This window comes from Bacillus cereus group sp. BfR-BA-01355 (assembly GCF_022663675.1).
GTDB classification, from domain to species: domain Bacteria; phylum Bacillota; class Bacilli; order Bacillales; family Bacillaceae_G; genus Bacillus_A; species Bacillus_A thuringiensis_S.
This window is the reverse complement of record NZ_JAKUFY010000017.1, coordinates 1-57,671: the sequence shown is the minus strand read 5'-3', so window position 1 is coordinate 57,671 and position 57,671 is coordinate 1. Positions and strand designations below refer to the sequence as shown.

Here is a 57,671-nt window from a genome sequence, read left to right as displayed (position 1 = left end):
CAATGTTCTTGTCCAATAAAATAGGAAAAGTAATTCCTTTTTCTTTAACAAAATTGCTTACCTTTTCTACTCCTCCACCTTTTTCTGAAGGCGTATAATTTATTGCTAAAATTTCTACGTTCTCTTTATGTTCTTTATAGAAAGCTTCCATATCCGGCATTTCTTGCTGACATGGTCCACACCACGTTGCCCAAAAGTTTAAAATCACTTTCTTTCCTTTTAAATCCGATAACTTTACATTCGTTCCATCTAACTTCGTTAATTCAAAGTTTGGCGCACTCTTCCCTATTTCGATACCATTACTTGCAATCATCTCTTTCATAGCAGCTTCACTTTTTTCTTGCTCCCCTTGTACCGCCTGATCTTTTTTACCAAATTGTTCATAAGCTGCATATCCCGCTAAACAAAGTAACACTACAATAATCGTAAGCTTCCGCCACATTTTATATCACCCTAACGTATTTATCTTCTTATTAACCTAATTACCCAAATACTATATACCTTATTTTAGCTTATACGGACGAGCTTGGAAATATTCACAGTCGAAACAATTAGAATATTCTTATTTAAAGTGAAATTTTTTCCTTTTTATCATATAATTAGAAAAATAAATGAAGTGTTGCTTATCTTCTTATGGACCCATTCACCTTTTTACTCTCGTAGTTATAAACCTACAACAAAAGGGGGATTTTTTATGAATTCATTCGAAAAAACAACATTATATATTCTTAGTTTTCTTTTATACCCAGTCGGTATTATTACATGGATCATTTCACTCTTTAGTAAAGACCTTAAAAAAAAGAAAGTAGGGCGTATTTGTCTTTACATCTCTCTAGTCTCATTCGTCCTTTTCTTAATCCTTGGAATTGCAACTTTCCTTATGACTGCTACTTTTAACGTAGATCTAAATCATTCAGAATCTATCCAATATCAAATAAATGATGTTGAATAAAGATAAGGGCACTGCTCTTATCTTTATTCACATCTCTTGCAAAACGAATGACTATTTATTAATTTTTCAGGACTTCCACATGCAACAATACTTCCTTCTCTCATTATGACAACACGATCCGCTAGTATCACTTTCTCTACATCATGTGTTGCCACAATTCTCGTTACATCTCTTCCTAGTCCTTCAATCATATTCCAAACAGTTTCTTGATTACTCGGATCTAACCCCGCAGTCGGTTCATCTAAAATAATAAGATTCGGATTTGAACCAATTGCTCGTAATAATGCAAGACGTTTTCTTTCGCCTCCTGAAAACTCTTCACCGCTTTTATGTAGCACAGTTTGACTCCCTTCAGGTAACCCTCTAATAATCGGCGTTGCATTTATAAGTTCACTATTTTTTTCTAACTGATTTTCTAAACCCTCTTCCCCGAAATACATATTCTCTGTTACCGTCGTTCGGAAAAAACGTGGTTCTTGCCACACTGTAGTCATTCGAGCCTTTTGACCATAATAAACAACACTACCGTTAGATGGTTTATACAAACCTGTCATTAATTTTAAAAGCGTTGTTTTTCCTGCACCACTTTCTCCGACAATGATAACGAGTTCACCTGGATTAATTTGCAAATCAATATTATGAATTCTGCATTTCTCTTCATCATTCTCCTGAAATGAAACATTTGTTACTGTCATCCCCATCGCTCTTTCTACCTTACTATCTGCCACTCGTTTATCTAAAAAGGAAAAAATTCTATTTGCCGAAGCGACTGCAACTTGTGTCATCATTAATAAATCGCCAACGTAACGGACTGGAAAAAAGAGCATTTCAATTGTGGCTAACACGGCAACAATTGAGCCAACTTCCATTTCTCCCTTCATTATTTTTTGCGCGCCTATAATGAGAACAACGATATATGCCCCTGTTTCAATCACTGTTCCAACTACTCCAATGCAGTGTTGCATCATCGTCTTCTTTACTTCCGATTTATAAGATTGTGCCGTTACTCCTTTAAATAAGCGAATAGCCCATTTTTCTTTTTGTAAACTACGTAAATCTTGTATACCCTTTACAAACTGTGACACCATCTCTACAACACTCGATTGATTTTTTTGAGCAACGCTTGCAATATCTCTTACCTTTTTTCCCATCAGTATTGGAACAATTGTACTTAAAAATAAAAACGGAGTTACCCACAATATAAACTGTATATCTATATGTTGTAGTGCTATGAAAGCTCCAATAAATTGGGCAATAGCGTGTATATACTCTATTAATATAAAGCCATATAATCTGATCCAGTTCGGAATATCAGATACGACCAAAGTTTCTAACTCCCCTTGCTTGATCTTCTCACTTTCTTCAAACGGTAATGAGAAATAGTGACGCAATAATTCTATACGTTTCGTTTGTAATATACGTTGACTCGCTTTTGAACTTATATAATCAAATAGAAGATTGTTCGTCCACATCAAAAAGCGACTACCCGCAAACAAAGCTATATATAAATAGGCACTTCTTAACTCCCTTTGAATAAGATTGTCTACAATTACCCCCATGAAGATTGGACGCGATAAGTTTAAAATAGCAGCTATAATTCCACTACAAATGGCTGCTATAACTAATATTTTCTCCTGTCGTAATGGTAACAATATTCTTTTATATTCTTTCATGACGTTTCCCCCATTTTTTATATTAAAAAGAAAGGGATGAAACCATATGGTTTCATCCCTTTCCATAAAATAAGGAAGCTAACTATTGTTAGCTTCCTTATTGTTCATTTCAATTATTTAGTTCGACACTTTTGACTCTTCGATTTTCTCACGAAGAACCATTTGCAGAATACCACCGTGACGGTAGTAGTCAATTTCTACTTCACTATCGAAACGAGCTACTACTTCAAATTGTTTTTCGTTGCCATCTAAATCAGTTGCAACTACTTTTACAAGATCGCGTGGTCTAACTGATTTGTCGATTTGAATTTCAAATGACTCGTTACCAACAAGGCCTAATGTTTCAGCACTTTCGCCCTCTTTAAATTGAAGTGGTAATACACCCATTAATACTAAGTTACTGCGGTGAATACGTTCGAAGCTTTCTGCGATTACTGCTTTAATACCTAATAAGTTAGTACCTTTCGCAGCCCAGTCACGAGAACTTCCCATACCGTAATCTTTACCAGCAACAACTAGAAGACCTGTTCCATCTTCTTTATATTTCATAGCAGCATCATAGATAGATGTTACTTCACCAGTTGGCCAATATGTTGTATATCCACCTTCTGTTCCTGGTGCGATTTGGTTTTTAATACGGATGTTTGCAAATGTACCACGCATCATAACTTCATGGTTACCACGACGAGAACCGTAAGAGTTAAAGTCAACTGGTTGTACGCCGTTTTCTAATAAATAGCGTCCAGCTGGTGTGTGCTTACCAATTGAACCTGCTGGTGAAATATGGTCTGTTGTTACAGAATCACCAAATTTACCAACTATGCGTAAACCTGATAACGTTTCAACTTCACCTGGCTCTTTAGATAAACCTTCAAAGAATGGTGGGTTTTGAATGTATGTTGAATCATTATCCCAAGTATATAAAGCTTCGTTTGAAGTTTGGATTTCATTCCAACGCTCATTGCTGTTAAATACTTGTGCATATTCTTTCTTGAACAATTCAGATGTAACAACGCTTTGAACTACATCTTCAATTTCTTTAGCTGATGGCCAAATATCATTGAAGTAAACAGCATTGCCATTTGCATCTTTACCGATTTCATCATTTTTCAGGTCAATATCAACAGTACCTGCAAGTGCATATGCCACAACAAGTGGTGGTGATGCTAAGTAGTTTGCTTTTACAAGAGGATGAATACGACCTTCAAAGTTACGGTTACCAGATAAAACAGATGTTACTAGTAAGTCGTTTGCTGCGATTGATTCTTCTAATTCTGGCGCTAATGGACCAGAGTTACCGATACAAGTCGTACAACCGTAACCAACTGTTTGGAAACCTAATTGATCTAAATATGTTGTTAAACCGGATTTATCTAAGTACTCAGTAACAACTTTAGATCCTGGTGCTAATGATGTTTTTACGTACTCAGGTACTACAAGTCCTTTTTCAATTGCTTTCTTCGCAACTAGACCTGCTCCAATTAATACGTATGGGTTTGATGTATTTGTACAGCTTGTAATTGCAGCGATTGCAATTGCACCTGTTTTCATCGTTACTTCTTTATCTTCTAATGTAACCTTCACTTCTTTATCGAACTCTTGCTCATTAAATCCAAGTCCTTGTGTTCCAACTGGTGCTAAAACAGCTTTGTGGAACGCATCTTTCATATCTGAAAGTGGAATTAAATCTTGTGGGCGTTTCGGTCCAGAAAGGTTAGATTCGATTGTATTTAAATCAATTTCAACAAGATCAGTGTAGATTGGATCTTTACTATCTGCTGTATAGAATAAACCGTTCGCTTTACAGTATTCTTCAACAATACGAATTTGCTCTTCATCTCTACCTGTTAAACGTAAGTATTCTAATGAAATATCATCGATTGGGAAGAATCCACAAGTTGCGCCGTATTCTGGTGCCATATTTGAAATTGTTGCACGGTCAGCTAAAGGCATACTCTTTAGTCCATTACCGAAGAACTCAACAAATTTACCAACTACACCTTTTTGACGTAATACTTGTGTTACTTTTAATGCAACGTCTGTTGCCGTAGTACCACTTGGAAGTGTGCCAGTTAATTTCACACCGATTACTTCAGGTACTGGGAAGTATGAAGGCTGTCCAAGCATTCCTGCTTCTGCTTCAATACCACCAACGCCCCATCCAAGAACGCCGATACCGTTAATCATTGTTGTATGTGAGTCTGTTCCAACTAATGAATCTGGGTATGCAACTAAGTCACCTTCAGCATTTTTCACAGCATGAACAACTGGTGCTAAATATTCAAGGTTTACTTGGTGTACAATGCCTGTAGCTGGTGGAACTGCACGGTAGTTATCAAATGATTTTTGTGCCCAGCTTAAAAATTTATAACGTTCTTCATTACGTTTAAACTCTAAGTCCATGTTGAATGCAAGCGCGTCTGCCGTACCCGCTCTATCAACCTGTACAGAGTGGTCAATTACAAGGTCTACAGTAATTTCAGGATTAATTTTGTCAGGATCCCCACCCATGTCTGCCATTGCTTTACGAAGCGAAGCCAAATCAACAACAGCTGGAACACCAGTGAAATCTTGTAAAATTACACGAGATGGTTTAAATGGAACATCGATATCTTGCACATCTTTCGTTCCCCATTTCGCTAAATTTGTAACATGCTCTTCTGTGATTACACGTCCGTCTACTTGACGAAGTACTGATTCAAGTAAAACTTTCACGGAATATGGTAATTGAGATACGTTGCCAACCCCTGCATTTTCAAGCGCTTTCAAATCATAATAATGATACGTTTTTCCATCTACTTCAAAAGTTGCACGTGATTGAAATGGATTATGTTTGACCATTATGTTTCCCCCCTGTTAAACGTGACTAAGTTGTCTGAATATAAAATGTAGACAAACTTTTCAATACCTTACGATAATATCTTATTACAACTTTCTAAATAAGTAAATAATAAGAAACTTATAGATTATCATAAGTTTTCTTTATGTTTCTAAATTTGAATAGCTTTCATGCTCCTTATGAATACTATTATCATAAAGTAAAGTGCTCTATCAGCGATTTACTTACAGTTCATACATACTATGAACTGCTCATCATTCAACATACAAAAAATGTTATAGAGGTGAAATAAAATGGGTAAAAGAAAAGCAAATCATACTATTTCAGGAATGAATGTTGCATCTGCACAAGGACAAGGAACTGGTTACAATGAAGAATTTGCAAACGAGCCTTTAACTCCAGCAGAGCGACAAAATAATAAGAAACGTAAAAAGAACCAGTAAAGAAAAATCCCAAAAGGTCTATTTTCCTTTTGGGATTTTTTCTAATGTTTATAACGTAGTAATTCCGAAACCGTTACAAATCGATAGCCCTGCTTTTTCAACTCAGGTAAAATTTTTGCTAGCGCTGCTACCGTTTGACTACGATCATTTCCTCCATCATGTAACAATACAATATCGCCACTTTTAGCATTTTTCACTACATGATTTACAATGGATTCGACCCCTGGATCTGCCCAATCACGTGGATCTTGATGCCATGACCATAGAACAGTTTGATAACCAGCTTCTTTCGCTGTTTTAAATACAGCATCGTTAATATATCCACCAGGAGGACGGAATAGCAAAGGTTCTTTCACCCATTTTTCAAAAAATTTCTTTCCATCTAAAATATCATTTTCTAATTTTTCATCTGACGAATTACTCGCATACAAATGATTCATCGTATGATTTCCAATTTCATGTCCCTCTTTTAACACTTGTTTCACTAAATATGGATTGCGCTGAACTCGAAATCCAATCATAAAAAATGTCGCTTCAGCCTTATATTGACGTAATAAATCTAAAACTTGCGGTGTATATGTTGGATCTGGCCCATCATCAAATGTAATTGCAATAATTTTTTCATTATTAGGTACTTCCCATGTTACATAACCAGTTGGTTCTAACTCTTTTCTGAGCAACATTTTCGCTTCCACTTTTTCCACTTGAAATATATGTACTGCGCATAATAAAGAAAAAACTATTAAAAGAATTTTCTGTTTTAACATAACGTTCACTAAAGCAGCAAGGTTGTCGAATAGACAACAACCTCATTTACTTTTCTAATTGATCTACATTTCGCATTATATTTTGGAGATTATTTTCATATTGCTCAAGTTGTGGACGTTGTGTTTCTGAAGCTACCTCTAGTGCATTTTGAATTTGTTCATATGCTTCCTGAACCTCTTGGCGTAACTCTTTTAAATCATGACCATAGTTAGGGTCATTCTTCACAATATTATTAAATGCATTTTCTGCTTGTGTAACTCCTTGCTGTGCCGCTTGAAAGGCTTGTTGCTTATCTTTATGATATGGCATTATATAATCCCCTTTCTATAATAGTTAGTCCCCTTTATCTTTACCTTTTTTTCTAAAAACATTCTTGTATAAAATCGTCAACTTCTCTCATTCTAAAAAGAAAGAGGAGGTGTCACATATAATGAGTAAAAACAATCGTGAATCTAAAGAAAAAAAAGGACAACCTGAGCCATTAAGCGGATCTCATAAAGTAAAAAACCGTAACCATTCACGCCAAAAAAAACATGCACATCATGATATGTAATAAAAAATATTCACATACCGTGCACATTCAACATAAAATGTTTGTATTTCATCATTTATTCTTCACCTCTGTTTCATTCATGCATAACATGATATGAATTGATATTTTACGGAGGGTGTCTTACATGGGCAAGAAAAAGAAGAATTGTCTTTTTCATGTTGATGGTTTCGAAGAATGGATGGATCAATTTTGTTCCGATTCTTATAGTAACTTTAGCTTTCCAAATCAAATTCACATCGACCTTTGCGAAACCGAAGAAGAATATATTTTGGAAACAGATGTACAAAATGTCACTGAACAAAATGTACTCATTAAAAAGTTAGAGACAGGCCTAGCTATATGCATACTTCATAAAAACATTTCCTTACAACGAACAATCCCTTTACCTACTACTATCATTTATAAAAAGATGCTAGCCTGCTTAGAAAACGGATTTTTAGCCATTCATATTTCCAAAAATGAAGTTGCTGATAAGCATGAAAAAAAAGTTCTTTTTTCAAATTAAGAGTTAATATAATATAAACTAAGCCCCAGTTGGTTACTGGGGCTTATGTTATTTCGCATGCATTTCTATATTAGAATTTGCATCATATCTTTTTTTCGATAAACCTTTTGTAACTAAAAGCACAGGAAATGCCACAGTTGAAAATATAGCTAGTGCTGAAAATACTACAAACCCATTTTGGTAGCCGTAGTAATCGAGAAGTACTCCTCCAAACCACGGACCTATTACTGCTCCAATTCCCGAAAAGCCCATCGCACCGAAGTATGTTCCTTTTAGATGCGCAATAGCAATATCATCAATAAATACATCCGTCATCGAAAACATTAAGACTTCTCCAATTGTAAAAATAATTGTACAAACGGCAGCACTTAGCATAGATTCTACTATTCCAAAGCCAAATAATCCTCCGCTTACAAATAAAGTCCCCACCATAATTGATGTTAACGGTGTATACTTTTTGCACATTTGAATAACAGGGTATTGGATAATCACTACAACAATCGCATTTAAAGCTAACATATATGAAAATAATTTCACTCCATCCTGAAATATATGTGCATTTGCAAAATATTGAGATACTGTTGTCGTTAAGTGAGAAAAACCACAATTACTCAAAATAATACCGACTAAAGCAACTAAAAATACGACATCCTTTCGCAAAATGCGAATTGCATTTAACATTGTGACAGGTTTTTCTGTATTTATTTTCTTTTTTTCAATTGGATACTTCTTAAATTGGAATGCTAATATAGCTGTATATAGAATGTACACTCCAGCTGCTACTAAAAAAGGAATTGTAGATTTTGCGCTTCCAATCTGTAATCCGACAAGAGGGCCAATCGCCACTCCAACATTGATTGCACCGTAACGCAAATTATATACGAGTAAACGATACTCTGGTTTCGTTAAATCTGATAATAATGCTCTTGATGTTGGCTCAAAAAACGACCTACATAATCCATTTAAAGCGTTTAATAAAAAGAAACTTAAAACATGATCCGCAAGTGAAAAACCTATAAACACAAAAATCCAAACAATCATGGACCAGAGCATAATCGTTTTCCGGCCAAATCGATCTGATAAATTCCCTCCGATAAAACTAGCAAAAACACCAACAAGTGCACTCGTTCCGATAATAGCACCTGTCATTCCAGCTGATACACCTTTAACAGTCGTTAAATAAATTGCTAAAAAAGGAATGCTCATTGACGTGGCGAACCTCGCAAATAAAGTCCCTATTATAATTGTCATTCCTAACGGATGAATATTTTGTAACTTCCCCTTCATCACTAAACCTACTCTCCCCGTTCTTACATAAAAAAAGAAAGCAAAGGATCTGCTTTCTTTTCCTTTTTCTATACTTGAGCTGTTGATACCCGAGTTGTTCTCGTTATGTCCATATCAATTCCATATGTGAACTGTAATTCTTTACACACATCTTTAATTAAGATTGCGACATTATACTTTTCATTAAATTGTAAAACTATGTTTTCTACTTCTTCATATGTATACTTATATTCCCCTGTAATGACACTTTTTAAATCAAAGCATTCATTTATACAAAGTTGCACAAGTAGTTGGTCATATTTCTCTATTACATCTTCTTTCTTCCACAGTAACTCTTTTACATATAACCGATCAAACTTCACACTTTCTCGATTACAATCCGTTAAAATCCGGGTCATTTCATTTAATTCTCGATACAATTCAGAAATATTTTTACTTAAACTAAGAAGTTTATCTACGCCGTTTTCATATAACATATTCATTCCACCCCCGCATTTTCTTTTTCTTATTATAGCAAGAAAATTCTAAAAATAGTTTCTTTCTTCTGAAATATTAGGAAACTAATTTCAATTGCTTTACAATGAAACTAGTGAACGCGAAAGGGGAAAGAAAATTGGAGCAAAAATTATATTACACTGACGCTTATAAGCAAGACTTTACTACAAAAATTATAAAGCAAGATTATGATAAAGACGGTAACTTATACGTCGTTTTAAACGAGACCGCATTTTATCCGACAGGTGGCGGACAACCGCATGATACTGGCACATTAAATGATATCGATGTAATCAATGTAGAAGAGATACATGGGGAAATTCGTCACTTCATTGTAGAAAAATTACATACAGAAGAAGTAGAAGGTAAAATCAATTGGGAGCGCCGTTTTGATCATATGCAGCAACATGCGGCTCAGCACATTTTATCTGCTGCTTTTTGGGACCATTTTAACATACCTACGATTGGATTCCACCTTGGTAAAGAAACGGTAACAATTGATTTAGAAATAGAAAATCTTCATACAGAAACGGTTGAAAAAGCAATAAACATTGCCAACAAAATTGTTTTCGAAAACCATCAAATCCATATCGAGTGGATGAACTTAGAAAAAGCGAAAACATTCCCCCTTCGCAAAGAACCGACTATGACAGAAAATATACGGGTTGTTATTATCGAAAACTTTGACTACAACGGCTGTGGTGGAACGCATCCGAAACGAACTGGTGAAGTTGGTCCTATTCAAGTACTAGGATGGGAGCGCAATAAAGGTGGTATACGCTTAACGTTTATCGCTGGTTGGCGTACACTTAAATTAATGGGACAACAGCAACAAATTATGAAAGATGTTTCTAAACAATTAAACAGTAGCGAAACTGATATTCCAGCAAAAGTGGCGCAACTGCTTACTTCTCAAAAAGAAAACGAAAAAGCAATACAAACAATGAATGAAAAATTATTATTTGCAGAGGCAAATGAACTACTTCTACAGCCCATAAAAATTCATGCTGACATACTTATTTCTAAAGTATTTACAAATCGTTCTATGCAAGAAATCGCAAAGCTTTCCGCTATTATTACAGAACAACAAGAGCATGCAATTACGTATTTCGTCATCGAAAATGATGACAAACTACAATGTATTCTCGCTTGCGGAAAATCAGTATCACTCGATATGAATGCTCTTTTAAAAGACGCTCTTCCTACAATCGAAGGAAAAGGTGGCGGAAATAAGAAGAGTGCTCGCGGTGGCGGGAGAGCAATTATGAGCGGAGATGAATTTTTAAATCAGCTTGTTTCTTCTTTACAGTCGGCGGTGTAAAGCATTTTTAGTAAGGATAGCTAACAGCTATCCTTACTCTATACTTACAAACCAATATTTTGTTTCAATCCTTGGTAACTCCCTGCATTTGAAAAACCTTCACTTATAAGAGTTATAAAAGTTTCCGAAAAACCATAATGACTTAAATCTTTAATCGGCACCATTTGCACATCATGAATTGGATTATGATCAAATTCATTAGAGGGTAACATAATTTCCCCTGTAAGCTTTTCAAGTAGAAATGTAATATGTAATAAAGATAGACTGGCATCCGGTTTATCACAAACATAGAGTAGCTTCTTAATTTTAACTTCTAATCCCGTTTCTTCTCTCATTTCTCTAATCATCGCCTCTTCTAACATTTCACCATTCTCCACTCTTCCTCCAGGTAAAGACCAATTCCTATTAGCAACTTTTTGCTTTACTAGCAATAATTTTTCACCTTCAATTAAAATTCCCGTAACACGAACTTGCATTACATTTTCCATATGTAATCTCCTCTTCCCATTATATTTACAAATTACCCCTTCCATAAAAAGAACGTACGTTTTATAATTGAAGAAAATTATGGAAGAAAGTAGTTGTTACATTCATGCGTCCACCTTTAACAAAGTCTATATCACTTGAAGATTTCCAAAACTATTATTGGTTAAAAGCAGAACTCCAAACATTTTGTCGTGAGAATGGGTTGCCAGCTAGCGGCTCTAAGATTGAAATAACCGATTGTATCTCACATTATTTAACTACGGGGAAAGTCTTAAAAAACAGCTCTGGGCAAAAAGTGCGTAAAGCTTCCCTCTCTTATAAAGACCTTTCTCTTCAAACGATTATTACTAACAATCACCGCTGTAGCGAAGATGTTCGTGCTTTTTTCAAAGAAAAAATCGGAACAAACTTCCGCTTTACAGTAGCTCTTCAAAAATTTTTCAAAGAGAATGTTGGAAAAACATATGAAGACGCGGTAGCTTTTTGGCATGAAGAAAACGAACGAAAAAAAGACCCTACATACAAAACAACTATCGGTGCACAATTTGAATACAATCGCTTTACTCGTGACTTTTTCGAAGATCCAAATAATAAAGGGAAAGCAAAAGCTGATGCGATTGCTGCTTGGAACGAAATGAAAGCGAAGCCTGGTAGCAATATTTATGTTCCTCAAAAAGTAGAAAACTAGTTACCTCGCTAGTCTTCTACTTTCTCAAATAATAGCGCAATCCCTATCCCGCCTCCAATCCCTACTGTAGCAATTCCATATTTCATAGACTCTCTTTGTGCCTGATAAAACAAACGTGTTACAAGCATAGCACCAGATGCACCGTACGGATGACCGAGCGCAATTGCTCCACCATTTACATTTACTTTTTCGTACGGAATTTGTAACTCTTTTGCGCAAGCAACAACTTTTGAAGCGAACGCTTCATTTATTTCAAAATAATCGATGTCCTCTACTTTTACATTCATTTCGTTTAATAATTTGTTTACCGCAAATATCGGACCAGTCCCCGGAAGATTTGGATTTACTCCCACTACAGCACTATGAACGAAACGAAGAACAGGCTTGTATCCTAATTTTCGTGCTTGCCCCTCTTTCATTACAAGAACGGCACATGCTCCATCATTTACACCGCACGAATTACCTGCCGTTACTGTACCATTTTGTAAAAATGCGGGCTTTGTTCTTTTAATCATTCTTTCATAATTCATTTCTCGTTTTATAGCTTCGTCAAAAGATCCATTAAACGAAAGTATCTCATCTTGTAAATATCCATTCTCTAATGCTTGCAGTGCCCGTTTATAACTAAGGCAAGCATACTCGTCTTGCATTTCTCGCGTTATATTATAACGCTCTGCAACATATTCAGCCGCCACTCCCATATTAGGATCACCAATTGTTTCTGGTGAAAATCGCGCTCTATTTTGAAAAGGTGATGTACTTGTACTCTCTACTCCTCCTGCAATATAACAATTACCTGCGCCGCCTTGAATGAAATGACATGCAGTACGAATCGCTTCCAATCCGGCACCACATTGCCGGTCAATCGTTACACCAGGAATATGATAACCAAGTCCTGCCGCTAAAGCAGATAATCTCGCAACATTCCCTCCCGGCCCCACAATATTCCCTAACATGACATCGTCTATTTCTCTCTCAATTCCTTTACTTAAAAACGTAAGAAGCGGCGTTACTAATTGCTGAACTTCATAATCTTTCAACATCCCATTCTTCTTACCAATAGGTGTCCTTTTTGCTTCTACAATAACCGCTCTATTCATATATTTTCTCCAGGTTTTCAATCATATTTTTTGCTGCCATACGAGCGATTTTCCCGCTATTTGTATACGGTATTTCATCTACAAAATGCCATTCTTTCGGTATTTTAAACGAGGATAATCGTTGTAAGCAAAAACTTTTTAATTGTTGCTTCGTAGCACTTCCTTTTACGATGGCGACAGGTTTTTCACCCCAATAACTATCTTTCACGCCAACTACAACTATTTCATCAACAGCTGTATGTTCATGTAATACACTTTCTATTTCTTCTGGGAAAATATTAATTCCTCCAAATAAAATCATATTCTTCTCTCTACCTACTATATATATAAACCCTTCTTCATCTTCATAACCTACATCTCGCACTGTCATCCAGCCATCCGCAGTCAACTCTGGAACTAAAACCTTATCCAATATGTAGCCCATAAAAAACTGATCACTTTTCACATAAACAGTTCCTATCTCGCCTTTCTGTACTTCTTCTCCTGCTTCGTTACATATTCGAACTTGCACATTGTGACAAGGTTTTCCTACTGAATTTGGCCTTCTATCACTCTCTTCATCAACTAGTGCTGTTACAAAACTTAGTTCCGATGCACCGTAAAATTCATATTTTTGCGCATAAGGAAATATACTCTTTATTTTTTCTTTCGCTTCAGCTTCCCATTTCGCTCCTGACGAAATAATTTTCATTCCATTTTTTATTACTCTATTTTCTTTATATAAAGATTCTAGCATTGTCGGAACTGTATACATGACCGAAACGTGTTCCGTTTCTAACTTATCCAGCACTTGATCTGGAATAAACTTTTTCATAATATGCACCGTTTGCCCTACATATAATGCACTTATTGCGCCGTATAAAAAAAGAGAATGAACGAGCGTCCCAGCTATTAAAATAGAATCTTCTTTTTTCATATGAAAGTCATGTATATTGCAATCAAAACTATGAACCCACGATTGTTGTGCACGTAAAAATGCTTTCGCCTTCCCAGTCGATCCCGATGTAAATCCCATATAAAACGGAGCATGTTGTACATCTTTTACAGGGGCATATGCAGGCAGATAGTTCTCTATCATTCTTCTCCACTCATCAATTTCAATTACTTTTCCTTCTTCATCCGGTAGATCATTTACCTTATATCGCTCTGTCACAATCATAGCTGGGTTACTGATCGCAATTCTTTCTTTGAGCTCATCCTCTTTCCACTTTATATCTAACGGCACACAAACCCATCCGGCCATAGTAGCACCAGCAAATAGTTGTAAAAACTCTATACGATTTTCTAATAGGATTGCTATCGTTTTATTCTGCGATTCTTTTTCATTCAACCAGTTTTCTACTTTACATACTGACTCAAACCACTCTTTATATGTTAATACTCGATCATTTTCCTTTATTGCTATTTTATTTGTTTGTAAAGAGGCATACTTTTTATATTCTTTTGTAATCCCCATTTGAGACGTCCTTTCTTTACAAAATAATAAAAAGAAACACGCAATAAACGTGTTTCTTCTCTTTCTTATCCCGCATTTGTATATTTCCCACTCTTGAGAGCAGGCGTAATAATATGTTTCAATGAACGATGTAATTTCGTTACAAGAATTGCTGCTATAATCGCTTTTATGCAATCACCTGGTAAAAATACGACACTCACTTTCATCGTCTGCCATATAGAAATATCCATTACGAATGCTTGTACAATGATACCAAATACATAAACTACGAAAATACCACCAATTATATTAATACATAATACCTTTATTATAGAAACTTCACGTAAACGCTCAATTAAATAACCAATGACAAACGCTCCAACGACATAACCAAGTAAATATCCTGCACTTGGCCCAACAAATACGCCTGGACCACCGCGTCCACCAGCAAGTAATGGTGCTCCAACTCCAACTATAAGTAAGAAAATAAGCTGACTTAACGCACCAAGACGTGATCCTAATAATCCACCAGCAAGCATAACACCGAGTGATTGTAATGTAATCGGAACTGGTGTAATAGCAAGAGCAATTGGAGGTATTAACCCTAACACTCCCATAATAGAACTAAATAAAGCGACGAAAACTAAGTTTTTTGTATTCATATTTGCTTCTCCTATTTGTAAACTTAAAATGATTTTTAGATAACATATTATAGGAGTTATATTATCTTTCTATTTAGTATTTGTCAACTTATTTTAAATATAGGTTTACAATTTTTTTTCAATTATTTCTCCTTATGCAAATGCTCAAGTTCTTTCCGAAGCGCCTGTTTTAAAAACTTCCCAACAGATGTTTTCGGAATTTCCTGCATAAATACAATATCGTCTGGTAACCACCACTTTGCAAACTGTGGTTTTAAAAATTCATATAGTTCTTCTTTTGTAACAGTGCTATTTGCCTTTTGTACAACGCAGGCAACTGGACGCTCTTGCCACTGCGGGTGTGGAACTGCAACAACGGCCGCTTCAAATATAGCATCATGTGCCATTAAAGCATTTTCAAGGTCAACTGAGGAAATCCATTCTCCCCCGCTTTTAATAACATCTTTCGTACGATCAACAATTTTCACGCAGCCTTCCTCGTCAACTGTAACAACATCACCAGTATATAACCAACCGTCTCGGAATCCTTCGACAGTACGATCATCGTTATAATAGCTTTCAGCAATCCAAGGTGCTCGTAAACATAACTCTCCCATCTCAGTACCATCCCACTTCACTTCACCGTTTGTACCGACTACTTTCATCTCTACACCAGGGACAAGATATCCTTGTTTTGAGCGGATTTCTAATTGCTCTTCATATGATAATTCTGTTTCATAACTTTTTAAACGTGCAAGTGTTACGAGTGGGCTTGTTTCAGTCATACCATATGCATGTACGAAAGGAACATTATATTTTTGTTCAAATGCTTTAATAACGCTTTTCGGTGCAGCAGCACCACCGCATAATATTCTCGTTATACTAGATAAATCGTAACTATTATTTTCTAATTCTTGTAATACACCGAGCCAAATTGTCGGCACACCTGCTGCTATCGTTACTTTTTCAGCTTGAATCATCTCTAATAAAATTTTTGGAGTAAACATTGGTCCTGGCAGAACTTGTTTAGTTCCAAACCAAGTAGCTGCAAAAGGAAGTCCCCAAGCGTTCACATGGAACATCGGTACAATTGCCATCGCCGCATCACTTTCCGATAAAGCAGCTGTATCCGCTAAACCGAGTGCCATACAATGCAGTACAGTACTACGATGCGTATATACAACACCTTTTGGATTCCCTGTAGTCGCTGACGTATAACACATACCAGCAGGTGTATTTTCATCAATATCTTTTACAAATTGGAAATTTGGATCGCCTTCTTCTAATAGTTTTTCATAATGATATACAGGTTCTAGCGTAGTATTTGGAAGTTCATCTTTATCAGTCATAATAATGTAGGCTTGTACAGTTGATAATTGTGATTGAATATTTTCAACGAGTGGTACGAGATCTTCATCTATAAGTAGAATGCGATCTTCTGCGTGCTGAATAATGTATGAAATATGTTGAGGAGATAAACGAATATTAATTGTGTGCAAAACAGAAGCAATACCAGGAATAGCAAAATAAGCTTCCACATGTCGATGATGATTCCACGCTAACGTTCCTATACGCTCACCTTCTTTAATTCCTAATTTTTTTAACGCACTAGAAAGCCTTCTCGTCCTTTCACCTAACTGCTTATACGTTAACGTCGTAATTGTATCATGTGTCCGTGAAACAATTTCTTTCTTTGAAAACAGTTTTTCTGCTCTTTCCATCATAGAACTAATTGTTAGCGGTACATTCATCATCATATTGGTTATATCCCCCTTTAAAGCGTTTTCATTTTTCGTTCATTATAACAGACTTCTACAAATGATTACGACATTTTTCTGTATTTTCTGAATTATTTCTTTGGAAATAATTCAGAACGATAAAAAACATGTTTTGAATACATTGATTCGAAACATGTTTTTTATTTTTTATAAACTATCTACCTTTTTCCTTACTTTCTTTTTCAATTTAAAAATAAAACGATTACTGTATTCCTTATTTTCTACTAAAATCCGATACGTCTCTAACACTCCTAACACACGTACAAAAAGATAAACTCCGATAGCAATAAGTACAACACAATAAGGGTAATACTGCACTAATTCTCCTGAAGTTATATGCTTTTTCTCAAACAAAAACGGAATCGCTCCTGCTGCAATAAAACAAAATCCAACGATCACTACTGACGCATACTTCTTCTTAATAGTCGCATATCTTTTTGTCAATTCTTTTAGAAAGTTTTGATCAAATAGTAGTTCTTCCTTTTTCAATACATTGTATCGACTCTCTTCTATCGTTACAGGTGCCATCATTGCTCCGATCCCAAGCACTGCAATGATAATGACAAGAAACGTAGACATTGTTGCATTTTCTTTAAATAATAAGTACGGTATTGTAGATAAAATAAGCAAGCTAAATCCTAATGCAATATATTTAGAAATTTTTTGTCCATACACTACATACCCTTCTGCCATTTCCTTACTTACATAATAACCATTTTCCTTTTCGTTACTTTGCTCAGCAGTTTCTTTTAATAAATAGTCAAGTGATACTTCAAATACATTTCCAATCATTATTAACTTTTCAGTTTCAGGAAAACCTTGACCGTTTTCCCATTTACTAACCGCTTGCCTTGTTGTGTTTAATTTTTCAGCTAATGCTTCTTGAGAAAGGCCCTTTTCCTTTCTTAATTTAAAAAGCTTTTCACCAAATCCCATATGTGTGTCCCCCTTTGTTTTCTTACCTAAATTGTATGTAAACATTGCCTTTATCTCTATCTTCCCGCGGTTGCACTTTGTCAACTTACGGTTGCGAATGTGTTATATAGTGGTTTTGTATACGATTTAGCTATTATTCTTCTATGATTATGGCGTTAATAAACCACCTCTCTCAATAACCAATTATAATAATTAAAGGTAATTATTGTTATAAAAAAACAAAAAACTCCTTTATTCATTTAAAGGAGTTTTAAATATGAAATATTCCAAGAGGAGCTGTTTTTTCTTCCTCCTACTGCCTCACAATTTCTTCTATATATTTTTATGTGTCATATAACGAACCATGTACAGTATATGTTTTCATCTCTTTATCTGAGGCATACTCATATATATGTAAAATATTACTCTTATTAACTTTTCTAATAAAGTCACTTCCCAATAATCATAACGGCTTCTGCTTAAACTTTTCATAATGTCGTACTTTTAATAGAAGGATATTCCCGCAATCTGTACAAATATAAGCATCCACCGGTGAAGATGTGAACATCGTTTCCTTTTTCCGTATTTGTGCATATCCGACAAACTCACCTTCTCCTATGTTTTGAGAACCACAATTAGAGCATGCCTGCACGGCTTTTTGTTTCATGAGAGCACCACCTTTAATCTGTTTCCACTCCCTTCGACAGCTCACTTCCATTTCCCTTCCAAAAAACCTCTTATTCTCTCACATTTCAACAGGAATCTCAAAACAAAAATCGTATATATACCATGAAATATATTTATTAATGGAGGAATTTTATGACTACTGTTATAACACTCGATATAGCCACAGAAATTGAAAACGCAGAAATACATATGCTCTCTTCTAGACTAAAAGCATTACAAGCATTAGCTGAAAATCCAATGCAAGTACAAATGAAAAAGTTCGGGAGTGCCACTGCCTTTTCATCAAAAATAATTGCTGGTCCAGCTTTTAATACGGTAAAAGGTATTACATTTACAAATACAGATGAGATAGATGAAATCGTCTCTTATTATCAATCGCTACAAATCCCTTGTCGTTTTGAAATTACACCCGCTCAAGGTACAGCCAAATTATTTCAATACTTATCTCAAAGAGGATTTTACCAATCCAGCTTCCATACCGCTTTATATAGTATACCGAGAGAAGACCCTTCCCTTCTTCCTTCTAACATTTCAGTACGCGAACTAAAAGAAAATGAATTTCATATTTTTGCAGACATATACGTACGCGGATTTAACATGCCATCCTTTACAAAAGATGGCGTCCATCAAAATAACGAAATTCTCTACAATAAACCTGGCTGGCATTTTTTCATAGCCGAAGTTCAAAACACTCCTGCGGGTATTGGTGTCCTGTATATAAATAATGGGATTGCATCATTAGCTGCTTCTGCTACTTTGCCAGAATTTCAGCGTAAAGGCTGTCATACTGCATTAATTCAAAAACGAATAGAGACGGCTATTGAATCCAACTGTAACTTAGTAGTTGGACAAGCAAAGTTCGGTAGCAGCAGTCAAAATAATATGGAACGTGCCCATATGAAAATTGCTTATACGAAATCAATATGGACTGCAAAAGACATGTAATTTACATTCTTTCTCTTCTCATTACAATTTTATACATTTTATGACACTTTCTTTTCTATCCCATTAATCATTTGAATATTCAAACTATATTTGTTACGCTATTACTAGATACATCATTCAACTTGCACTATGAAAAGAGAATTCTAATCAAACTACAAGGAGGAGAAATGTATGACTAAACATGATCATGGTTTAAAAGAAAAAGTAGAAGGTGCTATTGATAAGGTAAAGGGTGAAGTAAAAGAAGTTGTTGGGAAAGTAACTGACAATAAGAAATTACAAGCTGAAGGAAAATGGGATAAGGTGAAAGGCACTGCTAAAGATACAGTTGGTAATGTGAAAGAAAAAGTACATGAATATAAAGAACATAAGAAAGAAAAATAAAAAAGAGCCCATCGGCTCTTTTTTATTTTCCTTCATTCTTCTCTAACACGTATAAATCTTCTTCAATATTCGTTAATTTCTCACTTACAAGCTTTCTTGCATCTCCAATTGCTTGATTGTATGCAAATGGTCCAACTAATTTAATCATCTCTTCTATTAAACGCTCTGCTTGGAAACGTCCAATTTCATCTAAATCTTCTTCCATGAAAAATTGCTGAATTTGTGCTACAAGCTCTTCTTTTTTATCATTTGGTATTTTTATATTCATCATCGTTGTTACTCCTCTATATTTAAGATAATATCTTCCTTAACTCTACCATAGAAAAACGATTACCAGGACAGCTTTTTGTAACTCCTTCTAACTCCCTATGACCGAGTATATTCTCTTTCTTTATAGCAAATTGCTTCATAAATATTTTACATAAAGAATATAATGCATTCACTTGTGCAGGAGTTGGATCGTATTTATCAAAATTTCCCGTCATACATATTCCAATTGTATGGCGGTTATGATCTTTCGCATGCGCTCCAATATGTAAACCTCGTCCTTCCACTACAGTTCCGTCCTCTTCGATAAAATAGTTGTAACCAATCCCGCTCCACCCTTTTACAGTTTGATGAAATTCATGCGTTTTATACACGTCCCATCCATCTTCAGCTGTATGGTGAATAATCAGTTTGTTTACTTTTTCTAAAGGAACTAATTCATCTTGAAATGTTAGATTGACACGTTTAATTTCCATTTGAACTGCCTCCTCTTAAAAATCAATCATAATAATCGTTTTATCATCTGGTCTTATTCTCTTTTCCCCTTCCAGCTCTTCAATGATTGCTACATATTCGTTTATACTATTCTTTCTTATATATGCAACTGTTTGTTCGAGTGGCCAATCTGGGTGAAATAACCCGTCTGAACAAATAAAAATTCCACTCACTTCATCTATATGTAATTCACCATGTTGTAAATAATGTATCGCTTCTTTCATTCCATTTGCAACTGAATAACCATTTGGCATATTTGCAAGATAACGATTGTACTTTAACTGTTCTCGAACATCTTGAAAAACATGTTCCTCCGGGACAGATAAACCTTTCTTACGATCTTCTTCCCTCTTCCTTTTTGCTCGGTTACTAATTCCTTTAACTGTGTCTTTCGTTAATACTTGCATCGTTCCATTTTGAAAAGTTGCGACAATCATACAGTCCCCAAGCTGCGCATATTCAATTTTCTCACCATCTATTTGAACTGCCGCAATACATGTACACCACAAATGATCTTTCTTTCTCGTATCTACTTTATATTCCAACATTTTGCTTTGCAATGCTTCATTTGCTTTTGCAACTGCAAATCGTAACCTATGATTCTCTCGTAATGAAGTAAAATAACTTGCAAATAAATGCGAAGCGATGTATGCTCCATTATGTCCCTTTTCATTCTGAAACGAAACGAGAGGTGTTGCACCATCACATACACCATACATCCTTTTATTCTCATTACAAAAATAGGAATCCTCACATTCATGTTTTAACGGGCTTTTCTGTTGATACGTTTTTATCCTCATATCTGTATCCCCTTTCAAATTACGAAACACTCGAATTCTTTTGATTAATCTAATTTTCCGAAATAAACTGTTTTTCCCTAAAACTTTCAATATCATATATAATCTTGAAATAATATGAATTTTTCAGTGAAGGACGGGAAAGACATGGTCAGATTCCTTGGTGTTATTATCGGTTCTATTATTATCGCGATTGCCTTTAATCTTTTCCTTATCCCCCACAAAATTTTAAGTAGTGGAATTGGCGGAATTGCTATTATTTTAGGGATTGTAACCCCTGTAAACACAGGCATTATTAACTTTGTATTAAACTTACCTATTCTTATTTTAGGGTACATAGGTCTTGGAAAAAAAGTGATTTTCAACACAGTTGTCTCTGTAGTTGTATTATCTGTTGCATTATACTACGTTCCAGTAACAGTCGTAGCAACAGATCCATTGTTATCTTCTATCTTCGGAGGTGTCATCGCCGGAGCTGGTATTGGTCTTGTTTTCAACTGTAATGGATCCACTGGTGGATTTGATATTATCGGTATGCTTTTATCCCGCAAGCGAGACATTAAACTTGGCGGATTCCTTATTGTTTTAAATACAGTCGTTGTAATAATCGCAGGATTCTTCTTCACTTGGGATGTTGCACTTACAAGCTTACTTTCAATTTATGTAACTGGTAAAGTAATTGATGCTGTTCATACAAAACATCGTAAAGTTACACTTATGATTGTAACAAATGAAGCAGAAAAAATGAAAAAACAACTTCTTTCAACTGTTGTACGTGGAATAACGTTACTTGATGGCGAAGGCGCTTATTCAAGCGAGAAAAAGCGTGTACTTATGACGGTCGTTTCTCGTGAAGAATTAGCAAGTATGAAACTAACAATTTCTGAAATCGACCCGAATGCATTCGTTAATATTACAGAAACTGTAGAAGTATTAGGACTTTTCAGAAGAAGTTAAAGACTAGGTGGGAATCCACCTAGTCTTTATTTTGCATAAATTCAATTCGGTTTCCAAATGGATCTGATACGTAAAACCGAATTACATCTGGCCGTGCATAATCATCAATCACTTTAACACCTTGCTCTATCAGTGTTTGCTTAAATTCATTAATTTCATTCACATAAAAAGCTGGATGAGCCTTTTTAGCTGGTGTAAAGTTCCGCTCCACACCAATATGGATTTCTTGATTTCCACACTTAAACCAACATCCACCTCGTTTTTTCAACTCTTCTGGCTTTGGAATTTCTTCCATACCAATTGTATTCCCATAAAAATCACGTGCCTCTTCTTCACACCCTACAGGTGCAGCTACTTGCACGTGATCAATCCCTCTAATATAATTTTTCATATTCCATCCCCTCCTCTACCCTTATGTTATAACGAAAGCATTTCAATGTAACTTACAAAGAAATAATAAAACGATATAAGATTCTCTTATTACTGCATTATATGTTTTTAGTAAAAAAAGAAAATAAATTCAATTCTGTAACTTCATTTTTTATAGAAATATAGGTTATACCTATATTATAGTTATGAATAGACAAATCTTTTTAGATGCTAGTTGTACGGAGGAAATATTATGAGTCGTAAAAAAATTTCATCAACTCAAAGAAAACGTCATCCGAGCATTTCTGGACGTTTGCGAAACCATATGCACGATCGTTCATTAACAGAAATGTACGCATCTCTGTTCGAACACAATCCTGATAGTATTATTTCACTCAATTTAGAGGGCACTATTTTACATATTAATCCTTCTGCTGAAAGAATACTTGGTTACACTTCTTTAGAATTAGGACGTAAAAATATTACCTCTATTTTAGAAGCTCATATTTCTGAGCAAGTATTACAAAATATAAAGAATACTGAAGCGGATAATCAACAAGAGTATATCTTATCTATTTATCATAAAAATGGATTCTTATTAGATGTTGTGACAAAACTAGTTCCTATTTTTGTTCAAAATCGTCTTACTGGCGTATATGCTATTATGAAGCCGCTTGAAAAATCAGAAAGAATTGAGAATATGCTAAAAGAAAGTGAGAAGAGATTACGTACATTAGTAAACTCCATGCCTGCCTTTGTTATATTTAAAGATCATGAAGGGCGCTGGCTTGAGGCAAATGACTACGCACTTTCTTGCTTCAATTTCCATCATGTACCTTACCATGGGAAAAAAGATAGCGAACTCATTCAATATAATGAAGCATACCGAGAAGCTTTTTTACATTGTGAAGAAATTGATGAACTCGCATGGCAACAAAGACAAATTCTTCATGGCGAGGAATTTATTATACATAGAGATGATTTCGATCTAATCTTAAGTATATCAAAAGTCCCGCTTTATCATCCTGACGGTTCTCGCAAAGGTCTTATCGTGATGGGGAGAGATGTTACTGAGCTAAAAGAAACTGAAAAGTTATTACGAAAATCTGAGAAGCTCGCAGTAGTCGGACAACTGACAGCTGGAATTGCCCATGAAATTCGAAATCCACTCACTTCTCTAAAAGGTTTTCTAACGTTGCTCCTCCCTGAAATAAATGAGGAGCAAAAATGGTATATCGATGTTATGTTAAGTGAGATTTCACAAATGGAATCCATCACGAGTCAATTTATGGCGATGTCTAAGCCACAAGTATTATCTATCCAAACTTGTAACATACAAACTTTAATTGAAGAGGTAGTTACATTTATTTTACCGACTGCAATTATGCATAGCGTTCATATCATCATGGATCATTTTGATTACGTATATGATATTCAATGTGACGGTAACCAATTAAAACAAGTTTTTATAAACATATTAAAAAATGCGATAGAAGCGATGCCAAATGGCGGAAATATTTTCATTCAAACAAAACCATTAGAGGATAATTTCATCTTAATACGAATTATCGATGAAGGTTGTGGCATTCCAGAAGATCGTATCTCCCGTCTAGGCGAACCTTTTTATAGTTTAAAAGAAAAAGGCACAGGACTAGGATTAATGATGTGTTACAAAATAATTGAAGAACATCATGGTAAATTACACATTTCAAGCGAATTAAATAAAGGTACGATTGTTGATATTGAGCTACCACTTTCTTCATCTCATCTTGCAATCCAGTCTTAAATAAAAAAGAAGCATCTGCTAATCGTTAGCAGATGCTTCTTTTTTAAAATGCTTTGTCATACCACTCTTTTGCTTTTTCTACTTCACCCATCGTTAATTGATGCCCTCGATTTTCCCAATGTATTGTTACATTCGCGTTTGCATTTTCTAATAGTACCTTCAATTCCTCGGACTCTGCTGATGAACAAATTGGGTCATTTGTCCCAGCAGCAATAAACACAGATTTCCCTGCTAAATTTGCTAATTGCATTCCTCTTCTTGGTACCATTGGGTGATGAAGCACAGCACCTTTCAATGCATTTTCGTAATGGAATAATAAGCTTGCTGCGATATTTGCCCCATTCGAATAACCGATAGCTACAATGTTATTTCTATCGAATTTATATTCTTTAGCCGCTTCATCTAAAAATTCATTTAATTCCTTCGTACGGAAAATTAAATCCTCTTCATCAAAAATGCCTTCTGCTAATCGGCGGAAGAAACGCGGCATCCCATTCTCTAACACATTTCCCCTAACGCTTAATACCGACGCTTCCGGATCAACTATTTCTGCAAGTGGTAGTAAATCTAATTCATTACCACCTGTGCCATGAAGTAATAACAACACTGGTTTTGACGTATCTTTTCCTTTTTGAAAAACATGTTTCATCATAATCCTTTTCCCCCTTCAATCACTTTAATCTAAATTTCTCACTTCAAATGGTAAAAGCGTTTGTTCAATCTGTTTTCTATGTTGTTCATATTGTTCCGGTAACTTTAATTCCTCACCCATCGTCTCTAACGATTCATCATGAGCGAAACCAGGAGGATCTGTTGCAATTTCAAATAAGATTTCACCATGTTCTCTAAAATAAATCGCGTTAAAATAATTTCGGTCTTGTACAGGAGTTACGTGATATCCAAAACGAGACATATGCTCTTTCCAGTCTAGCTGATCTGCATCGTCACTCGCTCTCCAAGCAATATGATGAACTGTGCCAACGCCCATTTGGCCACGACCGATTGTTGATAATTTCAAATCAATAATATTTCCAATGTCAGCAGAAGAACGGAATCGAACAAATTCACCCTCTTCTCCAATTTTCTCAAGACCCATAATATGTTCTAACAATTCAGCTGTTTTTTGAGGCTGTGCAGATAAAAGAACAGCACCTCCAAACCCTTTAATTGCTACTTCTGGTGTAACTTCTCCAAAACTCCAATTATTTAATTCGCCTTCTTCTCTTTCAACTAATTCTATATGCAAACCATGCGGATCATCAAATTCTAAATACTGCTCTCCAAAACGAGTCATTTTTGTATACGAAACATCGAATTTTTCTAATCTATTTTCCCAAAACTCCATTGCACCTTTTGGTACAACGTAAGACGTAATTCCTACTTGACCATCTCCAATAATACCTTGACGAGCACCTGCCCATGGGAAAAACGTAATAATTGTTCCAGGCTTTCCTCCTTCATTTCCAAAATAAAGATGGTACGTACCTGGATCATCAAAATTCACTGTTTGTTTCACTAAACGTAACCCCAATACACCAGCATAAAAATCTACATTTTCTTGTGGATGTCCTACGATTGCTGTAATGTGGTGAATTCCCATCGTTTTCTTTGTCATTTTCTCCGCCCCTTTTTATTTCATTTTAAAAACTTTTATTCATTAAAATTCATTATTCATTTTGTCCATACTGAAAAGTAAAATCCGTCATTATAATCTTATCTCGAATTCGAGATATTAATTATAATATCACACTTGAATGTCTACTTTATCAAAATCATCTCAAATTCGAGATAATTCTCAAAAAATATTTACTCTATTTAAAATCTGTATTCGTAACATAAATTATCTTGAACTCAAATTTATTATAAGTTACTTACTTTTAGTTGTCAACGAATTCCGTATTTTCATTTTAAATAAAAAGAGAGTAAACGCCAGTTTCGTTTACTCTCTTCGCTAATTATTTCGTTTCCTCTTCCAGCACTGCTTCCATCTCATTAAATTCACGATGAACTGCCTTAACGGGTTCTTTCGTTAATAAACTTACAACGATAACAGTTAATAAACTACAGAAGAATCCAGGTACCATTTCATACATAGTCGCTTTTAAACTTGGAATTTGTACCCATGCTATAACAACTACTGCACCAACAATCATACCTGCAAGAACGCCCCACTTATTCGTCCTTTTCCAATATAAACTTAATAAAATAGCTGGTCCGAATGCTGAACCAAATCCAGCCCAGGCATAACCTACAAGTGTTAAAATTGTATCACTTGGATGATACGCTAAAACAACTGCGATCATAGCTACTACTAATACTGATAATCTACCGATAAATACAAGTTCTCTGTCACTTGCGTTACGACGGAAAAATGTTTTATAAAAGTCTTCCGTTACTGCACTTGAAATAACAAGTAATTGTGAGGAAATACTACTCATAATCGAAGCCAAAATAGCTGATAATAAAAATCCTGTAATGTATGGATGGAATAAAATATTTGAGAATGTTACAAAGACCATTTCTGGGTCTTGTAATGTCGCATTATTTTTAGCATAATAAGCGATACCAATTAGACCAGTAAGCATTGCACCTATAATTGAAATCGTCATCCAACCGATACCGATTCTACGAGAAGTTTTTAAATCTTTAATAGAGGTAATTGCCATAAAGCGGACAATAATATGTGGTTGACCAAAATACCCAAGACCCCATGCTAAAAATGAAATAATTCCAAGTATTGTAGTCCCTTTAAACATATCTAAATGTGATGCATCAACTTGCTTAATCGTATTGAATGTTTCTGTTACACCACCGACATCCGTAAAAGCAACAATTGGCACTAGTACAAGCGCAATAAACATAATACACCCTTGCACAAAGTCCGTCCAACTTACGGCTAGAAAACCACCAAATAGTGTATACGCAACAACGACACCCACTGTTACAAATAAACCAATTTTATAATCAAGGTTAAAAGAATTTTCAAACAAACGTCCACCTGAAACTAAACCAGCCGACGCATAAAATGTGAAAAATACTAAAATGACGATAGCGGAGACAAAACGAAGTATTTTCGTACGATCTTTAAACCGATTTTCTAAAAAGTCTGGAATCGTAATTGAATCATTTGCCACTTCTGTATACGTTCGTAAACGCGGGGCAATGATTAAATAGTTTGCATAAGCACCTATTAATAAACCTATCGCAATCCATACACTTGATAATCCTGTTGCATACATCGCACCAGGTAATCCCATTAGCATCCAACCACTCATGTCAGAAGCACCAGCTGATAAAGCTGTAACTGCTGGACCGAGTCCTCTTCCGCCTAACATATAATCTGATAAATCGGATGTCTTCTTATAAGACCAATATCCGATATATAACATACCTGCCATATAAATAGCAAGCGAAACCATAATTTCAATCTTCACCAAATCTCTCCCTTAGCCCATAAGCCATTCAAAATTTCGAAAAATGACTTTTTCTATTTTCTTGTATTCGCTTATGGTTCCCTACCTTAACAAACATTTTTTGTTCTTTCAAGTGAACGAGCACTTTTCATTACATGTGAAAACCTTTATAAACGCCTTTATCCCAGTGGATTACAATGATTTTTCAAGAAATTTAAGTAAAAACATTCAGAAAATTAAACAATGTTTTTTTCACACCTTATTTTCATTCGTTTACCCGATAAATTTTAAAAGAAAAAGCCATACAAATGTATGACTTTTAGCTTATTGACATCTCAATTTTCTCTTTCTCTACATATACTTTACGAAATTTCATATAGCATCCAATACGCCAGGGTACTATATAACAAACCGCAAGAGTGTAGAAAAGAATGCCAATTGACTTTGGATCTAAACCTTGTAAATGTCTTCTAAAATAAGCACGTAAAAGAACGATAACTAAAAATGTAGCAATAAAAGCGATACTTTTTTTCGCATAAATTTGGCCCTCTTCTCTAACTTCATACCCACTTAAAATAATAAGTGGAATTGACAATAACAGACCGATCCCAGCAGCTATACCAATTTGCCAACCAACAAGTTGTATCGGTGCAGCATATAAAGAAAAACCTGGTAATAAGAAGAATAATGGCAATAGTAATCGTCTTCCTTTATTTTTAATTGGTCGATTCATAGAACGCATGCGTCTAAATATAACGAGCCCTATGACGAGTAAAAAAATTGTAATACTGTACGAACCTTGCTGCAAGTGAATCTCTCCCTAAAAATAGTCATTTTTAAAAACACTTCCCTATTATACTCCTAATTTTTCCAAACAATATGATTATTCCTCTGAAAAATCTTACATATCAAATATACTTTTAGATTTGATTTACTATAGGAAACAATTCCGAAAGAGGAACTACTCTCCCCATCTCGTCTTTAAACACAATATGCTCTCTAGTTAAATGGCGCGGGCTCTTCACTCCCGCTGCCGCTGCTAATGAAAATAAACTATATCTCATACTAATAATATAATTCATGACTCGCCACTTCTTCTCATACGGATCTAACGCTTTTTGATAATGCGGATTCGTCGTGGCTACACCAGATGGACATTGGCCAGAATTACATTGAAGGGCCATAATACAGCCGCTTGCCATCATAAATCCGCGGGCTGAACTTACAGCATCCGCTCCAATCGCTAAAGCAATCGCCACTTTATCTGGTGTGATTAATTTCCCCGATGCAAACACTTTGAATTTGTCCCGAACACCATAATGATTCGCTGTATCAATACATGTCAGTAACGCTGGAATAAGCGGCATTCCCATACTATCTGCCATCGATTTATACGTCGCTCCTGATCCACCTTCTGAACCATCAATTGTAATGAAATCTGGATAGATATTTAACTCTTTCATCGTTTTAAATAAATCTTCCAAAGGCTCCTGCTGACCAATTACAATTTTCATTCCAACTGGTTTACCGCCGCTTTCTTGCAACTGTTGAATAAAACAAAGTGTATCCGTTGCATTCTTTAAAAATGAAAATCGATTCGGTGAATTAATCGTCTCTCCCTTTCTGACGTTGCGAACAGAAGCAATTTTCTCATTTACTTTTTGTCCCTCTAGATGACCACCACGTATTTTAGCACCTTGCCCAAATTTCAATTCGAATGCTCTAATATTACTTTCTTTTGCTTTCTCCCTGAATTTTCCCATTGAAAAATTACCGTCCTCATCGCGGTATCCAAATAACCCTGGACCAATTTGCGCAAGGATATTTGCTCCTGTATGTAAATGTTCTGGAATAACGCCACCTTCACCAGTATTAATCCACGATCCGCCTGCCATTTTTGCTCCAAAACCACTCGCTAAAATATAATTTTCTCCAATCGCGCCGTAAGAAGTCGCAGATGCACCAAACATACCATGTAGCTTCCACGGATATTTACGGTTCTCACCGACTATAATTGCATCATCTTCTTCGTACAGCCAAAGATTCGTTGTATCCGCTGTCAATTTTTCTCTTCTTGAAAATAACCCTTCTTTATGAATCACGTACTTTTTACCTTCTCGCTCTTGCGTGAGATTCACACTTAATTCCTCAGTCAATATCGGAAATAATGTATTAGCAATATAATAGCCAGAAGCTTCAAAATCTCGTTTTGATCCAAAACCAAGTATTTCAGAGCGATATTTCGCTAAAAACATAACACTTTGAAAATCATAACGTGAGAAAGGCTTTCCATCCGTATCATGATCAAACCAATATTGTCGAAATTCAGGCCCTATCTTTTCCAGTAAGTAGCGCATTCTTCCTAAGTATGGATGTAACTTTAAAATAGAATGATGTGTTCGTTTTTTTATAAAAAATGTAATGATAAAAAAGACGATTAAAAGCAACATTAAAAATAGTAATATACTAATAATGACGAGTAGCGTTTCACTCATCCCGCTTCCCCCTATAAAATCCCATAATAAAAGGAGAACACTCGATGTGTTCTCCTTTTATCTTTATTCATACTAACGTAACAAGATGCTCTTTCGCGTCATATTCAACTAAACTTTCAGCATGTTTAATTCGATGAACAAAGTCTGGATTAGCAATTAACGGTCTGCCGAATGCCACTACATCAATCGTTCCTTCTTGCAACGCTTCTTCGGCCTCTTTCGGATTTAAATTACCAACCCCAACAATTGTACCATCCCAATATTTTCTTACTAGTTGATGAAAATTCTTTCCGTCAGCAATTTCTTGCGTATAATTCATCGTTGAAGGATGGATCATCGTTAATCCAACTTCTTTGAACATATTTACGAACGTTTCAATTGCAAGCTCAGGATTTTCCCACATATAAGTAGGATTATCACCTTTGAAAGCAGAGAAGCGAAGAAGTGTTTTATTAGCTCCAACAGCTTCTATTACAGCAGCCGTTACTTCTTTCATAAACGTTAACCTTTGTTTTAAATTACCGCCATATTTATCTGTTCGCTTATTCGCAGAGTCATACGTAAATTGATCAATTAAATATCCGTGTGCACCGTGAATTTCTACTCCATCAAATCCAGCTTCGATTGCATTTTTCGCAGCTTGTGCGTATTGACCAATCACTTCTTGTATTTCTTCTAACGTCATTGCTTCTGGCGTATCAAACGGTTTACGAAAACGTGGAACATTTCCCTCTGCAGCGATAGCAGATGGTGCTTGCGGCATTTGGCCACCAATTATTTCATGATGACTCATACGCCCAACATGCCATATTTGAGCAATAATCGTCCCGCCTTCTTTATGTACTGCCTCTGTAACAGGTTTCCAAGAATTGATTTGTTCTTGTGTATAAATTCCTGGTACTCCTGGATTCCCTTTCGCTCTTGGACTAATGACAATTCCTTCTGTAATAATTAATCCAACTCCGTCAGCAGCACGCTTTCTATAGTATTCCACTACATCAGCACCCACTGCTCCAGTCTCATTATCTGCAAAGCATCTTGTCATTGGTGCCATTGCTATACGATTACGAAGAGACCAAGCTCCAATTTGAATTGGATCAAACAACTTTGTTTCTTCAACGTTTTCAAAAGATCCCCCAGCGTTTACATTTGTTCCTTCATAAATACTCGCTGCTTTATTACTTGAACTTGTCATCTTTCTTCCCCCTAAAAAATCTTACTATAATCGCATCATACTTACTTTTAGATAGTAACGTCAATTTTTACGACTTTACAATAAAAAATTCGAATATAAAAAAAATAAAATGCTATAAATAATATTAAAAAGGTTTCCTTAGAAGGAAACCTTTTTTGTTGAACATATATGGTTGTCAATTCATTTATCTCTTTAATATAAAAAATACCTTATCAATAGAAGTGAATATGGTTCAGTATTCTTCTAAAAATAATAACTTATATACCTAAAACAATGAAAGCCCTACCTCTCTTTCATCCTTACGGCTCCTCGTCCGTGCCAGTGTGAATCAGGATTGCAAAAATCAAGTAACTATTTTATCGAAGTATTCAATTAAACTTCGAACATTCATAAATGAAATTAAAAAATAAAAATGGATTTGATTGTAGTAATAACAATAGAGGTAATGCTCTAAAAGTGGTGTGAAAGAGTTGAATGTCTTTGAAATGATAAATTTTCTATAATTATGTTCCCAAAAAATTCAAGATCTTTTTTGGGATATAATACATTATTTGTAATGAACCTTAACAAAAGCTTTTTATCTGATTTTCTGTGATACCTTCAATTAATCCCAGCTCACTAATCAAAAATTCATATGCGTTATCTAACATCTTCTTTTCGCTTGCATTAAGTGCTTTTTCTTTCTGTATACGCATTAAATCACGCACAACTTCAGCACCTTCTTGCATTTTACCCGTCTTTATTTTATCAGTGTTCAATTTATACCTTTGTTTCCACGTAAGTAATCTATCTGACTCCCCATGTTGAAAAATATCCATTATGTGTACTAATGCGGTTATATCCGTAACTGGTCGTATATTCGAATTCGATATTCTCCCTGCTGGAATCATTAGTTCCATATTACTAGCCGACATTTTTATAACATAATACTGTTGTTTTTCTCCTGAGATTTCCTTCTCTTCTATGGCTTTAATTATACCTGCTCCCTGCATTGGATAAACAATGTTATCGCCAATTTGAAACAAATAATCCACCTCCATATATGGTAACCTTCTCAAGTTTAACACACTTTTAGTTTTTTAGCAAAAATTTTATTTTATCATAAAATTATTTTACAAGTCAACACTTCAGAAGCAAGAAATTAAATTTACACAATATACTATAACAACCCGCAATTTTATTAACGGTTCCATACACATTCATTCTCTTTTAACATAAAAACACATCACTACTTTTGAGTAGTAATGTGTTTTTGATAATGCATAGATAAAGATCTACTTTTCCGTCTATATACTAACCTGCTTACTAACTATTTCCCTCGCTAAAAGAAAACTCATAATTACTTGCGCAGCTACTCGGCTCGTCATATCCCTAAAATCAAGAGTTGGATCAATCTCTACTATATCCATTCCTTGAACGAGCGGTTCTTTACCAAGGAATTCAATCGCATCTAGTAAAGTCGTACTATCCATTCCACCAGGCCCAATTGCTGGACAACCTGGTGCAAACGCTTGGTCTAGTACATCCATATCAAGAGAAATATAAATAGAAGTCACACCTTGTTTTCTTAATACTTCAATACTTTCCGTGATAATATCTTTTATTTCTCGCTCTCGTACGTCTTTCATTGTATACACTGTTACGCCATGCTCTATTGCATATTCATGGTACGCACGTGCGTTAGAAAAATTACGAATTCCAATTTGAACAAGTTGTTTCCCTGTAATGACATCATTTTCTAATAAACTACGGAATGGTGTACCATTTGACGGGCCTCCATCATCTAAATTACGTAAATCATGATGAGCATCAAATTGAATAATCCCGACCTTTCCTTTACTGTTTGTAAAGCCTGTTATACTCGGAAAACTAATCGAGTGGTCACCACCAAGAACGATTGGTATCATGTTCGGATTTACTTTCGTTACATGACCAACTGTTTTCGCAATTCGGTTATGACTTTCTTTTATATCCGTCACATGCATCGTGATATCGCCGCAATCATATAAGACACTTTCTTTCATATCGTGTTCTTCTGTAATTGCGTACGTACTATATGCATCTAACATCGCACGAATTGTTTTTGGAGCAAAACTTGCTCCTGAATGACTAATAGATGGCTTAGAAAGGGGTGCTCCAATTAAGGCAGCACCGAATATTTCTACGCCTTCCTCCCAATCTTTAATCATCTCACTCCATTTTGTCACTTCACGATCAATAAACTTTGCATTCTTCTTTAAATAGTGGCCGTGCTCCACGATTGTTCACCTCTTGTATATGCAATATTACCATTCTTCCATACTGTATTCACATGACTTACGCCGTAATGATACGGTACGTAAGCATAATTATAAGCATCCCATAAAACTAAATCTGCCTTACGACCAACTCTAATTTTCCCAGCTACATCACCACGGTTAATGGCATATGATGAGTTAACCGTTACGGCATTCCACACTTCTTCTGGTGTCATTTTCAGTTTTAGCATCGCAATGCTCATAATAAGCTGAATATTTTCAGTTGGACAGCTACCTGGGTTAAAGTCTGTAGCTAACGCAACTGCAACACCTTCATCAATCATTTTACGACCACGAGCAAAGCTTTCTTTATTTAAATAGAAAGTTGTTCCTGGTAATAATGTTGCTACTGTATTCGAGTTTGCAAGCATTTCAATCCCTTTATCAGAAGCGCCAACTAAATGGTCCGCTGATGCTGCACCAATTTCTGCCGCTGCTTCCGCACCACCAAGAGGGTCTATTTCATCCGCATGAATTTTCACATCAAAGCCAAGCTCTTTCGCTTTTAATAAAAACTCTTTTGATTCTTCGACAGAGAACACACCTGTTTCACAGAAAATATCAACGAACTCCGCTAATTGCTTCTCTTTCATTTCTGGCAATAAGTCTAACATCCATTGTAAAAATTCTTTCGATCTACCTTTATATTCTTTCGGAACTGCATGAGCACCTAAAAATGTGGAAACTAAATCGATCGGATGCTCTTTTTGTAATTGTGCTGTTGCCTCTAATTGTTTCCATTCCGTCTCATCATCTAATCCGTAACCGCTCTTCGCTTCTACAGTAGTAACTCCGAAAGATAGCATACGGTCTAAATGGAATTTCGCTTTTTGAACAAGTTCTTCCTTCGACGCCTGTTTCGTTGCATTTACAGTTGAAAGAATACCTCCGCCTTGTTCTAAAATTTCTAAGTACGGAACTCCTTGTAATTTTAGTGCGATTTCATTTTCGCGAGATCCACCAAATACAAGATGAGTATGCGGATCAACAAGACCAGGAGAAACCATTTTCCCGCCGCAATCAATAACTTCTTTCGCCTGAAGTCCTTTCGCTTCTTCCGCTGTTCCAACGAAAGTGATTACATCATTTTCAATTCCAACCACACCGTTTTCGATAACAGGAAGCGTGTTCATCGCTTCCCGTCTTAACAAGCCATCTTCTTGATCCATTGTTAGTAATTGACCGATATTTATTAGTAAAGTGTCCAGCATGTTTTCTCCCCCTTATTTCATCATTGGAATGTTAACGCCTTTTTCTTTCGCAGTTTCCACTGCTAAGTCATATCCTGCATCAACGTGACGAACAACACCCATACCAGGGTCAGAAGTTAATACGCGCTCAATACGTTTTGCTGCTGCTTCTGTTCCATCTGCAACAATAACCATTCCAGCGTGAAGTGAATAACCCATACCAACGCCGCCACCGTGGTGAACAGATACCCAACTCGCACCGTTTACACTATTAATTAATGCATTTAAAATTGGCCAGTCTGCTACTGCATCACTACCGTCTTTCATCGCTTCTGTTTCACGGTTTGGAGATGCTACTGAACCGCAATCTAAATGGTCACGACCAATAACGATCGGTGCTGATAATTCACCATTTGCCACCATTTCATTAATGATGCGGCCAAACTTCGCACGCTCACCGTAACCTAGCCAACAAATACGTGATGGAAGCCCTTGGAACTCCACTTGTTGACGCGCCATACGAATCCAGTTACATAAATGCTCATTGTCAGCGAATTCTCGTAAAATTACTTCATCTGTTTTATAAATATCTTCTGGATCACCAGAAAGAGCTACCCAGCGGAATGGTCCTTTTCCTTCACAGAATAATGGACGAATAAATGCTGGAACAAATCCTGGGAAATCGAAAGCATTTTTCAAACCTTCATCGAAAGCAACTTGGCGAATGTTATTTCCATAATCAAATGTAATTGCGCCTTTTTCTTGCATCGCAAGCATTGCTTCTACGTGCTTTGTCATACTTTCTTTTGATAATTGTACGTAACGTTCTGGGTCTTCTTCACGAAGTTTCGCTGCCTCTTCTAACGTATAACCTACTGGAATATAACCGTTTAATGGATCATGAGCAGATGTTTGGTCCGTAACTAAGTCAGGGATAATATTACGATTTACTAACTCAGGTAAAATTTCTGCTGCATTACCTAATAATCCAATTGAAATAGGCTCTTTCTTCTCTTTATACTCGTTTGCAATAGCCAATGCTTCTTCTAATGATTCTGTATACTTATCACAATATCTCTTTTCAATACGACGATCGATGCTGCGCTTATCTACATCAATAGCAATGACAACACCGCCATTCATCGTTACAGCAAGAGGTTGTGCACCACCCATACCACCTAAACCAGCAGTAAGTGTTAATGTACCTTTTAATGAACCATCGAAATGTTGACGAGCTGCCTCACCAAATGTTTCATATGTTCCTTGTAGAATCCCTTGTGTTCCAATGTAAATCCAGCTACCAGCTGTCATTTGTCCGTACATCATAAGTCCTTTTTTCTCTAGTTCTCGGAAGTGATCCCAATTCGCCCATTTTGGTACTAAGTTTGAGTTCGCTAACAGAACGCGCGGTGCATCTTCATGTGATTTAAAAATGGCAACTGGTTTTCCTGATTGAACAAGTAACGTTTCATCGCTTTCTAACGTTTTTAATGAATCTACAATTGCATTGTAGCTTCCCCAGTTACGAGCTGCACGGCCAATTCCGCCATATACAACTAATTCTTCTGGTTTTTCAGCAACTTCAGGATCTAAATTGTTCATTAACATACGAAGTGCAGCTTCTTGCACCCACCCTTTCGTTTGTAACTCTGTACCTCTTGGCGCGCGAATTGTTTGTTGTATTTTTTCCATTTCAATCTCTCCCTTTTCTCATTTTATAGTGCTGCGTTTACATCTAATCTTTCTTTTATCGAATAATTCGTTTTTAACCAATGCGCAATATTTTCAATATCCGTTGAGAATATACGGTCATTTGTAATAGAAGGTACTTGCTGACGACCTTGATGGTAGAAGCTCTTCGTCACTGTACTCATGTTTTCAATACCACGATATTCTGCTGCTTGCATTGCACAAATCATCTCAATTGAAAGAACACGTCTTGCATTTTGAATAATTTGATGTGCATGGCGTGAAGCAATTGTTCCCATACTTACATGATCTTCTTGGTTAGCTGACGACGGGATTGAATCTACACTCGCTGGATGTGCTAACGTTTTATTCTCAGAAACAAGTGATGCTGCTGCATACTGCATAATCATTGCACCAGACTGAAGTCCTGGTTCTGGACTTAAAAATGGAGGTAAATCATTTAATTGCGGATTTACTAAACGCTCAATACGACGCTCCGAAATATTTGCAAGTTCCGCCATTCCTACTTTTAAGAAGTCCATCGCAAACGCAATCGGTTGACCATGGAAATTCCCGCCCGAAATTACTTTTTCTCCGCCATCAAAGATTAGCGGATTATCCGTTGCTGCATTCATTTCAATTTCTAATTTTTCTTTCACATAATTCAAAACTTGCCAAGAAGCACCGTGTACTTGCGGGATACAGCGAAGTGAATAGGCATCCTGTACACGTAGTTCTCCTTGTTTTGTTGTTAACTTACTATCATGAAGAATGTCACGAATTCTGCTTGCTACATCTACTTGCTCTTTATAACCACGTGCTTTATGAACATTTTCATCAAATGCATCAATAATGCCTTGTAACCCTTCAATTGTCATCGAAGCAATTAGTTCAGCTTGATACGCCGTTGCTTCTGCCTCTATATAAGAAAGAACTCCTTGTGCTGTCATCGCCTGCGTACCATTAATTAACGCAAGACCTTCTTTCGCTTCAAGTTCAATTGGCTCAAGCCCTTCTTCTGTAAGAGCAACCATTGCATGAACGCGTTTCCCTTTATAGAACACTTCACCTTCGCCTAATAATACGAGAGCGAGATGAGATAAAGGTGCTAAATCTCCACTTGCACCAAGTGAACCTTGTTGCGGGACAACTGGGTGAATTTTACGATTTACAAACTCAAGAAGCATATTTACAACAAGCGGTCTAACACCAGATACTCCTTTAAGCATCGTGTTCGCTCGTAAAATTAACATACCGCGTGATACTTCTTCAGGGAATGGATCGCCTATACCGCATGCATGTGACTGAATTAAATTGTGTTGAAGTGCCTTTACATCATCTTTTTGAATAAGCACATCACTGAACTTTCCAAATCCAGTTGTAATACCATAAACGACTTTTCCGTCCTCGACAATTTTCTCAACAACTTCGCGGCACTCCGCCACCTTTTGCATACTAGTTGGACAGGCTGTTACACCTTCCCCTTCAAGTAACAATCTCTTCATTTCTTCAATTGTCAATGTGTGTCCTGTTAACGTAATCATTCTTTTTTTCCTCCTTAAAAAGGCAAAAGGGGACCTTATCTTTTTAAGACAGACTTCTGTCCTAAAAAAGTAAGGCCCCCTTCTAACTAATAGACTATGGGCAAATCATATGTGATTAATTCCTAAACCAATCGCCTCATGCTCAGATCCTTTTACAGGTGCACCAATCGTTCCATATAGCGCAACAGCAACCCATTCGCCTTCTTTTTTTCCGTCGTATGGTCTACCGCGCACAATCGCAAATCGAAGTCCTACTGTACGAAGAACGTCTGCTAACTGAATTTGACCTCTCGTCACTCCGTACAATGCTTCCATAATTGCATGATAAAGTGCATGTGTTTCTCTGTAAACATCTGTTTCAATAACTTGGTTGCTCTTAGCCGCTGTTTCCATTGCTGCTACAACTTTTTGCGAATTCATCGAACCCACTTTCCCCGTACAATACTTCCAACCTTTTGGAATAGATAATACAGGGCTTTCATTCTCATCCGCAAGTGCCAACAACATGGCCATACGACCAATTCGATGTGTTCCTTGAAGAAGCATGTGACTCTCTCATTTCTTTTAATTATTTGAATATTTCTTAATTTAAGAATATATGAAAACGGTTAAATCGTCAATAGTTTAAACTCACATTCAAACATTTTTTTCATCTCCTCCATTTGTGTACACAAATGATTTACACAAATTTTTCAGACATGCTATAGTCTCACTAACAGATGCAAAGGGGCGATATTTCAATGACGAAGCGAAAAGATATTCATTTTCGAATTGAAGAAAAATTACTTGAAAGGTTTGAATCTGCACTTCAATATGAAGGTTTAAAGAAAACCGACGTATTAACACATGCGATTCAGCAATTTTGCACGAAGGTGGAATGTGAAAAAATGAATGATGTAAAACGGCAATATAGCGTCAGTAACAATTTACAAACACGTATCGATACGCATAAACATTACGAAGAAAAACAAGTGAATTTAGATGAAATCGTTATTGAACATTTACAACTTCAAGGGGAAGAAAGCATATTAGAGGTTGGGTGCGCTAGTGGAAAATTCCTTTCCCTTTTACAAACAAATGGTCATAAAGGCCCATTAACCGGGTTGGATCAATCCGAAGCTATGCTTGCTGAAGCTGCTAAGACGAATAACTTAATAGAATGGAAACGAGGGGATGCTAATAAACTTCCTTTTGAAACAAATTGTTATGACCTAATAATTGCAAGACATATGTTATACCATGTGAAAGACGTTGAAACAACAATTCAAGGATTACATAAAGTAATTCGTCCCGGTGGCTCACTTTTAGCTACAACAAATTCTAACGTTACACTACCTCGTATAGTTGAAATGTGTAACCGCATGTTAGACGCATTTGATTTACCGAAAACAACATCATCAGTCACTCCATTTTGTTTAGAAAACGGTAAAGAGATATTACAATCCGTTTTTCCAACTGTTGAAGAAACAGTTATTCATAATGCGCTCGTTTTTCATCATGCTACCCCAATAGTAAACTATATTTCTAGCATGTTTCCATCGCTAAATATACCCGATAATATGTATCTTCAAGCCGAGATGAAAGAATGGCTAACAGAAGAAATCAACAAGGAATTATCTCTCCATAACGGTATATGGCGCGATCCAAAAACGTTAGTAATTTATCGGTGTAAAAAAGAAAAAAGCTAGCATTTGCTAGCTTTTACACGTTTTCTCGTAAAAGTTTCTCCATTACTACATTGCCTTTACCACAATAAAAATTTGTATTATGTTCGTCTGCCACTCCAAAATAAGAGGCAATCACTATTCCAAATGCTACAAATGCATGCCCCTGTGCTGTAATAATATTTGAATGTTTCACAACTTCTTCATACACAAAATTTTTTACTGGAAAACAATCGAATTTTTGATAATCTATGGTCGCAGTATAAGAAATCCCCTTAAATAAGCCTGCTTTTGCTAGCGCATACGGTCCAGCGCAAATTGCCGCCACTAATTTTTCTTGTTCATGAAATTGACGAATGATTGAAAAAAGAGTTTTTGCATCTTTTAACTGTACTTCTTCTCCACCTGGAATAAGTATCCCCTCATACTCATCTACACGTACTTCACTTACTTCTATATGCGGCTGCACTTGCAACCCAGTTTCACTTATAACCAATTCCTTAGTTAAACCTACTGTAATGATGTCATATTTCTTTTTCAGCAATGCTGTAGCTACCGTTATTTCAAACTCCGCAAATGTTGGATATACGAATAAAAGTATTTTTTTCATAACGCTTTCTCCTTCAACCATCTCATAAAATATGCCTCTAATTCGTCCACTGTTAATCTATTCGTGTCCAAATAAGTTACAGGAAATTGTCTATACCAATCTTTTTCCGTTTCTACTAATTTAAATTGCTCATCAAATGTACTTCGTTTTCTTGTCCTATCGTTATTTTTTCTATCATATACATTCTTTTTCGTCACATCTAAATAAAAAATAGCATCTGAACGACATTCTCTTAATTTATATAATTCATCTTTCAATCCAGTTTCTATATCCCACTCTTTCCCTATAATCATTGGATAAAAAAGTGTATAAAATTCAATATCTTCAGGTCCACGATCAAAAATAACAACTGAATCTTTCACATTTTGAAACTCCTTTATTTTTACTTCGATAAACATTTTTTGATTTATGATAAACCCTTCTTTTGAATTCACATCCAAATTTAATTGCTTTCGCTTTTATACAATTGGATAAGGATTTTCATATATAACCGAATATCCTCTCTCTTCTAATCTTTTAGCCAATGTTGTTTTTCCGCTTGCCATCGGCCCTTGCAGTGAAATTACGTATGCCATGCCTCTCATTCCCTTACACTTTAGTACACCTATAATATACAGAAATTTGAAAACTCTCAACATTATATATATCATCTTGTTTCTTATTCTTATCTAACTTATAATGAAAAATAGAGATTATGACGGACGCATCAATAATGTAAGCTTGGAAATCCAAGCTTACATTATTTTTTGCTTTCCCTTTTCTAATAAAAAGAGTATACTAGATTGGAACGTATGTTCTTAATAATTACATACAGTAAGGAGATAGAACAATGGTATACGACACAAAAGCAATTTCTTGGAATGAATCTTTAAAACAACTTCAACGCCGCTATACAAACAAACAAGTTGACCGAAAAGAATTTGAGGATATTGAACTGATGGAATTCTTCCGCGATAACGACTACATTTCTTTACCTACACATATAAGCGGCCTATCAAAAACACGTTTTACTTCTTACTCTATTTTCACAACTGAAGATAAAGATCGTAAAGTTGGCACACTTATTATTGAGTATGTTGAAGACGATAATAATAATTTATGTGTTGAACAACTATACTTCGTTTAAACTATAACGCTTGGTCAAAATGACCAAGCGTTCTTGCTTTCTATTAATCTCACTGTATATAATATGAATAAAAGAAAACCGTAATCATTAAGGGGGGATATGCTTGCTCGAAGGATGGTTCAGTTGGTTCATTGTATTATGGACGGTTATTTTATTAGGACTTATGTCTATCGGTGGATACTTTATGTTCAGAAAATTTTTAAAACGATTACCAAAAGAAGACGGCATGTCCATTTTGGATTGGGAAGAACACTACATAAATAAAACGAGACATTTATGGGCTGACGAACAAAAACAATTGTTAGAAGAGCTTGTAAGTCCTGTTCCAGAACTATTTCGCGATGTTGCAAAATCAAAAATCGCTGGCAAAATTGGGGAACTTGCATTACAAGAAAATGCCTCTCAAATTACACAAGACTTAATTATTAAAGGATATATCATTGCCACACCAAAGCGTGATCATAAATTTTTAATTAAAAAACTACAAGAAAAAAAGATTGATTATTCTAACTATCAATCTTTACTCGCAAAGTAACTTCATATTATTTTCGATAAAAAAGACAGCGCCTTTGACGCTGTCTTTTTATTTGGTACATATACAGTTTTTAAGTTAGCTTCATATCTTTTTCATTATAAAAACCATCTTCTTTTTCCATTTCCTTCTGTAATTTCGTAAAGGAACGATACATTGCAATTCTCCATGACACAATCATCGCAAACGCAAGTAAGAAGAACATGCCACTAAGTTGTCCTAAATCAAGAGATTGGCTTAAGTATGTTTTAAATACAATCCGCACTACAAGTAATCCAATTAATATAAAAACAAAGGCTTTTGAACGCTTCAAATAAATCTCTTGTCCTCTAATTTCAAATTTAGATGTTTTAATAAGAAAAATAGAGAAAATCAAACCGACACCAATTGCTTCTAACATTTCTGCTGGAGTTAATCGAAATTCAGGAAAAACATACATCAATGCGCCCGTACTCATAAAAAATGGTGGAAGTATAATTTTTTTCAATGTTGCAGGTTTCTTAGCTGCTTTTAAACGAATAAACATCGCACCGACAGCCATACAAACAGCAACGATACTGGATAAAACAACTATGTTCATATTTTCTCATCCTTTTTTGTGGCTATATGCAAAATATACTTTCATTATATGCTTTTCCGTTAGTATTTCCAACATTTTCGCAGAATAATACTAAAAACCGGTAAAACCACCAAATAAACTTGAGAAATATACGATAATTTTCGTCATCCAGTTAAAGTATAAGAAGACACCCATAACAATCATAATATATCCTCCGATTTTCATGAAGGCCATACTATTTCTTTTAATCCAAGACATTTTCGTAATAAAGAATGACAGTACGAAAAACGGGATAGCAAATCCAAGTATGTAAGCAATCATGTAAATCATTGCAGATTCTGGGTTTGTTGCTGCTAATCCAATTACGGACACTAGAATTGGTCCGGTACATGGCGTCCATCCTGCTGCAAAGGCTAATCCAATTAGTACTGATCCAAAATAGCCACTTGGACGATTTTTAAATGTAAATTTACGGTCTTGCATTAAAAATTTCGGCTTAAACACCCCGACAATAATTAAGCCGAACACGATGATAAAGATACCACCTAACTGTCTGATTAAATCTTTATAGTCAGTAAAGATTCCTCCAATAAAACTTGTACCAAATCCAATTGCAATAAATATAATTGAAAATCCAAGTAAGAAAAACGCTGTATGTATCATACTTCTTTTGCGAAGCATTGCATTTTCTTCTTTCAATTCAGAAACCGACATACCTGTTATGTACGATAAAAATGCCGGATAAAGCGGTAAGCAACATGGGGAAATAAATGATAAGAACCCGGCGCCAAACGCTAAAAAAATACTAATATCTTGCATCATTCCACTCCTCTCCCTAAATATTGTAACAAAAACACATAAAAATACTATGAACAATTCGTGAAATCACTTTTACAACGTGGCAATAAGAAAAACCACACTTCCCCACAGTTTCTAATAAAACGTTTTCATTTCCTACTATTATAATAGAAAAAACTCAAATGGATTATGAAACTCCTTTAATTGTTATTAACATAACAAAGGTAACATAGTTTCTCAAATAATTAGCACGCTACTAGTACGCCTATTTACATATTAGTTTAAAAAATATTTTTTTCAAATGCTGTCTCTATACAATGCAAAGTTGATTTTATAATACTTCTACTATTAATAATTTCAAGATTATGCATAAATATCATACTTTTATTATTATTCTATAAAATGTCATACTTTTCTTTCATTTGACCCTTTATTTCTAATTTTGTATACTTCCCTCTAGTTATATATTTTCGATACGGAACAACTTCATATAGATGGGAGGAATTTTTCATGCTTCGTTATTCTCTTTTAGTTTTATTAGGAGCGTGTAGTTATGGAATTTTAGCTATTTTTGTTAAGCTTGCATATGCAGAAGGATTTTCACTTGGAGAAGTAATTGGCAGCCAATATTTGTTCGGTTGGATTATTTTGCTTGCTATTACACTTCTATTTTCTAGACATCGCGTTCCTTTAAAGCAAGCATTACTTTTATTCGTTGCAGGAACATCTGCAAGTTTTACCGGAATTTTTTATTATGCTTCATTAAAAACTGTACCAGCTTCTATTGCAATTATTCTTTTATTCCAATTCGTTTGGGTCGGAATTATCATTGAAGCAGTCGCAACAAAAACATTACCTTCAAGAGAAAAAGTTATTTCTGTTATTTTCTTACTTGTAGGGACATTTTTATCCAGTGGTTTACTAGAACAATCAGCAGGTGCTTTCGATACGACTGGAATCATTTTAGGTTTATTATCTGCTGTTACATTCGCAACATACATTTTCGTGAGCGGAAAAGTTGCTGTTGAAGTACCTTCATTACCGCGCGGTGTTCTCTTAATGACTGGTGCTTTAACTTTAGTCATGATTGTATTTCCACCAACATTTATTTTTAATGGTGCCATTTCTCAAGGTCTTTGGAAATACGGTTTAGGATTAGGAACATTTAGTATCGTAATTCCATCTATTGCCTTTACAATCGGGATTCCAAAAATCGGTTCTGGCTTAGCGACTATTCTTGGTGCAGCGGAACTACCGGTTACAACAATTATGTCAGTATTCGTTTTAAAAGAGGCTGTACTATCTTCACAATGGTTCGGTGTATCACTTATTTTAATCGGGATTGCAATCCCGCAAATTGCATACGCAATGCGTGGACGCGGACGTTATCGTAAACATCATACGCATAAAAAAATAGCAGCATGAACGAGAGAGGATTTTCATTTGAAAATCCTCTCTTTTATTGTTGTATACTTATAGTAAAGATTTTGCTGAAGAAAGAAGGCATACTACATGGTATCTATTTCAAATCAACTAAAAGAAAAACTTATTTCCATCCGTCGACATTTACATGAGTATCCAGAACTATCATATGAAGAGTTCGAAACAACAAAAGCAATAAAAAATTGGTTAGAAGAAAAAAACATTACTATCATTGATTCCAATTTAGAAACAGGAATTATCGCTGAAGTGTCTGGTAATAAAAACGGACCAATTGTAGCAGTTCGTGCTGATATTGATGCCCTTCCTATTCAAGAAGAAACACATTTGTCCTATGCATCTAAAGTACCAGGGAAAATGCATGCTTGTGGACACGATTTTCATACAGCTGCTATTTTAGGTACTGCTTTCTTATTAAAAGAAAGAGAATCTTCCCTAAATGGAACGGTTCGCTTCATATTCCAACCAGCTGAAGAAAGTAGTAATGGCGCTTGCAAAGTTATTAATGCTGGACATTTACGTAATGTGCAAGCGATTTTCGGCATGCATAATAAACCTGATTTATCAGTAGGTACAGTTGGCATTAAAGATGGTCCACTGATGGCCGGAGTTGATCGATTTGAAATTGAAATTCACGGAGTTGGTACACACGCGGCTGTACCAGATGCTGGCGTAGATCCTATTGTCGCATCCTCTCAAATTGTGATGGCACTGCAAACAATTGTAAGCCGAAATATAAGTTCATCTCATAATGCAGTTGTTAGTGTTACAAATATTCATGCGGGAAATACGTGGAACGTGATTCCTGAAAAAGCTACGTTAGAAGGAACTATTCGCACGTTCCAAGCTGAAACACGTGAAAAGATTCCAGCACTCATGGAGCGTATTATTCAAGGTGTGTCTGATGCATTAGGTGTAAAAACGGAATTCCGTTTTTTTTCAGGTCCTCCTGCTGTTCACAACGATAAAGCTCTTACAGACTTATCTACTCAAGTTGCCACAAAGATGAATCTTAATATCATCTCGCCTAATCCGTCAATGGCTGGAGAAGATTTTTCATTTTACCAACAGGAAATACCAGGTTCATTCGTCTTTATGGGAACGAGCGGTACACATGAATGGCATCATCCTGCTTTTACAATTAATGAAGAGGCACTGCCTATAAGTGCAGAATACTTTGCTTTACTAGCCGAAAGAGCACTTAAACAATTCTCATAAAAAAAAGCCGTTCAAAGTGCATCTCAGCACTCTGAACGGCTTTTCTAATTAAGTTAAATCGCGTTTTAAAAACACAGTATATGAAATACATAAAAATACAAACAAATAAAGTAGTAACATACATGATGCAAACGGGAATGTTACTCCATCAATAAAACTTCCATTCTTTGAAATACTATATAAATCTGTATTTGCTGGCAATAAATATTTCGCCCAGTTATATCTAGTGGCTGCTAATAACGCAATATTGCCTGATAAAGCAAGGAATAGTGAAATACCAATTGCACCTCCACTAGATCTCGTTAACACAGAAATCATAAATGCAAACGATGCATACACAACCGTTGGTAACCACGATAAAACATAATATTTACTTGCTTCTACAAAAATATTTTGTTTTATTATATTTCCATCTTGGAAAATAAACTCACTCCATGCAGGCTGTTGGAATTTATAAATAACAAGTCCACATAAAGCTGAGAAAATCATATTAAATATAAACAATAAAGCTGCAAATATAACGATTGCTAAAAACTTTGCTGTTAAAATTTTAAATCGACTCGCCGGACGGATTGTTAAAAACTTATATGTTCCCCAGCTATATTCATTCGCAAAAATTGTACTTGCATACACGAGGATAAATGGGAGCAAAATTGGAAATACGATAAAACCTGTATCTCTCATGAAAGAAAGTGGGGAACTGCTTGCCGGTGCTGTATCCGTATCTAAATGCTTCATCTTAAGCTGGTATTCTTTTACAAGCTCATCCCCTGATTTTTCTGCTAAAATAGCTTCTTTTTTCATGCCAAGCTTTTTCTCAATTTCTACAGTACGTTCTGTATAATCTACTTTCCATCCTTTTGTTTCCGGTTCAAAATACTTTACCGTAACCCACCCTAATCCGATTATTAATACTGCAATAACCGCAAATGGAATAATCGTTCGCTTCCGCTTAAATATTTTATACAGTTCGTTATATACTAAATTAAACAATATCTTTTCCCCCTGTTAATTCTAAAAATTGCTCTTCTAACGTTTTTCTTTCTTCATATACACGATACACTTGAATGTTTTTCTCAAGCAATGTACGAATAACATTTGGGATTTCTTCATCTTTTACGTTAATAATTAATTCATTATCTTTTACTAAAACATCATGCCCTAACATTTCCGCTGCTTTATTCGCATCATCTACACGTATACGGATCGTCTCCATCTCTTCACTTTGACTATGCTGAATGTTTTGCGTAGCCACATATTCCCCGTGCTGAATAATGATAACTCTGTCACACATTAATTCAACTTCTGAAAGTAAGTGACTCGATACAAGTACAGCTTTTCCTTGTTCATGTGCAATTTTTTTTATGTACATTCTCATTTCATGTATTCCACTAGGGTCTAATCCATTCGTCGGTTCATCTAGTACCAACACATCCGGATCGTGAATAAGCGCCTGAGCGATTCCTAAACGTTGTCTCATGCCAAGTGAATATGCTTTTACTTTACGATTAATTACTTGTCCCATTCCTAACAATTTCACTACTTCATCGATACGTTCTTCGGTCACATTACCATTCATTCGTCCGAAATATGTTAAATTTTCATACCCGCTCAAAAAAGGATAAAATTCGGGTGTCTCAATTACCGCCCCAATTTTCGCAGCGGTTTTTTCAAATTGCTGTTTCACAGATTGACCATCAATCCATACTTCACCTTCTGTCATACGGATCATACCAACCATCATTCTCATTAAAGTCGTTTTTCCAGCACCGTTTGGTCCGAGTAAACCGACAACCTCGCCTTTTTTCACTTCAAAACTAATATTTTGTACAAGTGTCTTTGAGCCAATTCGCTTCGTTAACCGATCGACTTTTACAATTGATTGTTCATTTGTCATTCTATACAACCTTTCCTTCCCATTCTTTGTCAGGTCTTTTCACTGTAACATGATTATTTTTATGTGTAAAATGAACACTCCCCCACTTAGCAAAGCTTGAAGTGGGGGTTTCTAACGTTTCGACCTAACGGACGATTAACGTCAGAGGAGTTAACACATTAGCGAGCTGTTTCACGCCTAACCCCTCTATCCCATTTGTCCATGCATTTGGGATTACTTTTCGTAAAATGTTAGCCGCAGCATTTACATCAGCATTAATTAAAGTTTTATTTGCTGAACGATATATGCCGCGCTCTATTCGTTTTCCTGAAAAAGTTGTATTTTGGTCATTTTCTCCATACGTTGGAATGAAGTCGTTATCCAGAAAACTTGCTTTCGATGTATATGATTCTTCAGTTACAACAACTTGAATGCCTACAGCATTTGCTTTGTATGTAATCATTTGAATCAGTAAATTGTGCGGGATATGACAAAACGATTGGTTATTTCTTTTTCCCATATTCGTTTCTTGTTTCCAACTTTTGTTTTGACCAATAACGATTTTACAAACTTCTTCTTCTTGAGCTAGTTTTACGATATGGTGACTAACTTTATGGAAGACGTCTTTTATTTTCAAGTAACGTTTTTGATGAAGTTTTTCTATCCTTTTAGAAGTAAAAGGTCCTTCATTCGTTTGTTTTCCATTTCTAAGAATGCTTGTAAAATGACTCTTCATTTTGTTGTAATATTGATTTATGCTTTTGACATGTTTGCCCTTAACAAGGACAGGTTTCATACCTGTGTTTGTTACGATGGTTGCAAGGTTATCAATCCCTAAATCAATACTCATATAACGAGCATTCTCTTCAATCATTTGTTGTTCAGAAGGAACATCAATTACCAATTCCACTACATATTCATTGTATTTTGGAATCACACGAACTTGTTTCAGTTTACCTTCAGTGAAACCTAGTTTCCCAATATTTAATTGTAATTTCGTCTTTGGAAACTTTAAAAATCTACCGTTTTTAATGATACAATCTTGGTTTGTATACAGAATCTCTTTTTCAGAAGAACGAATATACTTTGGAATCCTAGGCGTTCCAGCATATTTGTTTGGATTCTTTTTATAGTCTTTTAAACTAGCAAAAAAAGATTTCCAATTTTGGAACAAACCCTTCATGATTGATTGGCTACATTGCGTAGGCAAAGCTCGATAATCATTTTGAATCATAGCCTTAAATAGTGCATCTAGAAAGTTGTAATCTACATAAGGTTTTTCAAAATTAGGTTCTGAAAACAAATTACATGTAATCTCTTTCTGTTCTTCTTTAGGCTTTAATTTCTCTTTTTCCAATTTCTTCCGATAGGCAAGAAGTTGTGTGTCATTCATCTTATCAATATTTTTATGAATATTATCCAGAACTTCTTTTTGCAAAGGCTGCAACTCTTTTTCTTGTGTTAATCCAGTGTACACCTGGCGTATATAAAAGTTTGTGGTGTTATACATATTCTTAGCGTTATGACAACATTCTTGAAAATAAGAATACATACGATGCCCTTTTTTAATCCAAATTTGAAGAGTTTTATAGTTTGATGGATTTTCCTTTGTCATTTTATTCACCTCCTTGTTAAGGATATTATAGCAAAAAAGAACGTACGTTTCTGTTTTTCTTGAAAATAAAATATTTCTTTCGATTCACCTCACCACCTTCATTTACGTTTAGAGGTGGGAGTCCTCTCAAAAGGCATTTCAAGAAAAAGGCATGATTTCTCATGCCTTTTTCTTGAAATGCAACGAATTTTTATCTTGTAAACTTTGAACAAATCGAAAACATTGCACCATCGATAATAGAAGGATAACAATCATAATTATACTCACTACTACTATTGCATATATTGTAATTGGCGCACTATTTACTCCTTGTATCCCTGCGATTTTCATAAAGATAACCGTAAATAATTTCAAAAATAGCATCCCATTAATTAATCCGAAAACAAATGCTGCTCCATAAATGAATAATTGCTCCTGACATAATAAACATAGTACTTCTTTTCTTTTTATATTTTCTGCTACATAAGATGTAAACTCCTCTCTCCTCACTAGCAAAAGGGAGGACATCATTTTATATGTAGTAAAAATACATATGAAAATTAGTACAATAAACAGTGTGTAAAAATACATTTGAAATACAAATGTATCCCCTACTTTCAAAATAGCTCCTTCATTAAATTGTAACGATATCATAAAAAACAAAATCATAGTACTCATAGCAATCCAAATAAATTGCTTCATCCTTTTGGTAGCAAATGTTCTAATATTTTTTCTCGCTAACCGACATAAAGACATAAAATTCTTCCCCTACCTTATTACATACGCATTCTATACTACTAGTGTATAAAAATATGACATTTTAAACATCGCACTACAATCGGAATTTCTTCTAAGTCTTTAGTCCTAGAAAACGAAATGATAAAAAAATCACATTTAGAATATAATTGTAAAAAGGAGGAGATTGCATGCGTATAAAATTACTATCAATCTTGTCTTTATTATTACTCACAAGTTGTAGCCAACTAATAAACAATGAAGTTGCCACTGTTGAGCCATACAAATTAACAAAAGAGCAAGCTTCTATTTTACAAATGACTCCTTTTCAAGAAGGAAATAGCATGTTTTATAACGTTACGCTTAAAAATGATAAAGATGAAATAAATGCTACAATTGATTATTATAACAATGGTAAAAAAACAAAAGAAATTGCTTACATTGCTACCTCACATTTTCTAGAAAAGAAAATAAAACTCTCTTTCATATCGCCATACCCCTACTTTAATGAAGATGTACCAGAAAAAGGGCAATGGTATATTAATATTAATGGTGGTGCAACACTTGTTCCTGAAGAAGCGCCACCAATCGTAAATAGCTCTGCAACTACTACAATCCAATCTATAAAAAATTTAAAATACAATCAAAAAACGATTTTAGCTGCTGTAATCCAAACCAGTAAAGAAACTGTAATCGTTCCTATCATTGATGAAGAAACAGGCATTGATCTACTCTTAAAAGAAAATGAACACGTTTATCTATTTAGTATCGAGCTAAAAAAAGAACAATAAAGCGGAAATGCAACTTAAGTTGCATTTCCGCTTTATTGTTTAATAAGGTGTACTTTTATGGATCTGAATTAAATCCATTTTCTGTTACTACTATTACTCATCTTCTACTTCTATTCTTTTCTTCTCTCTTGCAATTTTTAAAAACTCTAGTAGCTCTGGATTACTATTCATTTTTTTGTAAGCCACTGACATTTCTGCAACAAAATTAGAATCATATAACTCTTTATATACAACTTCTGTTTTATATAACTTATTTGCCGACACGGGTATTACTGTAATTCCAATTCCTGCTGCTACAAGCCCCATAACTGTTTGATACTCTGTTGCTTCTTGTACAATACGCGGACTAAATCCAACTTCTCTGCAAAGAGATAAAATTGTATCATATAAAGCTGGCCATACTGGTCTCGTAATAAATACAAACGGCTCATCTCGTAAATCTTCTATATGTATTTCATCTTTCTCTGCAAGCGGATGTGCCTTTGGTAAACATAAGGTGCAAGATAACCTTTGAATTGGCTCTAATTCTAATAATTGTGTTGGAATTGGCGGACGTAAAAAGCCAATATCAATACGGTTATCATGAAGTGCATGAACTTGATCTGGTGTTGACAATTCATGTAATGCAACAGACACTCTCGGAAATTTTTTTCTATATTCCCTAACAATTGATGGTAAAATATCGTATATCGCTGCACCTACAAAACCAATTGAAAGTGATCCCACTTCTCCCCTTTGCGCACTTTGTGCAACTTCTACTGCTTTTTCAATTTGTTCAAACGCCTTTTTTACTTCTTTTAAAAACATTTCTCCTGCTTCTGTTAGTTCAACCTTTCTTTTCGTTCTTGAAAATAATGTAACTCCCATTTCTTTTTCTAATTGCTGTATTTGTTGACTAAGTGGTGGCTGTGTCATTTGTAAACGAGCAGCCGCCCGTCCAAAGTGTAACTCTTCTGCCACAACAACAAAATATTGCAAATGCCGTAATTCCATTTTTGGACACCCTTTTCACTTTCGATTAATATGTCTAATATATTAATAACATATAATTTATATATTAGACAAATATTTTGAATGAACGTATAGTAGAAATTGTTAATTCTTTTTTACAATTTTTATGTAAAAAAAGAAAGAGGTGGTTACTGTATGAAATGGTGGAAGTTAAGCGGACAAATTTTGTTACTATTTTGTTTCGCTTGGACAGGTGAATGGATTGCAAAACAGGCACACCTCTCAGTTCCAGGAAGTATAATCGGTATTTTTTTATTATTAATTTCATTAAAATTTAACCTAGTTAAAAAAGAATGGATACAGGACGGAGCAGATTTTTTATTAAAAGAACTTATTTTATTTTTCATCCCTTCTGCAGTCGCTGTCATACGTTACAGAGATACACTAACACAATATGGAATCGATCTCATTTTAATTATTATGATTAGCACTCTTTGCGTTACCTTAGTTACAGGACTTTTAACAGAATTGCTACTAAAGCGGAAAGGATCAACGCAATGATCGGATTTCTTTGTTTACTATTAACACTATTCACATATTGGCTATCAAAAAAAATGTATCAACGTTGGAATTGGAGTCTACTTTCTCCTCTTCTCGTCTGTCCCATTATTTTAATTGCTTTATTGCTCGGATTAGATACACCTTATGAAACATATGAATCTGGTGGTCACTGGTTAACTGAATTATTAAAGCCCGCAACAGTTGCTTTTGCATGGCCAATCTATAAATACTTTGATTTATTAAAGAAACATGGAATGGCTATCTTACTTAATGTCATTGTCGGTTCGTTTTTATCAGTCATTACTTCAGCACTACTAGCAAATTATTTTCAAATTGATTCATCACTAGAACATAGTTTAGCGCCACATATCGTAACAACACCAATCGCAATGGCTATTTCAGAAATGATTGGTGGTATGTCACAATTAACTGCTGTATTTGTCGTTTTAACTGCCTTAACAGGAGCATTGCTCGGTCCTTCTCTCATACGTATTTGCCGTATTAAAACAGCAATCGCAAAAGGTATTATGTTAGGAACGAGCGCAAATGGAACCGGTACATCAAAAGCATTCGAAATCGGTCCTGTGGAAGGAACAATTGCAAGTTTATCTATGCTTTTAACAGCAGGCGCTAGTTTAGTTATCGTTCCGCTTTTCTTGTCTTGGATACATTAAAGAAGCAAGTATTTACATACTTGCTTCTTTATCTATATATTGGCACAGCAATTCATAATCCTCTGGAAAAGCTAAACACAATTGTTCAACTTCATGTATCCCTTTCCAAGCAATTTCATGTATTAACTCATCAGGATCTTGGATTTTCATATTACCGCCTATTTGTTTAACAAAATAATAATGGACATACACTGGAACACCGTATGTAATACCCTCTTTTTCATATATTTTATTTACAACTTCCACATTGTAACCTGTTTCTTCCCAAACTTCCCTGATACAACATTCTTCTAGTGTCTCTCCCTTTTCAAGTCCTCCACTTGGGACAGACCACCTTTTTTCTTCTCCCTCTTTGCCCTGCAATACCATTAAAACTTCATTTTTTTCATTTACACATACCGCTGCACTACCTATCCATCTCTCCATAAACATCCCTCCCCTACTAAAATTCGCCTTCTTTATTATTTTCCCCTTGAAAAAAAGAGGAAAATAATAAAACAATGACGAAAAGTTACATCAACTTCATAGACAATCCCTTCTTAGAAATTAAAACTGGAAGGATGAAAATATGATTTCTAATTATGTTGTGGAATGTGTCTTTTGTGAAGAAAATCGAAAACCTCGCCAAGCTATTGTCACAGTTCCCGCCACTACTCAGCTACTAGCCCTTGAAAAAGTGCGCGCGGAATGCAAACGTCGCTTCGGAAAAACTGTATTATTGCAAACAGAAATTAAAGAAGAAATAATTTTCGAACAAAAAGAAAGCTGACCATAAATTGGTCAGCTTTCATATCCGATCATATTTTCACATGAAGATTAGGGGCATCCTCTTTAAGGATCGGGATTTTCCCATTATGTACGTTCCATAATGGTCATCGAACAATATATTTCTATGCAATTAACTATTGAATAGAATAGGGCAAAACTTGTTCGCATTTTTAGAAAAGGGATAGGGATATAATTCAAGTAGTACTTCGAATACTCGAACTTTACACTCATAATATTAAAACAAATCCTTTTATATGGGAAATATGAATTACCTATATAATTCATTCGTAAAATATATTAATAGTTTGCTATATTAATTTTATCCCGCTATTTGTAAGCAGTAACCCCCTACTGATTATAATTTCACTTTATTCCATCAATAGCATACAACCAGCTAAAACCGGTGTCATAATCATCGAAAACCTCAAAAGCGTTCGCGGTGCATAATTTGTAAACTTCGCGCCAATGTATGCCCCTAACATGGTCCCAATCAATACTTGTAATAACAATATATAATCTAAATATCCTTCCGAACTATATCCTATCCCGCCTCCAATTGCAATCGGTAATATAACAAGCATTGTTGTCCCTACAGATTGCTGAATCGTAAGTCCCAATAGAACCATTAATCCAAGTTGAATAAACGGTGCAGAACCAATCCCAAATGAACCAGCCATCATTCCAGTAACTAATCCAAGGCATACACATTTCAACAAGTAGTTCACGGAAAACTCTTTATGTTTATATAAAGACGACTTTTCTTTGTTTTGGAACATAATTAATTTAATAAACATAAAAATTGCCGATAAAAATAACATCCCAGCTGTAAACCAATGAAGAAGATGTGCTGGTATAAGTGAACCAAATTTAGAACCAATATAAGAGCCAATTGCGCCAAATCCCCCAACAATCCCGCCTATAATAAGTGCAACATTGCCTTCACGGTAATGACTTACAACACCTGATAATGTCGTAAATGCCATTGCAGTTAAAGATGTTGCAAGAGCAACATGAATAGGAATTTGGAATACTAAAGTGAGTATCGCGATAATAAATCCAGCTCCTCCAGCTCCAACAAATCCTAATAAAATACCCATTACTAACATTGTTATAATAATTGCCACAGACTTTCCCTCCAGTAACACAATTATCCATCATATTTATCCTTACATACAAATAAAAAGCATCCTAGACGGATGCTTTTTATTTCAATGATATGTACTTAATCTTGATTAATCAAAATAACTGCTGGACCAGCGACCACCACTCCAGCTACTTCTATCTTTTCAAATTCCTTTACTGTAATAGAGATAACTCCTTCTCTTTCCATCAATTCTTTACTCAGGACATCAGTCGGGATTGCTTTCACCGTCTTACCTCCTTTTCATTTATACAATATGATAAAATGAAACTTTAATCAGTGGGGGGTTTTTCCGTACTTATTAATTATTACCCCTCACCAATCGGACTAATAATCACCCAATGCATCTATATATATGCATCACCTCCGCTTTCATTCCTTATTCCACTCAAAAACCTTCTCCCCCTTCCGTGACATATTGAAAAATAAAAAAGAAGCTATAACATATAGCTTCCCTCTACATTTCTTTAATCTTTATGCACCGTATATTCCATGACTTTTCCATCTCTATCAAATTGGAAAACAAGCTGTTCGCTATCTATTGGAATAAAGCCACGTTCAGTCCCAAGATAATACAAAGTGATAACTCCTTCTTCCCCACTTCTCGTGTCCGTTGAAGCTCCTAACAATTGTGTAATTTCTTCATTTGATTTCCCTATTAATTTATATTTTTGTAATAGATCATCTACCATATGTATCCGTTTCTCTGCATGATTTAACCATCTATTTTGATTAAACTTTGACGTATATTCATTTACACTTAGTTGTACAGTGCATACTATTAATGGTATGAGTGCTACTATTAAAACCCCAGACATTTGCTTCTTTTCTTCATTACGATTTTTAGAAGCATATAAAATAACCCTTTGAACCATGACTAATAAAACAAATGGTATGAATACTACAAAAATGCTCCTTACACTTAAGGGCATATGGATCATATCGATGACGAATATAAATAGAATGTACATTACTATATACAAACAAAAATAGACATACAAAATGCCACGTAGCATAGCGCTCAGAAAGATCCCCCCTTTTAACTCACTATATAATTCATCCTGCTAATCATTTCTCGAATCTGTTCTAATTCTTGCACTGTATATACTATTTTCCCTGCTAAGATTTCATTTCTGAAGAACGTTACAATTTGCTCCCGATCTTTTAATCTAGGTGTTTCCTCACTAGAAAGATCTATTATTTCTTTTCCATTTTCATTATAAAAATATACAACTGGTTTTACCTTTTCTTTTATACTATTAGTCTGCATTTCTTTCAAACAATTGTATAAAATTTGAGATAGTTTCTTCGCCTTATATACTGGATTCCCTTCATTTTTCACTTGTATAGTTGACGAATCTTTACCTACTATATATTCAAATGTCTCTTCTTTTTCAACTTCTTGTTGATACTTACCCATTTCATCAATCATAAATGAATATATACCAGCATTTTCTTTCGTTAAACCATGAACTAATTTCTCTTCCCATTCTTTCGTCTCAAGTAGATAAATACCAGTTTTGCACAAGATGAGATGATGGATTCGATTATCGTTTATTTCACTATTATTTTTAATAAAAACATTCGGCATGATTTGAATTTCAGCATCTAATATGATGCCTTGCTCTATGAATCCTCGCTTCATATAATGTAATGTTTCGTACGTATTCATTTCAGCGCCGTTTTTAGTATATTCTCGTAAATTTGCAATTAATTTTTGAAACATATGTATTTCATTATTATGTTTATTTTGTATTTCACTACGTTCTTTACTATGCTGCACAGCTAATTGATTTTTCATCATACGCATATTTTCAATTTCTCTATTTGCACTTACTTGTAAATCATTGTATTTTTTCTGTTCCATATTTTTCAAATTATTTTGTTGTTCTGTATGCTCTATCACTGTAGCTGCAATTTCATTTTTATACGTTTCAATCGCTTGTTTCTTTTCAAATTCTACTTGCTGACTCTCTGATTCTAACTGTTTATTTTTATAAAACAGCACAAATACTACAGCTAATAATATTAAAACCGCACCTATTAGCACATAATTCATATTTTTACCCCTTTATTTCATTTTCGATTATTTTTTATAAATATATCTACTATAGTATACTATGGTTTCGATACAGACTTTGTAAAAGTTGTATATTTTTAATAAAAGGCACCTCTGACGGGGCACCTTTTATTTTCACTCTATTGTACACCATACTGAATATAACTTGGATCGTAGTATATCCA

General features: G+C 35.2%; 62 protein-coding genes and 1 pseudogene (1 of these 63 running past the window's edge). 19 read left to right on the top strand and 44 right to left on the bottom strand.

Annotation, left to right across the window (positions count from 1 at the left end):
• Positions 1-442, bottom strand: the 5' portion of a protein-coding gene (locus MR167_RS08295; protein ID WP_242314371.1) for a redoxin domain-containing protein. Its footprint begins 134 nt before the window's first position; the window shows 442 of its 576 coding nt (coding positions 1-442); its start codon is at positions 440-442; its stop codon lies beyond the left edge, outside the window.
• A gap of 252 nt (positions 443-694) precedes the next feature.
• Between MR167_RS08295 and MR167_RS08290 the strand changes: the two genes are divergently transcribed.
• Positions 695-952: a hypothetical protein gene (locus MR167_RS08290; protein ID WP_001083889.1), complete on the top strand. Its 258-nt coding sequence runs from the start codon at positions 695-697 to the stop codon at positions 950-952.
• A gap of 23 nt (positions 953-975) precedes the next feature.
• Here MR167_RS08290 and MR167_RS08285 read toward each other — a convergent pair whose 3' ends face one another.
• Together MR167_RS08285 and acnA are read right to left on the bottom strand one after the other, a co-directional pair.
• A complete protein-coding gene (locus MR167_RS08285; protein ID WP_242314369.1) occupies positions 976-2,625 on the bottom strand; it encodes an ABC transporter ATP-binding protein in 1,650 nt (549 codons plus the stop codon).
• 117 nt (positions 2,626-2,742) lie between these two features.
• Positions 2,743-5,466, bottom strand: coding sequence for an aconitate hydratase AcnA (acnA, locus tag MR167_RS08280; protein ID WP_000238553.1), 2,724 nt, complete (start codon positions 5,464-5,466; stop codon positions 2,743-2,745).
• Between the two features lie 291 nt (positions 5,467-5,757).
• Here acnA and sspO point away from each other — a divergent pair, with 291 nt between their 5' ends.
• Entirely contained in the window at positions 5,758-5,907 is a 150-nt protein-coding gene (gene sspO, locus MR167_RS08275) for a small acid-soluble spore protein O (protein ID WP_000518060.1), read from the top strand.
• A 41-nt stretch (positions 5,908-5,948) separates the two neighbouring features.
• Here sspO and pdaB read toward each other — a convergent pair whose 3' ends face one another.
• Positions 5,949-6,674: a polysaccharide deacetylase family sporulation protein PdaB gene (gene pdaB, locus MR167_RS08270; protein WP_000917688.1), complete on the bottom strand. Its 726-nt coding sequence runs from the start codon at positions 6,672-6,674 to the stop codon at positions 5,949-5,951.
• A gap of 46 nt (positions 6,675-6,720) precedes the next feature.
• Positions 6,721-6,984: a hypothetical protein gene (locus MR167_RS08265; protein WP_001146295.1), complete on the bottom strand. Its 264-nt coding sequence runs from the start codon at positions 6,982-6,984 to the stop codon at positions 6,721-6,723.
• 121 nt (positions 6,985-7,105) lie between these two features.
• Here MR167_RS08265 and MR167_RS08260 point away from each other — a divergent pair, with 121 nt between their 5' ends.
• Together MR167_RS08260 and MR167_RS08255 are read left to right on the top strand one after the other, a co-directional pair.
• Positions 7,106-7,228 carry a small acid-soluble spore protein P gene (locus MR167_RS08260; RefSeq protein WP_000042142.1) on the top strand — a complete coding sequence of 41 codons (123 nt, stop codon included), beginning with the start codon at positions 7,106-7,108 and terminating at the stop codon, positions 7,226-7,228.
• 124 nt (positions 7,229-7,352) lie between these two features.
• Positions 7,353-7,733, top strand: coding sequence for an Hsp20/alpha crystallin family protein (locus MR167_RS08255; RefSeq protein WP_000516758.1), 381 nt, complete (start codon positions 7,353-7,355; stop codon positions 7,731-7,733).
• 48 nt (positions 7,734-7,781) lie between these two features.
• Here the strand turns inward: MR167_RS08255 and MR167_RS08250 are convergent, their stop codons facing one another.
• Both MR167_RS08250 and MR167_RS08245 read right to left on the bottom strand, forming a co-directional pair.
• The gene (locus MR167_RS08250) at positions 7,782-9,020 is read right to left on the bottom strand and encodes an MDR family MFS transporter (protein ID WP_002082353.1); all 1,239 of its coding nucleotides are present in this window, start codon (positions 9,018-9,020) and stop codon (positions 7,782-7,784) included.
• 68 nt (positions 9,021-9,088) lie between these two features.
• Positions 9,089-9,496, bottom strand: a complete 408-nt coding sequence (locus tag MR167_RS08245) for a hypothetical protein (protein WP_000965134.1) — start codon at positions 9,494-9,496, stop codon at positions 9,089-9,091.
• A 137-nt stretch (positions 9,497-9,633) separates the two neighbouring features.
• On the opposite strand from MR167_RS08245, the gene MR167_RS08240 reads away from it, so the two are divergent.
• On the top strand, positions 9,634-10,836 hold the full coding sequence (locus MR167_RS08240; protein WP_242314367.1) for an alanyl-tRNA editing protein: 1,203 nt from the start codon (positions 9,634-9,636) through the stop codon (positions 10,834-10,836).
• Positions 10,837-10,880: 44 nt separating this feature from the next.
• Here the strand turns inward: MR167_RS08240 and MR167_RS08235 are convergent, their stop codons facing one another.
• Positions 10,881-11,324, bottom strand: coding sequence for an NUDIX hydrolase (locus MR167_RS08235; RefSeq protein ID WP_242314365.1), 444 nt, complete (start codon positions 11,322-11,324; stop codon positions 10,881-10,883).
• Positions 11,325-11,428: 104 nt separating this feature from the next.
• Between MR167_RS08235 and MR167_RS08230 the strand changes: the two genes are divergently transcribed.
• On the top strand, positions 11,429-12,010 hold the full coding sequence (locus MR167_RS08230; RefSeq protein ID WP_001247749.1) for a DUF6434 domain-containing protein: 582 nt from the start codon (positions 11,429-11,431) through the stop codon (positions 12,008-12,010).
• A gap of 8 nt (positions 12,011-12,018) precedes the next feature.
• Here the strand turns inward: MR167_RS08230 and MR167_RS08225 are convergent, their stop codons facing one another.
• The 6 genes from MR167_RS08225 to MR167_RS08200 all read right to left on the bottom strand — a co-directional run bounded on the left by MR167_RS08225 (position 12,019) and on the right by MR167_RS08200 (position 18,597).
• Positions 12,019-13,110 carry an acetyl-CoA C-acyltransferase gene (locus MR167_RS08225; RefSeq protein ID WP_242314363.1) on the bottom strand — a complete coding sequence of 364 codons (1,092 nt, stop codon included), beginning with the start codon at positions 13,108-13,110 and terminating at the stop codon, positions 12,019-12,021.
• A complete protein-coding gene (locus tag MR167_RS08220; protein WP_242314362.1) occupies positions 13,103-14,566 on the bottom strand; it encodes an acyl-CoA synthetase in 1,464 nt (487 codons plus the stop codon). Before MR167_RS08220 ends, MR167_RS08225 begins: the two co-directional genes overlap by 8 nt.
• Before the next feature lie 65 nt (positions 14,567-14,631).
• Positions 14,632-15,207, bottom strand: coding sequence for a biotin transporter BioY (locus MR167_RS08215; RefSeq protein ID WP_001093324.1), 576 nt, complete (start codon positions 15,205-15,207; stop codon positions 14,632-14,634).
• Between the two features lie 122 nt (positions 15,208-15,329).
• Positions 15,330-16,943: a long-chain fatty acid--CoA ligase gene (locus tag MR167_RS08210; RefSeq protein ID WP_242314360.1), complete on the bottom strand. Its 1,614-nt coding sequence runs from the start codon at positions 16,941-16,943 to the stop codon at positions 15,330-15,332.
• A gap of 168 nt (positions 16,944-17,111) precedes the next feature.
• Positions 17,112-17,900, bottom strand: a complete 789-nt coding sequence (locus MR167_RS08205; RefSeq protein ID WP_000505609.1) for a helix-turn-helix domain-containing protein — start codon at positions 17,898-17,900, stop codon at positions 17,112-17,114.
• A gap of 442 nt (positions 17,901-18,342) precedes the next feature.
• Entirely contained in the window at positions 18,343-18,597 is a 255-nt protein-coding gene (locus MR167_RS08200; protein WP_003260719.1) for a hypothetical protein, read from the bottom strand.
• Positions 18,598-18,698: 101 nt separating this feature from the next.
• Between MR167_RS08200 and MR167_RS08195 the strand changes: the two genes are divergently transcribed.
• Both MR167_RS08195 and MR167_RS08190 read left to right on the top strand, forming a co-directional pair.
• The gene (locus MR167_RS08195; protein WP_000214258.1) at positions 18,699-19,511 is read left to right on the top strand and encodes a GNAT family N-acetyltransferase; all 813 of its coding nucleotides are present in this window, start codon (positions 18,699-18,701) and stop codon (positions 19,509-19,511) included.
• A gap of 171 nt (positions 19,512-19,682) precedes the next feature.
• Positions 19,683-19,895: a CsbD family protein gene (locus MR167_RS08190; RefSeq protein ID WP_000160410.1), complete on the top strand. Its 213-nt coding sequence runs from the start codon at positions 19,683-19,685 to the stop codon at positions 19,893-19,895.
• A 22-nt stretch (positions 19,896-19,917) separates the two neighbouring features.
• Here MR167_RS08190 and MR167_RS08185 read toward each other — a convergent pair whose 3' ends face one another.
• Genes MR167_RS08185 through MR167_RS08175 form a run of 3 tightly spaced genes read right to left on the bottom strand, consistent with a single transcriptional unit; the run spans position 19,918 to position 21,457 of the window.
• Positions 19,918-20,166 carry a DUF2164 domain-containing protein gene (locus tag MR167_RS08185; protein ID WP_000981064.1) on the bottom strand — a complete coding sequence of 83 codons (249 nt, stop codon included), beginning with the start codon at positions 20,164-20,166 and terminating at the stop codon, positions 19,918-19,920.
• Positions 20,167-20,185: 19 nt separating this feature from the next.
• On the bottom strand, positions 20,186-20,638 hold the full coding sequence (locus MR167_RS08180; protein ID WP_000403998.1) for a peptidoglycan recognition protein family protein: 453 nt from the start codon (positions 20,636-20,638) through the stop codon (positions 20,186-20,188).
• 15 nt (positions 20,639-20,653) lie between these two features.
• Positions 20,654-21,457 (bottom strand): protein phosphatase 2C domain-containing protein, encoded by an 804-nt coding sequence (locus MR167_RS08175; protein WP_137073301.1) that lies wholly within the window; start codon positions 21,455-21,457, stop codon positions 20,654-20,656.
• A gap of 144 nt (positions 21,458-21,601) precedes the next feature.
• Here MR167_RS08175 and MR167_RS08170 point away from each other — a divergent pair, with 144 nt between their 5' ends.
• Positions 21,602-22,411, top strand: a complete 810-nt coding sequence (locus MR167_RS08170) for a YitT family protein (protein ID WP_241670110.1) — start codon at positions 21,602-21,604, stop codon at positions 22,409-22,411.
• 19 nt (positions 22,412-22,430) lie between these two features.
• Here MR167_RS08170 and MR167_RS08165 read toward each other — a convergent pair whose 3' ends face one another.
• Entirely contained in the window at positions 22,431-22,802 is a 372-nt protein-coding gene (locus tag MR167_RS08165) for a VOC family protein (protein WP_242314358.1), read from the bottom strand.
• Positions 22,803-23,033: 231 nt separating this feature from the next.
• On the opposite strand from MR167_RS08165, the gene MR167_RS08160 reads away from it, so the two are divergent.
• The gene (locus tag MR167_RS08160) at positions 23,034-24,566 is read left to right on the top strand and encodes a BA3702 family sensor histidine kinase (RefSeq protein WP_242314356.1); all 1,533 of its coding nucleotides are present in this window, start codon (positions 23,034-23,036) and stop codon (positions 24,564-24,566) included.
• Positions 24,567-24,609: 43 nt separating this feature from the next.
• On the opposite strand, the gene MR167_RS08155 is transcribed toward MR167_RS08160, so the two are convergent.
• From MR167_RS08155 to hutP, 12 genes are all read right to left on the bottom strand, one after another.
• Positions 24,610-25,218 (bottom strand): alpha/beta hydrolase, encoded by a 609-nt coding sequence (locus tag MR167_RS08155; protein ID WP_000975487.1) that lies wholly within the window; start codon positions 25,216-25,218, stop codon positions 24,610-24,612.
• Positions 25,219-25,242: 24 nt separating this feature from the next.
• Positions 25,243-26,181, bottom strand: a complete 939-nt coding sequence (locus MR167_RS08150) for a ring-cleaving dioxygenase (protein ID WP_137073303.1) — start codon at positions 26,179-26,181, stop codon at positions 25,243-25,245.
• Between the two features lie 340 nt (positions 26,182-26,521).
• Positions 26,522-28,000, bottom strand: a complete 1,479-nt coding sequence (putP, locus tag MR167_RS08145; protein WP_000687593.1) for a sodium/proline symporter PutP — start codon at positions 27,998-28,000, stop codon at positions 26,522-26,524.
• Between the two features lie 298 nt (positions 28,001-28,298).
• Positions 28,299-28,787 carry a CcdC protein domain-containing protein gene (locus MR167_RS08140; protein ID WP_242314354.1) on the bottom strand — a complete coding sequence of 163 codons (489 nt, stop codon included), beginning with the start codon at positions 28,785-28,787 and terminating at the stop codon, positions 28,299-28,301.
• Positions 28,788-28,899: 112 nt separating this feature from the next.
• Positions 28,900-30,474: an FMN-binding glutamate synthase family protein gene (locus MR167_RS08135; RefSeq protein WP_000005159.1), complete on the bottom strand. Its 1,575-nt coding sequence runs from the start codon at positions 30,472-30,474 to the stop codon at positions 28,900-28,902.
• A 67-nt stretch (positions 30,475-30,541) separates the two neighbouring features.
• Positions 30,542-31,669 (bottom strand): alkene reductase, encoded by a 1,128-nt coding sequence (locus tag MR167_RS08130; RefSeq protein WP_242314352.1) that lies wholly within the window; start codon positions 31,667-31,669, stop codon positions 30,542-30,544.
• Positions 31,670-32,232: 563 nt separating this feature from the next.
• On the bottom strand, positions 32,233-32,694 hold the full coding sequence (locus MR167_RS08125; protein ID WP_170264802.1) for a CarD family transcriptional regulator: 462 nt from the start codon (positions 32,692-32,694) through the stop codon (positions 32,233-32,235).
• Between the two features lie 261 nt (positions 32,695-32,955).
• Positions 32,956-33,927, bottom strand: a complete 972-nt coding sequence (gene hutG, locus MR167_RS08120; RefSeq protein WP_242314350.1) for a formimidoylglutamase — start codon at positions 33,925-33,927, stop codon at positions 32,956-32,958.
• The gene (gene hutI, locus MR167_RS08115) at positions 33,906-35,177 is read right to left on the bottom strand and encodes an imidazolonepropionase (RefSeq protein ID WP_000887549.1); all 1,272 of its coding nucleotides are present in this window, start codon (positions 35,175-35,177) and stop codon (positions 33,906-33,908) included. Before hutI ends, hutG begins: the two co-directional genes overlap by 22 nt.
• Positions 35,178-35,189: 12 nt before the next feature.
• Entirely contained in the window at positions 35,190-36,848 is a 1,659-nt protein-coding gene (gene hutU, locus MR167_RS08110; protein WP_242314348.1) for a urocanate hydratase, read from the bottom strand.
• A gap of 23 nt (positions 36,849-36,871) precedes the next feature.
• Positions 36,872-38,389, bottom strand: a complete 1,518-nt coding sequence (hutH, locus tag MR167_RS08105; RefSeq protein ID WP_000631844.1) for a histidine ammonia-lyase — start codon at positions 38,387-38,389, stop codon at positions 36,872-36,874.
• A gap of 105 nt (positions 38,390-38,494) precedes the next feature.
• On the bottom strand, positions 38,495-38,935 hold the full coding sequence (gene hutP, locus MR167_RS08100; protein WP_000926515.1) for a hut operon transcriptional regulator HutP: 441 nt from the start codon (positions 38,933-38,935) through the stop codon (positions 38,495-38,497).
• Between the two features lie 194 nt (positions 38,936-39,129).
• Here hutP and MR167_RS08095 point away from each other — a divergent pair, with 194 nt between their 5' ends.
• A complete protein-coding gene (locus MR167_RS08095) occupies positions 39,130-40,077 on the top strand; it encodes a class I SAM-dependent methyltransferase (protein WP_242314346.1) in 948 nt (315 codons plus the stop codon).
• A 13-nt stretch (positions 40,078-40,090) separates the two neighbouring features.
• Here the strand turns inward: MR167_RS08095 and MR167_RS08090 are convergent, their stop codons facing one another.
• Positions 40,091-40,663, bottom strand: coding sequence for a DJ-1/PfpI family protein (locus tag MR167_RS08090; protein WP_000722190.1), 573 nt, complete (start codon positions 40,661-40,663; stop codon positions 40,091-40,093).
• Positions 40,660-41,238, bottom strand: a pseudogene (locus MR167_RS08085) (AAA family ATPase). The gene MR167_RS08090 and the pseudogene MR167_RS08085 overlap by 4 nt, the downstream one beginning before the upstream one ends.
• Positions 41,239-41,492: 254 nt before the next feature.
• On the opposite strand from MR167_RS08085, the gene MR167_RS08080 reads away from it, so the two are divergent.
• Positions 41,493-41,789 (top strand): hypothetical protein, encoded by a 297-nt coding sequence (locus tag MR167_RS08080; RefSeq protein ID WP_000262400.1) that lies wholly within the window; start codon positions 41,493-41,495, stop codon positions 41,787-41,789.
• A gap of 103 nt (positions 41,790-41,892) precedes the next feature.
• Entirely contained in the window at positions 41,893-42,324 is a 432-nt protein-coding gene (locus MR167_RS08075) for a DUF2621 domain-containing protein (RefSeq protein ID WP_000889371.1), read from the top strand.
• Between the two features lie 70 nt (positions 42,325-42,394).
• Here the strand turns inward: MR167_RS08075 and MR167_RS08070 are convergent, their stop codons facing one another.
• Together MR167_RS08070 and ccdA are read right to left on the bottom strand one after the other, a co-directional pair.
• Positions 42,395-42,901 carry a CcdC family protein gene (locus MR167_RS08070; RefSeq protein ID WP_001028640.1) on the bottom strand — a complete coding sequence of 169 codons (507 nt, stop codon included), beginning with the start codon at positions 42,899-42,901 and terminating at the stop codon, positions 42,395-42,397.
• Positions 42,902-42,991: 90 nt separating this feature from the next.
• Positions 42,992-43,699: a cytochrome c-type biogenesis protein CcdA gene (gene ccdA, locus MR167_RS08065; RefSeq protein ID WP_001152674.1), complete on the bottom strand. Its 708-nt coding sequence runs from the start codon at positions 43,697-43,699 to the stop codon at positions 42,992-42,994.
• Between the two features lie 489 nt (positions 43,700-44,188).
• Here ccdA and MR167_RS08060 point away from each other — a divergent pair, with 489 nt between their 5' ends.
• Together MR167_RS08060 and MR167_RS08055 are read left to right on the top strand one after the other, a co-directional pair.
• Complete coding sequence (locus MR167_RS08060) at positions 44,189-45,103, top strand: EamA family transporter (RefSeq protein WP_000947042.1); 915 nt, start codon at positions 44,189-44,191, stop codon at positions 45,101-45,103.
• Between the two features lie 87 nt (positions 45,104-45,190).
• Positions 45,191-46,336 carry a M20 peptidase aminoacylase family protein gene (locus tag MR167_RS08055; RefSeq protein ID WP_242314344.1) on the top strand — a complete coding sequence of 382 codons (1,146 nt, stop codon included), beginning with the start codon at positions 45,191-45,193 and terminating at the stop codon, positions 46,334-46,336.
• Positions 46,337-46,384: 48 nt separating this feature from the next.
• Here MR167_RS08055 and MR167_RS08050 read toward each other — a convergent pair whose 3' ends face one another.
• The 4 genes from MR167_RS08050 to MR167_RS08035 form a co-directional block, all read right to left on the bottom strand.
• A complete protein-coding gene (locus MR167_RS08050; RefSeq protein ID WP_000482759.1) occupies positions 46,385-47,329 on the bottom strand; it encodes an ABC transporter permease in 945 nt (314 codons plus the stop codon).
• Entirely contained in the window at positions 47,322-48,233 is a 912-nt protein-coding gene (locus MR167_RS08045) for an ABC transporter ATP-binding protein (RefSeq protein WP_000180626.1), read from the bottom strand. The genes MR167_RS08050 and MR167_RS08045 overlap by 8 nt, the downstream gene beginning before the upstream one ends.
• A 124-nt stretch (positions 48,234-48,357) precedes the next feature.
• Positions 48,358-49,827 carry an RNA-guided endonuclease InsQ/TnpB family protein gene (locus MR167_RS08040; RefSeq protein WP_000159708.1) on the bottom strand — a complete coding sequence of 490 codons (1,470 nt, stop codon included), beginning with the start codon at positions 49,825-49,827 and terminating at the stop codon, positions 48,358-48,360.
• Between the two features lie 159 nt (positions 49,828-49,986).
• Positions 49,987-50,562, bottom strand: coding sequence for an ABC transporter permease (locus MR167_RS08035; RefSeq protein ID WP_127725910.1), 576 nt, complete (start codon positions 50,560-50,562; stop codon positions 49,987-49,989).
• Positions 50,563-50,732: 170 nt separating this feature from the next.
• Between MR167_RS08035 and MR167_RS08030 the strand changes: the two genes are divergently transcribed.
• A complete protein-coding gene (locus tag MR167_RS08030; RefSeq protein ID WP_001220625.1) occupies positions 50,733-51,332 on the top strand; it encodes a hypothetical protein in 600 nt (199 codons plus the stop codon).
• A 93-nt stretch (positions 51,333-51,425) separates the two neighbouring features.
• On the opposite strand, the gene alsR is transcribed toward MR167_RS08030, so the two are convergent.
• Complete coding sequence (gene alsR / locus MR167_RS08025) at positions 51,426-52,325, bottom strand: acetoin biosynthesis transcriptional regulator AlsR (RefSeq protein ID WP_000423234.1); 900 nt, start codon at positions 52,323-52,325, stop codon at positions 51,426-51,428.
• Positions 52,326-52,478: 153 nt separating this feature from the next.
• On the opposite strand from alsR, the gene MR167_RS08020 reads away from it, so the two are divergent.
• Both MR167_RS08020 and MR167_RS08015 read left to right on the top strand, forming a co-directional pair.
• Positions 52,479-52,844 carry a CidA/LrgA family holin-like protein gene (locus tag MR167_RS08020; protein WP_242314342.1) on the top strand — a complete coding sequence of 122 codons (366 nt, stop codon included), beginning with the start codon at positions 52,479-52,481 and terminating at the stop codon, positions 52,842-52,844.
• On the top strand, positions 52,841-53,518 hold the full coding sequence (locus MR167_RS08015; protein WP_000578965.1) for an LrgB family protein: 678 nt from the start codon (positions 52,841-52,843) through the stop codon (positions 53,516-53,518). Before MR167_RS08020 ends, MR167_RS08015 begins: the two co-directional genes overlap by 4 nt.
• 12 nt (positions 53,519-53,530) lie before the next feature.
• Here MR167_RS08015 and MR167_RS08010 read toward each other — a convergent pair whose 3' ends face one another.
• On the bottom strand, positions 53,531-53,944 hold the full coding sequence (locus tag MR167_RS08010; protein WP_000442975.1) for an NUDIX hydrolase: 414 nt from the start codon (positions 53,942-53,944) through the stop codon (positions 53,531-53,533).
• A gap of 142 nt (positions 53,945-54,086) precedes the next feature.
• Here MR167_RS08010 and MR167_RS08005 point away from each other — a divergent pair, with 142 nt between their 5' ends.
• Entirely contained in the window at positions 54,087-54,287 is a 201-nt protein-coding gene (locus MR167_RS08005) for a DUF3903 domain-containing protein (RefSeq protein ID WP_000625226.1), read from the top strand.
• 367 nt (positions 54,288-54,654) lie between these two features.
• On the opposite strand, the gene MR167_RS08000 is transcribed toward MR167_RS08005, so the two are convergent.
• The 4 genes from MR167_RS08000 to MR167_RS07985 form a co-directional block, all read right to left on the bottom strand.
• Positions 54,655-55,410: a sulfite exporter TauE/SafE family protein gene (locus tag MR167_RS08000; protein WP_000974667.1), complete on the bottom strand. Its 756-nt coding sequence runs from the start codon at positions 55,408-55,410 to the stop codon at positions 54,655-54,657.
• A gap of 98 nt (positions 55,411-55,508) precedes the next feature.
• Positions 55,509-55,655, bottom strand: a complete 147-nt coding sequence (locus MR167_RS07995) for a BC1881 family protein (protein ID WP_000644411.1) — start codon at positions 55,653-55,655, stop codon at positions 55,509-55,511.
• Positions 55,656-55,894: 239 nt separating this feature from the next.
• Positions 55,895-56,443, bottom strand: coding sequence for a hypothetical protein (locus MR167_RS07990; protein WP_000943748.1), 549 nt, complete (start codon positions 56,441-56,443; stop codon positions 55,895-55,897).
• A 23-nt stretch (positions 56,444-56,466) separates the two neighbouring features.
• Positions 56,467-57,486 (bottom strand): NERD domain-containing protein, encoded by a 1,020-nt coding sequence (locus MR167_RS07985; RefSeq protein ID WP_001110282.1) that lies wholly within the window; start codon positions 57,484-57,486, stop codon positions 56,467-56,469.
• Positions 57,487-57,671: the final 185 nt, after the last annotated feature.

Coding starts and splice junctions, on each gene's coding strand:
- MR167_RS08290 (WP_001083889.1), top strand. CDS start 695: ATGAATTCATTCGAAAAAACAACATTATATATTCTTAGTTTTCTTTTA.
- MR167_RS08285 (WP_242314369.1), bottom strand. CDS start 2,625: ATGAAAGAATATAAAAGAATATTGTTACCATTACGACAGGAGAAAATA.
- acnA (WP_000238553.1), bottom strand. CDS start 5,466: ATGGTCAAACATAATCCATTTCAATCACGTGCAACTTTTGAAGTAGAT.
- sspO (WP_000518060.1), top strand. CDS start 5,758: ATGGGTAAAAGAAAAGCAAATCATACTATTTCAGGAATGAATGTTGCA.
- pdaB (WP_000917688.1), bottom strand. CDS start 6,674: ATGTTAAAACAGAAAATTCTTTTAATAGTTTTTTCTTTATTATGCGCA.
- MR167_RS08265 (WP_001146295.1), bottom strand. CDS start 6,984: ATGCCATATCATAAAGATAAGCAACAAGCCTTTCAAGCGGCACAGCAA.
- MR167_RS08260 (WP_000042142.1), top strand. CDS start 7,106: ATGAGTAAAAACAATCGTGAATCTAAAGAAAAAAAAGGACAACCTGAG.
- MR167_RS08255 (WP_000516758.1), top strand. CDS start 7,353: ATGGGCAAGAAAAAGAAGAATTGTCTTTTTCATGTTGATGGTTTCGAA.
- MR167_RS08250 (WP_002082353.1), bottom strand. CDS start 9,020: ATGAAGGGGAAGTTACAAAATATTCATCCGTTAGGAATGACAATTATA.
- MR167_RS08245 (WP_000965134.1), bottom strand. CDS start 9,496: ATGTTATATGAAAACGGCGTAGATAAACTTCTTAGTTTAAGTAAAAAT.
- MR167_RS08235 (WP_242314365.1), bottom strand. CDS start 11,324: ATGGAAAATGTAATGCAAGTTCGTGTTACGGGAATTTTAATTGAAGGT.
- MR167_RS08230 (WP_001247749.1), top strand. CDS start 11,429: ATGCGTCCACCTTTAACAAAGTCTATATCACTTGAAGATTTCCAAAAC.
- MR167_RS08225 (WP_242314363.1), bottom strand. CDS start 13,110: ATGAATAGAGCGGTTATTGTAGAAGCAAAAAGGACACCTATTGGTAAG.
- MR167_RS08220 (WP_242314362.1), bottom strand. CDS start 14,566: ATGGGGATTACAAAAGAATATAAAAAGTATGCCTCTTTACAAACAAAT.
- MR167_RS08215 (WP_001093324.1), bottom strand. CDS start 15,207: ATGAATACAAAAAACTTAGTTTTCGTCGCTTTATTTAGTTCTATTATG.
- MR167_RS08210 (WP_242314360.1), bottom strand. CDS start 16,943: ATGATGATGAATGTACCGCTAACAATTAGTTCTATGATGGAAAGAGCA.
- MR167_RS08205 (WP_000505609.1), bottom strand. CDS start 17,900: ATGGGATTTGGTGAAAAGCTTTTTAAATTAAGAAAGGAAAAGGGCCTT.
- MR167_RS08200 (WP_003260719.1), bottom strand. CDS start 18,597: ATGGAAGTGAGCTGTCGAAGGGAGTGGAAACAGATTAAAGGTGGTGCT.
- MR167_RS08195 (WP_000214258.1), top strand. CDS start 18,699: ATGACTACTGTTATAACACTCGATATAGCCACAGAAATTGAAAACGCA.
- MR167_RS08190 (WP_000160410.1), top strand. CDS start 19,683: ATGACTAAACATGATCATGGTTTAAAAGAAAAAGTAGAAGGTGCTATT.
- MR167_RS08185 (WP_000981064.1), bottom strand. CDS start 20,166: ATGATGAATATAAAAATACCAAATGATAAAAAAGAAGAGCTTGTAGCA.
- MR167_RS08180 (WP_000403998.1), bottom strand. CDS start 20,638: ATGGAAATTAAACGTGTCAATCTAACATTTCAAGATGAATTAGTTCCT.
- MR167_RS08175 (WP_137073301.1), bottom strand. CDS start 21,457: ATGAGGATAAAAACGTATCAACAGAAAAGCCCGTTAAAACATGAATGT.
- MR167_RS08170 (WP_241670110.1), top strand. CDS start 21,602: ATGGTCAGATTCCTTGGTGTTATTATCGGTTCTATTATTATCGCGATT.
- MR167_RS08165 (WP_242314358.1), bottom strand. CDS start 22,802: ATGAAAAATTATATTAGAGGGATTGATCACGTGCAAGTAGCTGCACCT.
- MR167_RS08160 (WP_242314356.1), top strand. CDS start 23,034: ATGAGTCGTAAAAAAATTTCATCAACTCAAAGAAAACGTCATCCGAGC.
- MR167_RS08155 (WP_000975487.1), bottom strand. CDS start 25,218: ATGATGAAACATGTTTTTCAAAAAGGAAAAGATACGTCAAAACCAGTG.
- MR167_RS08150 (WP_137073303.1), bottom strand. CDS start 26,181: ATGACAAAGAAAACGATGGGAATTCACCACATTACAGCAATCGTAGGA.
- MR167_RS08135 (WP_000005159.1), bottom strand. CDS start 30,474: ATGAGTGAAACGCTACTCGTCATTATTAGTATATTACTATTTTTAATG.
- MR167_RS08130 (WP_242314352.1), bottom strand. CDS start 31,669: ATGACAAGTTCAAGTAATAAAGCAGCGAGTATTTATGAAGGAACAAAT.
- hutI (WP_000887549.1), bottom strand. CDS start 35,177: ATGCTGGACACTTTACTAATAAATATCGGTCAATTACTAACAATGGAT.
- hutU (WP_242314348.1), bottom strand. CDS start 36,848: ATGGAAAAAATACAACAAACAATTCGCGCGCCAAGAGGTACAGAGTTA.
- hutH (WP_000631844.1), bottom strand. CDS start 38,389: ATGATTACGTTAACAGGACACACATTGACAATTGAAGAAATGAAGAGA.
- hutP (WP_000926515.1), bottom strand. CDS start 38,935: ATGCTTCTTCAAGGAACACATCGAATTGGTCGTATGGCCATGTTGTTG.
- MR167_RS08095 (WP_242314346.1), top strand. CDS start 39,130: ATGACGAAGCGAAAAGATATTCATTTTCGAATTGAAGAAAAATTACTT.
- MR167_RS08090 (WP_000722190.1), bottom strand. CDS start 40,663: ATGAAAAAAATACTTTTATTCGTATATCCAACATTTGCGGAGTTTGAA.
- MR167_RS08080 (WP_000262400.1), top strand. CDS start 41,493: ATGGTATACGACACAAAAGCAATTTCTTGGAATGAATCTTTAAAACAA.
- MR167_RS08070 (WP_001028640.1), bottom strand. CDS start 42,901: ATGAACATAGTTGTTTTATCCAGTATCGTTGCTGTTTGTATGGCTGTC.
- ccdA (WP_001152674.1), bottom strand. CDS start 43,699: ATGCAAGATATTAGTATTTTTTTAGCGTTTGGCGCCGGGTTCTTATCA.
- MR167_RS08060 (WP_000947042.1), top strand. CDS start 44,189: ATGCTTCGTTATTCTCTTTTAGTTTTATTAGGAGCGTGTAGTTATGGA.
- MR167_RS08055 (WP_242314344.1), top strand. CDS start 45,191: ATGGTATCTATTTCAAATCAACTAAAAGAAAAACTTATTTCCATCCGT.
- MR167_RS08045 (WP_000180626.1), bottom strand. CDS start 48,233: ATGACAAATGAACAATCAATTGTAAAAGTCGATCGGTTAACGAAGCGA.
- MR167_RS08040 (WP_000159708.1), bottom strand. CDS start 49,827: ATGACAAAGGAAAATCCATCAAACTATAAAACTCTTCAAATTTGGATT.
- MR167_RS08035 (WP_127725910.1), bottom strand. CDS start 50,562: ATGTCTTTATGTCGGTTAGCGAGAAAAAATATTAGAACATTTGCTACC.
- MR167_RS08030 (WP_001220625.1), top strand. CDS start 50,733: ATGCGTATAAAATTACTATCAATCTTGTCTTTATTATTACTCACAAGT.
- alsR (WP_000423234.1), bottom strand. CDS start 52,325: ATGGAATTACGGCATTTGCAATATTTTGTTGTTGTGGCAGAAGAGTTA.
- MR167_RS08020 (WP_242314342.1), top strand. CDS start 52,479: ATGAAATGGTGGAAGTTAAGCGGACAAATTTTGTTACTATTTTGTTTC.
- MR167_RS08015 (WP_000578965.1), top strand. CDS start 52,841: ATGATCGGATTTCTTTGTTTACTATTAACACTATTCACATATTGGCTA.
- MR167_RS08010 (WP_000442975.1), bottom strand. CDS start 53,944: ATGGAGAGATGGATAGGTAGTGCAGCGGTATGTGTAAATGAAAAAAAT.
- MR167_RS08005 (WP_000625226.1), top strand. CDS start 54,087: ATGATTTCTAATTATGTTGTGGAATGTGTCTTTTGTGAAGAAAATCGA.
- MR167_RS07990 (WP_000943748.1), bottom strand. CDS start 56,443: ATGCTACGTGGCATTTTGTATGTCTATTTTTGTTTGTATATAGTAATG.
- MR167_RS07985 (WP_001110282.1), bottom strand. CDS start 57,486: ATGAATTATGTGCTAATAGGTGCGGTTTTAATATTATTAGCTGTAGTA.